The organism is Paraburkholderia sp. LEh10, assembly GCF_017814945.1.
Classification (GTDB): Bacteria; Pseudomonadota; Gammaproteobacteria; order Burkholderiales; family Burkholderiaceae; genus Paraburkholderia.
On record NZ_JAGIPX010000006.1, the window covers coordinates 114,286 to 171,956 of the forward strand.

A 57,671-nucleotide genomic window follows, 5' to 3' on the forward strand; every position below is an offset into this window, starting at 1 on the left:
TGCGGTGTCCCAATACGCGACGATGTCATCGATCAGGCCGTCGCGGTTGACGTGGAAAAGGAACAGATGCGCGAGATCGTAATGCTTGCCGCTATTGGCAATCGTCCCAAACGCCTTGACCTGTGTTCCGGCAATGGTGACTTCGACAGCAACATTGCCGTTCTCGTCGGTACCCATCCAGTTGACGTCATTGGTCAGGTCGGGAAATGCGTCGATCAACGACGACCACCATGTTTTTCCGATGCCGCGCACCTTGCCATCGCCACGCACCACGCGCTGCTTGCGCATCACCTCGGCTGGCACATAGCGGAAATTGGCGTTGTCCGCGCACACGTCGACCATGGCTTCTACGTCATGGCGGCGATAGGCGTCGAAGAAATAATGGACCGCGCGGCTCGCGCGTTCCCCCGTTACGATCGTACGGCCACGCGGGATTTCAGGCATCGATATCTCCTTGCCTTTAACCAGCTGATACTGCCTCAACCACAATCACATCGTGATCGTCACACGGTCCAGACGGCGCACGGCAAGCCGTCGGTATAACTGGTTCTGACACCAGAAAAGCTTCACGCCCTCTATGCGGTCATCGCGTGTGTGAAGCAACCACGCCTCATCGAGATCGACGTGTTTCTCCTGATTGATGGCGCCGAGAAATCCGCTCGCCTGTGTGCCGCCGAAGGTTGTCTCCACGGCCACGACATCGTCGCCGGTCGCAAACATGCGCCGCGTGGACAGGTTCAGGTCTGGGAACGCCGTCATCCAGCTCTCGAAGAATCGACGACCCTCGGCGTGAATCGCGCCGTCGAGCGCGAGAGGAACGATCTGGATGCGGCAATGCGGCGAGCACGTTGTAAGCGCACCGACGACGTCATGTCGAGCGAGGCAACTGATAAACGCATCGGCTATTTCGAGGGCGGAACTCATGCCGCACTTCCTTGCAGGACACCGAGCTTGCGCAATACCGCTTGAGCACACGCTTCGTCCGACATCTGGTTCTGTGCTGTCAACAGATGACGATCAACCACCACATGAGACACCCAGGCGGGCGCCTCATCATAGACTACGCCCCGGTTCTTCAATTCGCTTTCGAGAAACCACGCGGGCCGCTGCCGTCCGGCGATCGCCTGCTCTTCCTCTTCGTTGCTGAATGCCGCCACCCGATATCCATCGAATAACCACCCACCGTCAGAACCATTGCCCACGGAAAGCAGAGCAGCAGGCCCGTGACAGAGCAGCGCGATCAGGCGGCGCCGAGAATGCGCGAGCCGCAGCACACGTTCGACATCACGGTTGTCGGACAGATCCACCATCGTCGCATGTCCGCCAGGAATGAATATCGCATCGAACGAGAGTATTTCTTCGTCAGAGAGGCTCGCAAGCTCGTATGGCATGTTCAGTGCACGGTCACCTGCCAGTGCACGTTCGCAGGTTTGCGCAAGGACTTCACTATCGTGCCTGACCGCGTCGGCCAGTACTTGCGCTCGTGCGGGCGGTACGAGCGCGCTGACCTTCGGCCGCGCCGCAAGCGCTTCGAGGAAGCCAATGTCGTGTTTCCAGCTTTCCTTGGCCGCCGCTTCGACGTTCGCGCGAGCGATTCCGTGCGCCACATTCGCATATGTCAACGCTTCGTACACACGACGCGATGCGATCAGATCGAGTTCCGTAAAGTGGTGCAGCGTGAAGCGAATGCCTTCGGGATCGTCTGCGAAAGTCCTTACTATGCCTGCAAGAAAGTCCCTGTCGGTGTCGGGATAATGAAAACGTGGCTCGAGGCTGAAGGGGTCCGCAATGCCGGGCCGGCCATCCGTCGTGTAGATCCGCACTTCGAGGCCAGCCGCGCGAAACAGCCGCAGCGGCGTGTAAACCTCGTCAGCCCAGTAGCCAGTGGGAAGCGAACCGCCGCCTTTTAGCGGAAGCTCCCGAGCGCTGGAAATGACCATCAGGACGCGCGGCATGTTCACCTCCTCTCCGACTATTTATAGTCGCGGAGAAAATATCCTGCAATGCACGTTGGAGAAATGCCCATTCCTGCAATAGGTCAAGCACAACCGTGCCAGGAACGGCTTCCGAAAGCTATGAAGGAGTCAATTTAACAAGCGCAGACTTTCGCTTCGCACGCCGGTCGGCGCGTCGGAGCGCTGCACGCAGATACGTCGCGATCAATTGATCAGACGTAATTCCGCCAAAGGCGGCCTGTGCCAAGCTGATGACTTTTTTGACGCCGGGCCCGTGCCCATCACGCCACCGATCCGCTTCACTGAGCCAACGATGATCGTTACGCCGGCAGACGGAACGCCGACACAGAGTCCTGCAACTGCCGCGTCAGATCCTCCAAAGCTTGCGCGGCAGCCGCGACCTGTTCGACAAGCGCGGCGTTCTGCTGGGTGACTTCATCGATCTGTGAGACTGCTTGGGCGATCTCGCCAATGTTTGATGATTGCTCGCGCGATGCGTTCGAAATCTCTCCGACGAAGTCCGTCACGCGGCGCACATCGGACAAGATATTGGACATGCTGCCGCCCGCCTTCGACACCAGTTCGGAACCGTCGCGAACGAGTTGGCCCGAGGATTCGATCAAGCCCTTGACTTCCTTGGCCGCGTTGGAAGAACGTTGCGCCAAGGTACGCACTTCCCCTGCAACGACCGCAAACCCCCTGCCCTGCTCGCCCGCGCGCGCAGCTTCGACGGCCGCGTTCAGGGCGAGAATGTTCGTCTGGAACGCAATGCCTTCTATGATGGCAATGATGTCTGCCATGCTTTCTGATTGCGCGCGTATATTGGACATGATCGCCGTCACGCCTCGCATCGTCTGCTGACCATTTTCAGCGGACGTCATGGCGATGTTCGCCACCTGGCTTGCCTCGTGTGCGCTGTCGGCATTGAGCTTGACGCCACCCGATATCTCTCCCATACCCGCTGCCGTTTCCTGCAGGGAAGCGGCTTGTTCTTCCGTACGCGCAGAGAGATTGGTATTTCCTGCTGAGATTTCCTGTGCTGCCAGCCCGATCGCCTCGCTGCCGCTGCGTACCGCCTCGACGGTCGCCACCAGACCCTGACGCATCTCTTCCAGACTTTGCAGCAAGAGCCCCATCTCGTCGCGCGTTTGCATTTCGATCCGTTGCGACAGATCACCGCGCGCCACTTTGCCTATCTGCTCGAGTGCCAGATTCAACGGCGCACCGATTGCGCGCCCGATCTTCAGGTACGCCACCAACGCCGAGCCAAGTCCCGCGACCAACGCCAGTACCGTCACCACCCGAAACGTCGAAAACACGCTCTCCGAATGTTGATACTCACTCGACGTCGATTGCGTGCGGTAGTCGTTGAGTTGGTCGCAACTCTTCTGAAACTCCACGAACATCCGAAAACCGGCGTCCGATATGTCGACGGTTTGCTGTTTGTCTTTGGCTGCAATGGCTGCCGCGAGCTTATCGTAGATACCTCCCACTGCAGTCATCTTCGACGCAACCGCGTCTGCAAGCTGCCGTTCTTCCGATGACTTCGGCAATGACGCGTAGCGTCCCCACGAATCATTTGCATGAGCCTTCATCTGACCAGCAAGGCCCAGCAGACTTCTCACTTTCTGTTCGTCCTCGACCAGCATCGCACGATCCAGTGTCACGCGTTGCCGCAGCACATAGGTCATCGTGTCGCCGATAGCGATGGCACCTGGCAAGCGTTCGCCATAACTGACACGCCCGACCTCGTTGCTCGACGTCATGCCGACGAGGCCAAGCACGCCGACAACCAGAAGAAGAAGAGACAGCGCAGCCATTGCGATGGCAATGCGGGTTTTGATCGAAAAACTTGCAATCACGAACGCGTGGACCCAGTGAATGAGGTATGGCGCGGCTATGCAGCGGCGACATATTTGCACCGGCATATCCGCACACGGAGAAAGGCGGACAGATGCTAAAAAGGCCGCACCGATCTGTACACTAATATTCAGTTACCCTGCCATCGCCAAACGCGATGACACGCGCGCCTGTCTTTTCCGGAGGGCGGATCGGTGCGCGTGCTCGTGAATATCTCGGCAATTTCCACCTTCCGAACCGATGAACTGAAGGTTCTGGTTCCCGCCGATCACGCGCTCGCCAATCGCCGCCGGGTCGGCTACGCGGAAACGCTCGCTTACGAGCATGTCGTTCTTCGGCCCGGCACGCACCTGCATTTCCAGATGCTGGAGTCAGCAAGCGAAGCAGGCAGAACCCTGCGCGCCAAGGTTAAAGTGTCGTCGTATGACGCGTTGTGCCGCATGGTTCAGGTGGGATTGGGCATCGGCATACTGCCCGCCGGCAATGCCGAACTATACCTGGCTGCCAGGCAAGCGTTCGTTGAAGCTGGACGAGCCGTGGGCCACACGGGAAGCGGCGGTTGGCATGCGTCGCCGCGACGTGCTTTCTCCCGTCGCACGCCTGTTCTTCAAACCCGGACTCCTGGCGACGCGTGTTCATCCTGTCGAGCGTGCCGGCTTATTGCTGCATCGCGATCTTCATTATGCTGTTCGTCAAGGAATCGCCGGTCTGGCTCGCGAATCGCGGCTTCCTGAAGCGCAATGCCAGCAATGACAACATACTGCAAATTTTGAGGCCCGAGTATCGTCGCGCGACGCTGCTCGCGCTGACAATCTCGATCCTCGGCATGTACGGGTCGGATCGTTTTCGCCTACGTATCTGCAGAGCATGCTGCCGGTTCGCCGTGCACAGCCCGCCACTTTGCGGGCTGTGCCAACGCGATGATCCGCACGCAAACGACTGGCGCCGAGACTTACGCTTAATTCCCCAACGCGTATTGGACTTATTTCCTGTTATTTCCTGTTCAACTTCTCCAGCAGCGCTTTGGCACCCGGTCCCGACGATGCCGGATTTTGCCCCGTAATCAGCAAGCCATCTTCGAGTACATAGGATTCCCAGTCGGGACCTTTGCTATAGATTCCGCCCTTCGCCTTGAGTTCATCTTCGACAAGAAATGGCACGACTTTCGTGAGCCCGACGCCTTCTTCCTCGCTATTCGCGAACCCTGTCACTTTCTTGCCCTTGACCAGATACGCGCCGTCCGGTCCCTTCACATGGCGCAACGCGCCCGGCGCATGGCACACGAGCGCGACCGGCTTGCCAGCTGCGACCATGCTCTCCAGCAGACGGATCGAATGAGGATCTTCTGCGAGATCCCACATCGGACCATGGCCGCCGGGATAGAAGACAGAATCGAAACCGTCGTGTGTGACGTCGGCGAGTTTTCCCGTATTCGCCAAGACGGCATTCGCTTCGGCGTCGGCTTCAAAGCGGCGCGTCAGATCCGTCTGGAATGATGGCTCATTGCTCTTCGGATCCAACGGTGGCTGGCCGCCCTTTGGCGATACCAGGACCGTCTCTACGCCTGCATCCTTGAATACATAGTAGGGAGCGGCCAGTTCTTCGAGCCAGAATCCTGTTTTGCGACCGGTGTTCCCGAGCTGGTCGTGCGAGGTCAAAACGATCAGAATCTTCATGCTATCTCCTTTGCTTTTTCAGCATCGTAGGTCGGATAACTGAACTTCAGACAGGAATCTCCGCAGACGCGTTCGGATAGCGGGGATACCAGTTGTTTTTCGCACCGAGCGTGCGCACATCGAACTCGACGTCGCCTTCATAGCGCGGCGCATATCTGTTGAAGGCCGCTTCGATCTCGTTCCAGCGCGCCTTGATCCGCACCATATTGAAAGCGTGCGACACGATGTAGAACTCGCCGGCCTTGATCTGCTTCATGACCAGTGCGGCGTAGGCATCGGTGTCCATGCCTTCCTGCGTTTCCTTTGCCAGTTCGGAACGTACGAGACCGGGGCAAATCAGCGCAACTTCGATGTTTTTGGGCAACTCTTCTCGAAGCGCGACCGTCATCGCAAGCACCGCATGCTTGCTGAGCACGTAACCCGCGCCTTCCGGGATTGCATTAAAGAAGGCGTTTTCTGAACCAACGTTGTAGATCGCCGCCGGCGTTCCCTGTTCGATAAAGCGACGGCCAAAAATGGACACGCCGTTCCACACCCCGAACAGATTCACAGCAAGCACGCTTTGTACGTCTTCGGGCTTGGTATCGATCACCGTCGAAGGAATCGGACCGACGCCCGCATTGTTCACGATCACATCGACCCGTCCATACTTCTCCCACGCGAAGGTGGCGAGCGCCTCGACCTGCGCACGGTCAGTCACATCGCATTCCGCGATCTCTACCTGTTCAGCGATCTTGGACAGCGCCTTCGCGGCCTCTTCCAGCCGATTCTGCTGAATCCCTGCGATGACGAGCCGCGCGCCCTGCTGAGCAAACTGTTTTGCAAGCGCAAAGCCGATGCCCGTTGCACCGCCCGTGATGACAACCACCTTGCCGTTGAAGTCTTGCATAGCTTGTCCTTTTAGATCGGGCAATACGCACACGCACTGCCGAGGTTTCCACAGAAATCATCGATGTGCGATACGCCGTCATTACGCAACGCAACGGCGTCGACATCTTGCCATCCCACCAACGCCACAGACGACTCAAAGCCGTGCTGATACTTATTCTGAGCGACCGAATGGATCTCAGGTTTCAAGAAACATTGTTATTTACCGTTTCGAACATGGCGCCTTGAAATTAATCCTGTTTCTATTTTCTATTTTCATCGCTTGCGAAAAGGCACGGTCATAGGTCCATTTCCGTTAATTGGTTGTAGGCTTACTCATGCGGATGTGCTTTTCCATAGCGATGAGGTAACAAACCATGGCGAAGAAACACACGGGTAGATGTGCCTGCGGCAGCATCAAATTCGAGTTTGATACTACGCCGGACTTTATCGCAGACTGTTATTGTCTGGATTGCCAGAAGGCTAGCGGCGGTGTGATGGCCACGTGGTTCGGCGTTCCGGCCGACGATTTCACGCTGACTAGCGGTCAGGCAAAATCATTTCGCTATACGGCGGATTCGGGAATGACGCTCGACCGAAATTTCTGTCCGGAATGCGGATCACGACTTTTCACGAGCAACCTGGGGGCGTTCCCGGGTATGGTATTCGTGATGCTCGGCAGTCTCGACGATCCTGACTTCGTTGCACCCAAACTCGAGATATTCACCAAGCGCCGCCACAAGTGGATCAAGCATCCCAATGTGCCTCAATTTTCGGATATGCCGACCTGAATCACTGACAACGCCTGCCCGTCGCCGCTCACGCAAAGCACGCGTGAGCCTAATGCACGACGTCTTTCCTCGTCGGGTGAATGCCAGTGGTGGGCCGTGGCTATCAGTTCGTCTCAAGCGAAGCGCTGGTCCTGCGGTCCTTCCTCAAGCGCCTTACGCAACGCCGCGATGTGCGCCTTGAGAATGGCTTTATCGAAGACAACTTCATACAAGTGCTCTCCGGCAAGAACCGGATCGTTTATCAGGTGCGCGACGACACCGTGTTCATTCATCTGGTAGTCGATACACGCCGCGACCTGCAGGCTCTTCTACAATTAGATTCAAAGCCCCAGACTCCCCTCGGATAGACCCGGTCCCAACTCTCATCGGGTAGTCTGGAGCGTCCCCGTTCGTACCCGTTGAATCACTGCTTGTTTTGTTTCGCCAGTTCCGCGACTAGCGCCTTCAGGCCATCGTCATAGATACCCTGAAACAGCTTCGACGCTTCCTGATCGCTGACCGTAGTAGGCGTGAACCGGCCAGACCATTCGACCCGGCACGAACGGGCACCCGTATCGACGACTTTTAGCGTCGAGAGATAGTCTTTAACAGGAAACGGCGCCCGCAGAATTGCGTAACTGTAACTGCGTGCCGCATTGTCGAATGCGATCAACCTCTCGACGATCGCCTCGCCGCTCGGATTCGCGAGATGTCGCACACGTCCACCCTCGCTTAGTTCGCTCTTCGGAATGTAGGGTAACCAGTCTGGTAGTGAGCCGAAACCACCGATCAATTGCCACACCTGGTCCGCCGACAGCGCAATGTCGATACTAGAAGATGCCTCAGCCATGACGCCTCCTACTTTCGATCGATGGGCAATGGAGCAAGCGGCGACACCAGACGCTGTTCGCGCATTTCCCGCCAGAAGTCATCGGGAACGGCCACACTCAATGCGGCGACATCTTCCGCAATGCGGCTGGGATGACTGGCACCCGGAATAACGGCGGCCGTCGCCGGATGCGCAAGGCAGAATTGCAGCGCAGCCGCCTTGATCGGAATCTTGTACTTTTCCGTTAGCGCTTTGACCCGCGTGACTTTTTCGATGATCTCCGGCTTCGCCTGTTGATACTCGAAATGCGTACCGCCCGCGAGCACACCTGAACTGTATGGACCGCCAATCACGATATCGACTTTCTTTTCCAGTGCCGCCGGCATCAGACGCTGCAAAGCAACTTCGTGATCGAGCATTGAATAGCGTCCCGCTACGAGCATGCCATTCGGCTTCGCATCCGAGAGCGCTAACGTGAGTTCGATCGGTTCGACGCGGTTCACGCCGAGTCCCCATCCTTTAATCACACCTTGTTCCTGTAGACGCATCAAGGCCGGAAACGCCCCCTTACGAGAGATGTCGAACTGCGTGATCCACGCATCGCCGTGAAAGTCCTGCGCGATATCGTGAACCCACACGAAATCAATGTGATCCACCTGGAGCCGCTTCAAACTGTCTTCGATCGATTTCAACGTCCCGCTTTCCGAATAGTCATAAAGAATCCGGTTTTTTCGACCGAATTCGAAAAGGCCACCTTTTTCGCCGAAATCGCGGCTACCTGTCTCCAGTTCATCCAGAATGATGCGGCCGACTTTCGTGCTCAGGATGTATTCATCACGCTTGTGTCTGGACAGAGCTTCGCCGATGCGTAGCTCCGACAGCCCTGCCCCATAGAATGGCGCCGTGTCGAAGTAGCGTACGCCCTGCTTCCACGCTTCCTCGACCGTTGCCAGCGCCTCCTCCTGCGGAATGTTGCGGAACATGTTTCCCAACGGCGCTGCACCGAAGCCCAACGGACCGTTCAGCAAGCTGCTTCTGACACTCATCGCTAGCTCCCGGGTCATGACGACCCCAAAAATCCGGTTAATAGACTGAACCCTCGCATTTCCGGCAATGGCCTCCTCGTCAAGGAAGGTCGTCGCCGGATCTGCATGTATTCACTGCACTCATGTATTGACCATTGCCACAACCTCCAGAAACTCTTCGTGCTCTGCCTTGTCGCAAAGAGTCGGTAAGCACTGTGGCCGACTCAAGATATGCTTGCGCAGGGACGCGAACAAGACCTACAAAAGGTTCACGTGTTATTTAAGAAATGCACGGACCTATACTTTTGTATGTGACACAACGGCTTGTATTGCGGGCAATTTGTACGGATGTTCGTCGGCGATGGGTGAGCGCGAAACCGTACGCGGGGCTAAGCCCGCGCACGCATGCGTGAATGAAAAAGCTTTATTGACCTGTACCTTGCCCGATGCCCGCTTTCTTCTCGGCGTCCTGGATATCCTGCGGGTAATTCGGGTCGCTCGCGCGACCGGGCTGATAGCCCGCGTCTTCGAGCTTCTTCAGTTCAGCGTTCTTTTTGGCCCGCGCTTCCTTGCGTGCCTCCTTGCGCTGCGCCTTCGTCGGTGTGGGTGAGGATGCGATCGCGCCTGTCGCAGCGTCGGTCTGCGCAAATGCTGGCCCCACCGCGCCGATCCCTAGCGAGATCGATACGACGAGCAGGTTCAGTTTTCTGACGATATGCATGTGCTGTTCTCCGGATATGCGTCGGTTGACGCTTCGAGTGCTTCGGCGATACCACCCTTGCCGGCGACGTCGTGGTCGCAAGAAGCCACTCTCTTATCATTCTGTCGCGGCTCACTGCATCGCGGCTTTCAAGAACGATTGGTTTTGTCCGTTCTACCCGGAGATGATCGACAGTTTTTTAGAACAACTGGCTCAACCGTAGATCGCATGCGCGCCGGAATGCTATTAGTAGCTGCAACGCCCGGTTTCAAATCCAACTGCAATCGGCATGTCCTCAGTATCGTTCAACAGCTTCTTCGCCGCGCGCTGCGGGCGAGCCGAAATCGCAAGTAGCTCTCGGGCCAGCTCAGTCGTCACACGCTCAAGTTCACTGCTCACAACGAATTCGGTCGCCATGCCCCAGTCATAGGCCTGCACGCCACGAATCATCCGCGAGCGCATCACGACATCCTTCAGCCGCGCGAAGCCCACTAATCTTTGAAGACGCACTGCGCATTCGTATCCAGGCACTTGCCCCATTTTTTGCGCGGTCAGCGCGTAGAGCGTCGTGTCCGTGGCAATTCTGAAATCGCATGCCAGCGAGAACTCGAAGCCCGCACCGAAGCAATACCCGCGATTTGCCGCGATCACCGGCTTGCTGCAACGTGAGGGCGCACTAAGATCCCACGTACGCTTGCAGGCGTCCTCCCGCGGCACATCTGTCGTTTCCTCATGATCGCTGCCGCGAGAGAAATGTTCTCCAGACGCCCGCACGACAATAACCCGCACTGCTGGGTCAAGATCCAGCGTTTCGAACGCTGCACGCATTTGCGCACACTGGCTGGCTGAAATGAGGTTGAACGGTGGCCGATCGAGAATGATATCGGCGCGCGCGCCCTTCTCGGCGAATTCAACCCGGAAACCATCGAGATCGGCCGGCGCGTCTGCGGTGCGATAGACAGCCTGTGCCATGGGGCCTCAGTGTCAACGACATTCTTTCGTCGTATCAAATAACGATTGGGTACCTTCTTCAGAATAGCGTTTCAATTTAAATGAAACGTTATTAACTAAGTTGTAGAAGAGCAAGGAAGGGTTTACCCGCTGGAAAACAATGAGTTATCGCATCACATGCCCCGTGTAGAACGAACGCACAGGGCGCAGCAGACCGTTAGTTGCATGCTCTAGGCCGGACTCTGCTTAAGCGCACGCTTTCCCACTACGCACTTGCGCCGGCAGCCTCTCGTGAAGTGCGCTAAGTTGCGCCAAATATCGAGTGGCCCGCGCTTGGAGGTCCCATGAAAGTGAAAGCCGCCGTGCTGAACGCTGCGGGCGCCCAACCCAAATATGCCGACAGCCAGCCTCTAACCATTGAGACCGTCGATCTGCAGGGACCTGGCGTCGGAGAAGTACTCGTGAAGATATCGGCGGCCGGTTTGTGCCATTCCGATCTTTCAGTGATCAACGGTGACCGTCCGCGGCCGCTTCCGATGGTTCTCGGGCACGAAGCGTCCGCTGTTGTCGTCGAAGTGGGATCAGGTGTCGTCGACCTGCAAGCAGGCGATCATGTGGTCGCAGTCTTCGTACCCAGTTGCGGTCACTGCGAACCTTGTGCGGAGGGACGTCCGGCGCTCTGCGTGCCGGGTGCTACAGCGAATACTGCCGGCACGCTGCTGTCCGGTGGACGCCGTTTGCAGTATCGCGGGGAGCCCATCAATCATCACTTGGGCTGCTCGGTATTTGCGGAATACGCGACCTTGTCGCGTCGATCGCTCGTGAAGATCGACCCGGACATACCACTCGACACGGCAGCGCTGTTCGGTTGCGCTGTACTGACGGGCATGGGCGCAGTGATCAACACAGCCGGATTCAAGGCGGGTATGTCGATTGCCGTAATTGGTCTCGGCGGTGTCGGCATGGCTGCGTTACTTGGTGCAATCTCGGCGGGCGAGCGGCAGATCGTTGCCGTCGATCTCGCGGATTCGCGCCTGCAGTTTGCGCGCTCGCTCGGTGCGACACATGTCTACAATGCCCGTGATCCGGATACGGAAACTGCCATTCGCGAGGCAACTTCAGGCGGTGTCGATCGCGCATTGGAATTCGCGGGCGCCATTCCCGCCCTGGGTCTCGCGTACAACGTGACGCGTCGAGGCGGTGTCACGGTCACCGCGGGTCTGCCGCCGCCTACATCGACATTCGGCCTGTCCGTGGCGAAGCTTGTTGGCGAAGAGCGCAATCTGAAGGGCAGTTACATCGGTACTTGCGTGCCTTCACGCGATATTCCGCGCTACATGAGCATGTATATGCAAGGACGTCTTCCCGTCGATCGGCTGCTAACGGGTCGTTTGACGCTCGACAACATCAATCACGGCTTCGATCTTCTTCACGAAGGCGAGGCCATCCGGCAAATCGTGACGTTCATCTGAGACCAGCCGAAAGCGCGGCGCGTTTGAATCCACTTGAACGAATTGACATGGAACGTGCAAACATGAAACCGTATATCGTCGCTCACATGATGTCTTCGGTTGACGGCCGCAGTCTGACCGACGGCTGGCAACGCAAGTACGTTTTCGGCATGTACGAAGAGACGGCCGCCAGGTTCGAAGCTGACGGCTGGATATGCGGCCGTGTCACCATGCAGGAAGTGTCGCATGGCGACGACTACCCCAAAGGACTCGCAAAAACGCCCATCCCACGCAGCAACCAGTTTGTCGAGCGCAACGCCAGTCAGTACGCGATTTCCATCGATCCGCAAGGGCATGTGGCATGGAAGAGCAATACTGCGCTCAAGTCGCATGTCATCGAGGTTCTGACCGAAGAAGTCGCCGACGACTACCTGGCGTATCTTCAGTCCATCAAAGTGTCGTATATGTTTGGCGGAAAGAGCGAGATCGATCTTGAACACGTCGTGCAAACGCTATCGACTGAGCTTGGTGTCAAGAAGCTGATCGTCGAAGGCGGGTCGCGTGTGAGCGGCGCGTTCGTGAATGCGGGCCTCGTCGATGAGGTCAGCGTACTGCTCATCCCGCTCGTGGATGCTCGCTGTGAACATCCATCGTCATTCGAAGTGGCAATGGACAAGTGGCACGCACCGACTTATCTGAACCTCGAGTCGGTCGAAAAACTCGAACACGGCGCAGTCTGGCTGCGTTACACGGTAGAAATATCGAGTACCTGAAATCTGGCGGGAATAACGCACGCGTTTTCACGCGGCGTCACTCGCCAGCGGCAGCAAGAAGTAAAAGCGCGCACCGCCGAGGGCAGATTCGTTGTCGGCTGAAATGGTGCCGCCATGTGTCTCGATGATCGAATGGCAGATGGGCAAACCCATACCCATGCCGTTTTCCTTGGTCGTGAAAAAGCTTTCGAACAGGCTATTCAGATGTTCAGGCGCAATACCCGGACCACTGTCCTCGACGGAACAGCGCAATGTGGCGTAATCCTGCACAGCGACGGAAATGACGATGTCGCGTCGCACGCTGCGCGCCTGGTCGATGGCCTGTATTGCATTCACTGCGAGGTTCACGATCACCTGCTGAAACTGGATGCGGTCGCCGAGTACTTTCGGCGCGCCATCAGCGGGTTGATGCGTCACGGTGACATGACGCGAGTGGACCTCATGGCGCAAAAATACAAGCGCCTCGTCGATGAGGTCATCGAGCGAGACGACGGTACGTTCTGGTGCCCGCCGAACAGCCATTGCGCGAATGCGGCCAATGATGTCCACTGCATGCCGTGCATCGGCGATGATGCGCCGGTTCGTGGCCAGCGCCTCTGTAATGCCAGGCGTCGGACGGTCAAGCCAGCCCAGACTCGCCTGGCCATTCATCGCAATTGCGGCCAGCGGTTGTTTCAGTTCGTGAGCAATCGATGCCGTCAGTTCCCCGAGCATCGAAATGCGTGCGGCGTGCGCGAAGTCCTCCTGCACCCGTTGAAGCATCTCTTGCGCGCGGATACGCTCGGTCATATCGACCAGACTGATCACGGCCATGCCTCTGTCGTCGCTCATACCACGGCGCGCAACGGTAAATAGCACATCGATGATCCGGCCATCGAGCGTCGGCAGTTTCGTCGTTTCCTGAAAGATCGCTTCACCGTAATACCTGCTCTCCAGCGCATGAACAAATGTCGCGGGGCTTTCTCGCCAGACCCATGAGTACGGGCCCAGCATCTCGCTCCTGTCTCGCGCGCCGAACATCTGTATCGCGTAGTTATTGACGTCCTCGATAACCGGCGCCTCAGCCGCACGGGCCAGCCACTCCGGATGCTCAGCGATATACGCCGACAGATTCTCGACGCCTTGCGCGCGCAACTCCGCCAACATCATGACCAATGTCTGCGCGTCGACCTGCCAGAGCCCAACTGGCGTTTCGCTAAAGAGATGCCGATAGCGATGCTCGCTACGTTGCAGGTCCGCGTAGAGCCGCGCATTCTCCAACGAAATGGCTGCCTGTGACGCCATCAATCTGAGCACCGCTGTGCGGGAGGGCGTAAAAACATGCGGCGTCAACGTGTTCTTGAGATACAGAACACCGATCAGCGTTGCCTGCTTGATCAGCGGAAGACACAGAATAGATCGGCTGCCGCGTCGCCGGATGTATTCGTCGCCTGAAAAAGGGCCTTGCTCCAATGCATCGTCCAGCAGCAGGCTTTCTCTCGCCCGGATCACGTAGCGCAGGATCGACTCAGGCAATTCAGCAGGTGCGACGCGCGCATGAGGCATGCGGACATCGACGGTGTCGCGTATCGTCGTCGCTTCCGCTTCGATCCACAATTCATCGCCTTCCGGCAGCACCAGCACGCCACGGTCGCCGCCCGCATGTTCGAGCGCAAGCACCATCAACGTGTGGATCAGTTCGGTTAGGCCGATCTCGCTGAACACGGCCTGCGAAACCTTGACAACCGTTCCGAGTTCCAGTTGCTCGACCGAAGTCGCGATCGTGTTCTCAGCACGCGACGGCGACTCTTGCCGAAGTGCCGCGTGGGTCTCATCGAGTTGACGGACCTTGCCATCCGCGCCCCAACGCAGATAACACGACCGGGCATTCCGAAAATACGTGTTCGCGATGGTCTCGAAGCCTCGCGCGGCATAGAAGCTCGCCGCGAGTTCATTCGCGAGCGCCTGATTCTGTATGAAGCCGTGCTGATGACTCGAATGGATGGCTTCCTCGTAAAGCTCCATCGCTTCAGCGACTCGCCCTTCGATTCTCGCAATCTCTGCCAGCACCAGCGCGTGCCGGTTGCGAAAGTTCTCCGGGCAGTTCTCGGTCCAGAGTTCGAATTTACGCAGCTTCGTGCCGAGAATCTCCCTGTATTCCCGCTGCTGCGCAACGGACACCGTCGGATAAAGCGCCGTCAATGCCAGCGCGTGAAAGAGGTGAAACGTAGCCTCGATTGGCATGCTCATGGCAGCAGGAAGCACCGGTTCGGCCTGCAATGCGCAGTCGAGCGATTCTGCGTACTCACCGTTCAGGAAGGCGAGTATCTGCTTCATGATGTGATAGAACACGATGCCGCAGCCGAAGGTCGCGGTGACGATCGTGGCGAAGCTCGCGGCTTCATCGAACGAGCTGTCTCCGAGACTCAACGGTTTTGCCGATCTGCCCTGCAAACTGGCGACGAACTGCTGCTCGAGCCGGATCGTTTCATAGACGGCATCGTTATGGCTCTGTTTTGCGAATGCCGCGTATTTCACCGATTGAGCCTGCACGTCCTCGAGTGCATCGCCCTTTTCGATTAACTGCCATATCGTCTCGAAGGCGAGAAAGCCGCCATACACGAAATCGCCCACTTCGAGGCAGGCAGTAAAGGCCCGCTCCAGAATGGGCACGCCTGTCGCAATGTGATGTCGCCAGAAGTTGACGTGATCGCCGTGCAAATGAAGCAGCGTTCCCCGCAAGCGCACGTTCCCCAGCTTCTCGTTGAGCTGCAGCGACAATTCTGAAAACTGGAACGCGGACGATATGTCGCCGACAACCGAGACCAGCATCAGCGAATACACGCCGTACGCGAACGCCGACTGATCCGTGTTGCCGTGCCGCATGGAAAGATTGACCGCCTTCAGGGTGATCAGCGGATAAAGCGCCGGGCGCCCGATATACGCGCAAGGCACAGCGTCGACGAGCAGATTGATGATCGCCTGCATCGTGAGGTCCGTTGCCATCGGCGCGTCGAGCAAATCGATGATGGCGCGCTTGCCGAGAATCGCGGACAAGTCCCGGAATTCGGCATCGACTGCGCGCTGAATGTCATCTTCATTCTCTGGAAGAACCAACCCGAAATCCCGCAGCGCGCCGACCGCGACGGCAAAGCCGTCGTAGTACTTGCTCGCAACCTGATACAGCTTGATGCGCAAGCTGTACACCTTGGCCCGATCGAGCTTGCAGCGCGCCTGCCCCAGAATCATGTCGAACATCGCGTCTGCCGTATCGAAGTTTCCCACCAGATACTCGCACTCGGACAGTTCCAGGTAGAGATCGAAGGTCTGCGAATAGCGTCGCGTCCATGCATCCGGCGAAAGCAGCGCGGCGGCTTGCGCGAAATGATTGCGCGCCGACAGATAAGCCGTCGAGTATTTGGCGCGTCTGCCCGCCGTGACGTTCAGCTCGACGACCCGCTCGCGCTCCTGCTGCGTCGTAATCAATGCGACGCCGCGATTCAGGTGATTCACGATATCGAAGATGCCGTCTTCGAGTTCTTCCGGTGCCGTGCGCGACGCGAGTATCCGGCCAATACGAAGGTGTGCCGCGGCACGCTCGCGCTCGGGAATCAGCGCATAGGCCGCTTCATGCACGCGATCGTGCACGAACTTGTAGGCACTCTGCACGCGGAACACGAGGCCCGCGCTGACGGCTTCCCACAGCTTCGCGTCGATGTCTTCCTCGGTGCCGCCTTGAACCAGCGTGAGTGTCGCCAGCTCGACGATGTTGCCAAGGCACGCGAGCTCCTTTAACGCGTCCTGCGTGGCAGCGGGCTGACGTCCGAGCTTGACCGCCATCAGATCCGCGACGTTTTCCGTAAAACCCTTTGCGCGAATGCGCGGCAAATCCCACGTCCAGGTTGCGGCATTAGCGTTGAACGCAAGTAGCTTCTCCTCGGCCAGCGTCTTCAGAAACTGGATCGCAAAGAAGGGATTGCCACCCGTCTTCTGATGCACCAGTTGTGCAAGCGGCCGTGCTTCATCCCGCTCGCAGTGAAGTGAGTCAGCGATCAATTCGGTCACGCTCTCCGGCATCAGCGGAGTGAGCACGGTTTCCTCCACGCTCCCGCCCGCGCGGCGGATCATGCCGAGCGTGCGCATGAGCGGATGCGACGGACCGACTTCGTTGTCGCGATACGCGCCAACCAGCAGCAGATGTCGCACCTCCGGATGCGTCGCGAGATGTTCGATCAGGTCGAGCGTCGCTATGTCCAGCCATTGCAGATCGTCGACGAACAAGGCAAGCGGATGCTCGGGCCGCGCAAACACGCCGAGAAAGCGGCGGAACACGAGCTGAAAGCGGCTTTGCGCATCGCGTGGCGGGAGAACCGGAACAGGCGGCTGCTCGCCGATGATCAGCGCCAGCTCGGGAATCAGGTTCACCATCAGCTCGCCATTCGAACCCAGCGCTTCCATCAGGTCGCGCCGCCACTGACTCACTTCATCGTCGCTCTTGCCCAACAGCTCGCGCACCAGCGACTGAAAGGCCTGCGCCAATGTCATGTACGGGATATCGCGCTTGTACTGATCGACCTTGCCCGCCGCGAACAGGCCGCGCGGCGGAACCAGCACCTTGTGCAATTCATTCACGACGGAAGATTTGCCGATACCCGCATAGCCCGACACGAGCACCGTCTCGGCCTTGCCGCTGGCCACCACACGGTCGAATGCTTCGACAAGTGCCTCAATCTGGGCTTCGCGTCCGTAGAGTCTTTCGGGAATCAGCAGCCGGTCGGACGCATCGTGTGCGCCCGGCGGAAATGAGTCGATCCGTCTGTTCGCTTCCCATGCCGCGATACAGGTTCTGAGGTCGGCTTCGACGCCCGCAGCCGTCTGGTAGCGGTTTTCGGCCGTCTTGGCGAGAAGCTTCATGACGATGCTCTCGACGGCGGCCGGGATCGCGCCGCCCCGCTCACCCGCCGGCGGCGGCCTTCGAGCGATATGGCAATGGATCCATTCCATCGCGTCGGACGCATTGAACGGCAGCGTCCCTGTGAGCATCTCGTACAGCGTGACGCCCAGCGAATAGAGGTCGCTGCGCGCATCGATCGAGCGATTCATCCGGCCGGTCTGCTCCGGCGCCATATAGGCAAAAGTGCCCGCAATAATCTCGGGGGGCGAAGGCGGTTGCCGTTCCTGCGGCAGTTGTGACGCGATGCCAAAGCCCGTCAAACGGATGTTGTCGTTTCCGTCGATGAGTACATTCGCTGGTTTGATATCCTTATGGATCAAGCCTGATCGATGCATATGGCCAACGACGACGGCCAGGTTAAGTGCGAGACGCAGGAAGCGCGTGAGTTCGAGTGGTCCATGCAGGATACGGTCGAGCGGCTCATAACCGTGATCATCGAGGACGAGGGTCGGCAGCGAATTGTGATGACTGAGCGCGAGCGGTTGAGCCGCCCATCGAGGATCGAGAACGGGCGCTAATGCAAATTCGCGCTCAAGGCGCGCAACGCTTCTGGACGCCGGCCGGGCCGCGACCAATGTCAACACCGAGACGGGATTGCCGGGCTGCCGGGCGCGGTACAACGAGAAATCTCCATCGGCGCGGAGCGACTCCAGCTCGTATCCGGTGAGATCCATGTAATCCATGTTGTCTCATTGTGAACTCTGTTCTTTCGCGATTCTGCGCGTTTCTATCCTCCTTCGCCAGCATGAGGGCGCAGTCGCGCCCGCGTGTGCCGTCTTACTGAGCCGTGAGGGTAGCCGGGCAATGAGTACCCGCCAGGACATCGAGGCTCCGCCGAGCGCTTCGCGCGGGGCCTGGATCAATTGAGGGCGGCAACGGGCAGTAATAGTTCATCCGCGATCGATTGACCTGCGGTAAAGCCCTTCAACATCGCGTCAACCTGCGTGTCGAAGCCGCGACCGGTTCGTCCGTTACGCCAAACTGAGGGAAAGCGGGCACGCGTCCGTTCGCGCTGAAAATCTCGACGACACTCACGAATCCCGCGTCATGCAAAAACATGCTGCGTGCAGCGGGCTCCGCTGGTGCTTCCGCATACACCTTGATCGAATAGCCCTGGTAAGGAAAGGCGCATTCCATGATCTCCTGCCTCGCAAAGCGGGTGCTTTGCGTCGAATGTAGCACCCGTCGTCTGGCGAAGCGCGCCGTCGTTTGAACGCGAAAAATGGCGCGCTTTCCAGACAAGCGGCGTGCGCGACGCACGCCCCATGCCGCGCCTTCTTCCCTCGATCAATTGGCGTGCCGTGCCGATAGCAAGAGCTTGCCGTCGATGCGCCGGTTGACATTCAGCGGATTCGCGTCTTGCAACGCTGCCGGCAACAACGCGTCCGGCATGTCCTGATAGCTGACGGGCCGCAGGAAGCGGTGAATCGCGAGACTGCCGACGGAAGTCGAACGTCCGTCCGCTGTCGATGGATACGGTCCGCCGTGGACCATCGCATGTCCGACCTCGACACCCGTGCCGAAGCCATTGACGAGTATCCGCCCTGTGCGACGTTCGAGTGCAGGCAGAAAGCGGCGCACGGCGTCGTGATCGTCGGCATCGATATGCAGCGCCGACGTGAGCTGACCTTCCAGTTGTTCGATGAGTTCGAGCATCGATTCCAGATCGCGGCATCGAACAACCAACGATGAAGCGCCAAAAATCTCGTCCTGCAATGTCTTGTCCGCGCGAAACGCTGCGTCGGTTGTCGAGAAGAGTGCGCCCTGCCCCTGGTTGACGCCCGTTGTGCCGGCCCCTCGGCCCACCGTGCCGACAGCGGGATGCTCAGTGAACCGGCTCACCGCCTCTTCATAGGTCTTATGAATACCGGGCGTCAGCATTGTCGCAGCGGGCGTATCGGATAGCGCTATGGCCGCGACACGCATGAAGTTGTCGAGCGCCGGGCCATCCACCGCGAGAATGAGGCCCGGGTTCGTGCAGAACTGCCCCGCGCCCAGCGTCAGCGATTGCACGAACGCACGCGCGATGGCATCGCCGCGATGCTCCAGCGCGTGAGGAAACAGCAACACGGGATTGATGCTGCTCATTTCCGCGTAGACTGGGATCGGCTCGGCCCGCGCCGCTGCGATGGAAATCAGTTCGGTTCCCGCGCCTCGCGAGCCTGTGAAGCCCACCGCCTTGATGCGCGTGTCGCGCACGAGCCCCTGGCCGATTTCCCGCCCGCTGCCGAACAGAAGCGAGAACGTACCTTCGGGCATACAGCAGTCTTTGACTGCCTTCTGGACGGCCATACCGACAAGCTCGGACGTGCCCGGGTGCGCCGAATGCGCCTTGACGATGACGGGGCAGCCCGCAGCGAGCGCAGAGGCCGTATCGCCGCCCGCCACCGAAAACGCCAGCGGGAAATTGCTCGCGCCGAACACCGCAACGGGACCGAGCGCAATGTGCCGCAGCCGCAGGTCGACGCGAGGCATCGGCTTTCTGTCGGGCTGCGCGGGGTCGATGCGCGCGCCAAGAAAATCGCCATCACGCACCACATTGGCGAACATCCGCAACTGCGCGACTGTGCGGGCGCGTTCGCCTTCGATGCGCGCGCGCGGCAAACCCGATTCCTGTATGCAGCGCTCGATCAACACATCGCCGATGTCGAGAATGTTGCTGGCGATCGCTTCCAGAAAACGCGCGCGCGATTCGAGGCTCGTTTCCCGATACGTGTCGAACGCGGACCAGGCAAGCGCACACGCTGCGTCGAGATCAGTCATGCTTGCGCCGCCGAATGCAGGCTCGATGCGCTCGCCGGTGAACGCGTCGATCCCGTACGATGTGCCGTTTTTGCCACGAACTGTCGAGTGGCCGATCAAGAGGTTGCCTGCGATATTCATTCTGTCACCCCGAAACGATGGAACTTCACAAAGTACCCGGATACGCGCCGCCATCCAGCAGGATGTTTTGTCCCGTCAGATAGCCCGCACGCGCACTGCACATGAACGCGCAAAACGCGCCGAATTCATCGGGCGAACCGAAGCGACCCGCGGGAATCGCGGCACGCTTCGCTTCTCTCGCGTCGTCATAGCGCTTGCCTTGCGCTTTTGCCGCAGCATCCGTCGATTGACGCAGACGGTCGGTATCGAACAGTCCCGGCAACAGGTTGTTGATCGTCACGTTCCGTTCCGCGATGCGCTTCTGCCGCGCGATACCGGCAATGAACCCCGTGAGACCGGAGCGCGCGCCATTGGACAGCCCAAGCACGTCGATGGGCGCCTTGACTGCGCCCGACGTGATGTTCACGATGCGGCCGAAGCCGCGTTCTGTCATGCCGTCGACGGTCGCCTTGATCAATTCGATCGCCGTCAGCATGTTGGCGTCGAGCGCGGCGATCCAGTCGTCGCGCGACCACGAGCGGAAATCGCCGGGCGGCGGACCGCCCGCGTTGTTCACGAGAATGTCGATGCGAGGTGCAGCTGCGAGCGCCTGGGCGCGGCCTTCGTTCGTCGTGATGTCGCCTGCAACGGCGACCACCTGAACGGCGGCATTGCATTGTCTGAGTTCCTGCGCAGTCGCCGCGAGCGCTTCGCGCCCGCGTGCCGTAATCACGACGTTCGCGCCCTCCTGCACGAGCGCTTTCGCGCTGGCCTTGCCGAGGCCCTTGCTCGCCGCGCACACGAGTGCCCAGCGGCCTTCAATGTCCAGATTCATGCGTGTTTCCTCCAGCTAGTTCAATGCAGCAATAGCGGGCTCGAATCCAGCGCGCGCGTGCCGCGCCGATGGGTTCGATCCGCCCTGAAAAAGATTGTGTCGACCGATCTCGCCGATCTGCCGCACGCCGGATAGCGCCATGCTGACGTCGAGTTCGCTTTGCAGGATCTGCAGCATCCGCGTCACGCCCGCCTCGCCCATCGCGCCGAGCGCATACATGAACGCGCGGCCTACCATCGTGCCTTTCGCGCCCAGCGCCAGCGCCTTCATGACGTCCTGTCCGCTACGAATACCGCCGTCCATCCACACTTCGACTTCATCGCCAACGGCTTCGACGATCGCGGGCAAGGCGTCCACCGTCGACGGTGCGCCGTCCAGTTGCCGTCCGCCGTGATTGCTCACGACGATTGCGTCCGCGCCGACCGAGACCGCGACGCGCGCGTCATCTGCGCTCAGAATGCCTTTGAGAATCAGCTTGCCGTCCCATTGCTGCCGGATCGCGGCGATGTCGTTCCAGCTCAGCGTGGGATCGAACTGCGATGCGACCCACTTGCTGATCGCGATTACGTCGTCGCCGCCCTTGATGTGCCCCGCCAGGTTGCCGAAGGTCTTCGCACCGGACATCGCGCGCAACACCCAGCCTGGCTTGGATGCGAGGTCGAGCACGTTGCGCATCGTGATGCGCGGCGGCACGGTCATGCCGTTCTTGATGTCCTTGTGCCGTTGACCATTGATCTGCAGGTCCAACGTAACGACGAGTGCAGCGCATCCCGCCCGCTTCGCCCGTTCGATCAGCGACGCATTGAAGCCGCGGTCGCGCATCACGTAGAGCTGAAACCAGAACGGCATGGATGTTTCGCGTGCGACGTCTTCGATCGAACAGATGCTCACAGTCGACAGCGTGAACGGCACGCCGAAGCGTTGCGCTGCTCGCGCGCCCAGTATTTCGCCGTTGGCCCACTGCATTCCAGCGAGTCCTGTCGGCGCGATGGCGACGGGCATTGCCACGTCTTGACCGATCATCGTGCTCGCGGTACTGCGGCCTTCGACATTGACCGCGACGCGTTGCTGCAGCTTCAACGCGTGGAAGGCCGCGCTGTTCTCGCGATACGTGGACTCCGAATACGATCCACTGTCGACATAGTCGTAAAACGCCTTGGGCACGCGCTTTTTCGCAAGCACGCGCAAATCTTCGACACAGGTGATGAGCGGCATGTCAATCCCTAATACTGACCAAGAACGAAACTGGCCCGAATGCGTGTGGCCCTCCGCGCGTCATTCCGCTTGCCGGGCCGGAGAAAGCGATGCAGTCGTGAAGTCGGCCGGGGTTTCCTCGATGGCAATGGGACGACGCACCATGAAAAGGTAAGCGAGCGCGGAAAGCAACGCGACGATCGCACTGACAATCAGTGCATTCACGAAAGAGTGCGTGCGGTCCACCACGACACCCGTAATCACGGGCGCAGCCGAGCCTGCCAGAAAGCCGCCGAAGTTCTGGATGCCGCCCAGCGACGCGACCACGTGCCGCGGCGCCGCGATGCTGACGAGCGCCCACGCGCCGCCCGAAGCCAGATTGATGAAGAACATCGCCAGCGAGATATAGACGACCGCAAGCGATGCAGAGGGCGTCAACGCAGCCGGCACCGTGAACAGCGCCGCGCCGACCAGACCAACCGTGATCGGCCATTTACGGCTCGTGATGGGCGCCATGCCGCGGCGATACAGTTTGTCGGCGAGATAACCGCTGCTCAACATTCCGATAGTGCCGACAAAGTACGGAATCGACACGACCCAACCCGTGCGCGCAACGCTCATGCCGCGTTCATGTTCGAGATACGCGGGAAGCCAGGTCAGATAGAGCCATACCATGTAGATGACGCCCATGAAGCCGAACAGCATGCCCCATGTCGTGCGCTGGCTGAAGAGATTGCGCCACTGTGCAGCGCTCAACGGCTTTGCACTCGTCTGTTCGGTGTTGTCCTGGTCGAGATACGCGTCTTCTTCACGCGTGAGCTGCACCTCTTTGCGATTGCGATAGGCGACATACCAGCCCAGCGCGACCAGCATCCCCAGCACGCCGGTTGCGATGAACATCTGGCGCCAGCCGAGCGCGAGCATCAGGCCCGTCAAAATGGGCGGTGCAAGCGCCGGACCGATCGTGCTCGATGCGACGAAGATGCCTGTCGGCGTGCCGCGATCCCGCACGGCGAACCATTCGCCGATCACTTTTGCGCCAGCCGGGAATTGCGGTGCCTCACCAATGCCGAGGCACACCCGCGCGATAAAGAACTGCTGGATGTTGCCGACAAAACCCGCGCACAGTTGCGCGATGGACCACGCGAGCATGCCCGCGCCCAGCATGAGCCGCGCGCCAAGCCTGTCGAGCATCGCGCCGACGGGCAACTGGCAGAACGCGTACGCCAGCGAAAAAGCAGACAACAGCATGCCCATTTGCGACGCCGTCAGTCCCATCTCGCCCCGGATCATGCTATTCGCGACGGAAAGCGCACTCCGGTCGAGATAGTTGATACAGCCCGCTAATGTAAGAAAGAAAATCGAAACGCGTTGAATGCGTCGAAGCTTTTTGCTCGCTTGCATAGAAATGTCTCCATTTGCTTTATGTCTATGGCCATCTGTGCGGCCTGTGGGGTGCTCAAATTCGTCGTGCCCGTGAGGACGGTGCGCGACTCGCCCGCGAGCATACGCTCCGGGACACAGAGAAAGAATTGACGAAAATCGATAGCGGTATAACTGTAGGGAATGTCAGCCCACCGAGTACCGCTATGGCCGATATTTCCTTGCGGCAATAGATCACAGCGACGCGTCCAGCATCGCGCGATAGTCGTCTTCCGAAGCGATACGCGGATTAGTCTTGTGGCTGTGATCCTTCAGCGCTCCCTGGATGATCGCGGGGAACATATCGCGCGTGACGCCCAGTTCCTCGAGGCTCGTCGGCAAACCGAGACGCTGCGTCATGGCCTTCAGCGATGGCGCCACTTCGGTGCCGCTCCTCACTCCAATCGCCTGTGCAATGCGTTCGAGCTTGCTCTCGTCGCGCATGGATGCCGATTCCTTGTTGAATTCGATCACGGCCGGCAAGAAAATCGCGTTGAGCGTGCCGTGATGAAGACGCGGATTGATACCACCGAGCGAGTGACTCAGGCTGTGCACGCATCCAAGACCCTTCTGAAATGCCAGCGCGCCCTGCATCGACGCGCTCATCATGTTCATGCGCGCGACACGGTCGTCAGGCTGACGCGTCGCGCGCTCGATATGCGCCCACGCGCGCCACAAGCCGTCGAGCGCGATACCATCCGCAGGCGGGTTGAATGCCGGCGACATGAAGGTTTCGAGGCAATGCGCGATCGCATCCATTCCCGTGGCGGCCGTTAGAACGGGCGGCAGGCCGAGGGTCAACTCCGGGTCGCAAATCGCCGCCTTTGGCACCACGAAGGGTGAAATTACGCCGACCTTTCGACCGTCATCGAGAATCAGGATCGCGCCACGGCCTACTTCGCTACCAGTTCCCGCTGTCGTGGGCACGGCAATAACGGGCGCCGTCTTTGCTGTGATGCGCGCGGCGCCGCCCTCAATAACAGCGAACGTCTTCAGCGGCCCATCATGCGTTGCGCAGACGGCGACACCTTTGGCAAGATCGATCGAAGAACCGCCCCCCACCGCGATGATTCCATCGCAATCGCCGCTGTGAAATGCAGCCACGGCCTCGCGTACTGCACCTTCGTTGGGGTTCGGCGGTGTACCGTCGTAGAGAGCGACATGAGTGCCGTCTCCCAACGCATTCAGTACGGTATCGACGATACCTGCTGCCTTGATGCCCTTGTCCGTCACGATCAGCGGACGCCGGATGCCGATGCGCTCACATTCCTGCTTCAGCAGGCGCACCGCGCCGGACTCGAACTGAATATGCGTGATATAGGTGATGAGAGACATGGGAATAAGATTCCGTTATAGTTGAAACGATTGCAGCAGAGCGCGTCGACTCTCGAAAACAACTCGCAGGCTCCGCAATGGCGCTCAAATAATGACCTGTTGCGATCGAGTATAGGCAGGTTCGCGTCACGCGGAAATTGAGAGCATTTGATACTGATATAGCTTTTCCTCAACCCATAAATGACACCATCGCTGAATTCCATCGTGTCGCGCCTGCATCTCAAGCAGCTGAGATTGCTGATCGCGCTGGGCGATCACGGCTCGTTGCTCAAAGCAGCGAAGCAGGTGGCGCTGACGCAGCCGGGCGCCAGCAAGGCACTGCAAGAGATCGAAACCACGTTCGGCACAGCACTGTTCAATCGCACAAACCGGGGCCTCGAGCCGAACGAAGTGGGTCACTGCGTGATCCGGTATGCAAGGCTGATCCACACCGACGTGGCGCATCTGCGCGAGGAAATCGTCGGTATCTTGCGTGGTCACGGGGGACGCGTGGCGGTAGGCGTCATCATGGGCGCGGTGCCGCTGCTGACAGAAGCCATCACGGCACTCGTCGAGCGGCATCCGGAAATGTCCGTGGAGATCGTCGAAGACACGAGTGCAACACTATTGAGTCAGATCGATGCCGGCAGGCTCGATCTGGCAATTTGCCGTACGACGATCAGCCAGACGCCGGACCTTTATGAAAGCATCAGGCTCCAGGACGAGACGTTGGCCGTCATCGCCAACGTCCAGCATCCGCTGGGAACGGCGAAGAAAGTGACGCTCAAGCAACTCGCCGAGTATCGCTGGGTGGTGTATCGCGCGAACATGCCAATGCGGCTGCTTCTGGAGCGCGAGTTTCGCGATGCCGGCATTCGCTTCCCGTTGCATCTGCTGGAAACAACGTCGATATTCGCCACGCTCACGCTGTTGCAGAACAACCCTTCGTTCGTCGCGCTGGTATCGATCGACGTTGCGCAGTTCTTTTCCCGTCAACGCATGACGCGTAGCCTTCCCCTCACGCTCGCTTCGCGCAGCGAACCCTACGAGCTGGTCACACGCAAAGGCGCGCCCCTCTCACCGGGCGCCCGCCTGCTGATCGACGCACTGACGGGAAAACAGGCGGGCGATGCATGAATGTCATTCGCAGCGGGGCAAACCGAACCGTTGCCGATCACAAATACCGTGCTATCGGGAAAGACTACGCACCACGGCGACAAGACAATGACGCACATAGCGAAGCATGCACGGTGCTGCTCCCCACGGTGCTGCTCCCGTTAACCATAAGCGGAGGTCGACATGAACAGGAACTTGCTGCGCGCCCTGCTGGTAGGCGTTTCGATGACTGTGTCGATCGCGTGTCATGCACAGGCGAGCGATGCAACCAATACCCCGTCCACCCAGGCATCGAAGAAAGCGACACCTGCGGATCGCGCGCTTGGCAAGTCCGTGCGACGCGCACTGGCAAGGGCTCAAGGTTTCGACGTATCAGGTGTGTTCGTGCGTGCGCGCGGCGGTGCAGTGACGCTCAGCGGCACGGTCAAGAGCGGCGAGCAGATCCAGCAGGCAGAAGAAATCACCAAGTCGGTTCAGGGCGTGACGTCGGTGACGAACAAGCTTGCGTTATTTCACGGCGGTAATGGCTGATTGCTTTGCGCATCGGTGAGTGTTGTTTTCGACGCTCACCGCGCAATATCACGGCTTGCGGCATTCCTTGTGTTCGACGTCGATGACCATGGGGGCTACCCATTCTCGCCCCGGAAGAGCGTCAACTTGTTTGCGACCGACTGTACGCCGGGAACGCTTCGCGCCACGTGTTCCGCCGCATTCATCTCGTCAAGCGTTCGGACCGTTCCACTCAGCGTGACAACTCCGTGTCGCGCCATCACCCGAATGCCTTGTGCATTCAAGCCTCGCGTATTTCCAAGTGCGCGACGAACGTCGCGAGTCAGGGCCCGGTCTGACTTTTTTGCTTCGGCCGTTCTGGCATGAGAAGCCGCAGACGAAGAAGGCGTTTCACCCGCTCGCGCAATCGCGGGCACCGATAACGCACAGCAGAAAGCAGCGACGACGCGAAGAAGGCGGCGCATACAAGCCCCATTACAGAGAGCGTTCAGGCATCAGCAACAACATGTGCCGCCACGGCAACCGCTGCGGCACATGTGCAAGTGCGCTTTTCGTCGGTGATTGCAGGCAATCAGAACCTCATCACCGCACGGCCGACGATCTCGCCCACTCTCAGCCGGTCGATATAGTCGTTGAGTTCTTCGAACCTGAACGTCTTGACGGTGTGGCGAATCTTGTCTTGCGCTGCAAGCGCCATGACCTCGGTCAGGTCGGTGTTGTTGCCCCAAAACGAACCTTGAACCGTCTGTTCGCGCGACACGCGTGGAAAGAGCGGAATATCGATGCGATCGCCGACCAGGCCGACATCGACGTAATGGCCGCTGATCGACAGCAGGCTCAGCGCCAGTTGCACCATCTGTTCCGCGCCTGCGCAATCGATCACGGCATCGAGATCGTGCCGCCCCACCAGCTTGTTCAGTTCATTGCCGATATCCGCCGAAGACTTGCCGTTGATATTGACGATATGATCGGCGCCGTACTCTTTTGCTATCTCGAGCTTCTCCGAATTGCGTGCGAATGCAGCGACCTTCGCGCCGCCGCCGAGAATTTTCGCGTACTGCACGGCATAGCCGCCGAGGCCACCCACACCGAACACGCCCATGATCCGGTCCGGCCCCAGAGCACCGCCATCACGCAGCTTCTTGATCGCACGATAAGGTGTAAGCCCCGCATCCGTGAGTGGCGCGAGCGTTTCGAAAGGCAGCCGCTCGTCCACCTTGATCAGATAGCGAGCGGGAACAGGCAGGAACTCCGCGAATCCGCCAACGGGGCCGAAACCCGGCCAACGGACGTTAGGGCAAATATGCGTGTTGCCGATCTGGCAATGACGGCAAATGCCATCGCCCCATCCGGGTGCAACGACCACGTGGTCTCCTTCTTGGAAACCGGCCGCCTCTGGCACGATGCTGCCAATCTTGCTGATCACGCCGGTGATTTCATGGCCGAGCGTGATCGGCGTCGGAATGTCCGCGTATTTTCGGAAATACCCGTCGATGAGTTGAACGTCGGACCGGCACATTCCACACGCTCTCACCTCCACCAGGATCTCATCGGCCTTGATATCAGGAACGGGAATATCCTCCAGTACAAGAGGCTTTCCATACTGGTGCATGCGCGCTGCTTTCATATGCGTATCCTTTCCTCTACTGATGCGTGAAGCACTTCCGTGCGTTGTTGACAGTCGAGTCCCCCCACAAAAGCACTTGAGACATTGACGAGAACCCACCTCGCACAACTTAGTGCAATTCAGTCGTAAGGTGTCGGCGCACGTTCGAATGAGAAATGTCGATGCAATCCGACAAGCAAACCCGGATGCATATTGTTCAAATCGCATTGCAAACCGCTACGAACGTGCAGCGAGACAGACTCGTTCAAGTAATTGGCCTAAGCTTGCAGTCACTCCGTATCGAGCTGTGTTATTTGGGAAACCAACATGAAGTTGCCGAGTATTGCCTTAGGCCTGGCGCTAGCGATCGCAGGTTCTATTGGCCCCGCTCACGCCTATACGATCACGACGTATCACGGTGCCGGCGCGAGTCGAATCGAAGCCTGCGCTTTGGCAACGCAAAGCGCGCAATCACCCAATGAAGAACCTGCTCACGGCCGCCTGCTCAAGACGAGCGTTTGCCAATGCAACCACGCAAGCAACGGAGACAGTCCCGCCGAATGGCAATGCCTGGTTGAAGCAACTCACGAACGATGAAGTTCATCGGATGCGCAAAGGAATCGTCTTTCCAAGGAGATAGTGCATGTCAAACGATGCAGGATGTCCGTTCGCTCATACAGCCGGCGACGGCACGTCCACTCGCGACTGGTGGCCGCAACAGCTAAGACTGGATCTGCTCAGTCAGCACTCCAGCAAATCCAATCCGCTGGACAAGGAGTTCAGTTACGCCGCGGCATTCAGGAGCCTGGACCTGTCGGCGATCAAGAAGGATCTTGCCGCGCTCATGACGAATTCGCAGGCATGGTGGCCCGCTGACTTCGGACACTATGGGCCTTTCTTCATCCGCATGGCCTGGCATAGCGCGGGTACGTACCGCATTGGCGATGGTCGAGGCGGCGGTGGACGCGGACAACAGCGCTTCGCGCCGCTCAACAGCTGGCCGGACAACGTCAATCTGGACAAGGCTCGTCGCCTGCTCTGGCCGATCAAGCAGAAGTACGGCCAGAAGATCTCCTGGGCGGATCTGCTGATTCTCACCGGCAACGTTGCGCTCGAAACCATGGGCTTCAAGACGTTTGGCTACGGAGGCGGCCGCGAGGATACGTGGGAACCCGACCAGGACATCTATTGGGGCAACGAGAAGACATGGCTGGGTGACGATGTCCGATATGGCAAAGGTGCCGCCCCGCGCGATGCCAGTTCGCCGGGCGTGGTCGTCGCGGACAAGGACATTCACGGCGAGGAAGTCAGCCGCACAGTCGGCGGACGACATCTGGAGAACCCGCTTGCCGCCGTGCAAATGGGCTTGATCTACGTGAACCCGGAAGGACCCGACGGCAACCCGGACCCGGTCGCCGCAGCACACGACATACGCGAGACCTTCGGCCGCATGGCGATGAACGACGAAGAAACCGTCGCACTGATCGCGGGCGGTCATACGTTCGGCAAGACACACGGCGCAGCGCCCGCCAGCAACGTCGGCCCCGAACCCGAAGCCGCCGCACTGGAAAACCAGGGCTTGGGCTGGAGCAACGCCTTCGGCACGGGCGCGGGCGCCGATACGATATCGAGTGGACTGGAAGTCACGTGGAGCAATACGCCCATTGAATGGGGCATGGGTTTTTTTCTGAATCTGTTCAACTATGAGTGGGAACTGACGCGCAGCCCGGCAGGCGCGCACCAATGGGTCGCGAAAGCTGCGGACGCAACAGTTCCGCATGCCCATGATCCGTCGAAAAAGCTGCTGCCGACCATGCTCACGACCGATCTCTCGCTGCGTTTCGATCCCGTCTACGAGAAGATCTCGCGACACTTCATGCAAAACCCGGATGCTTTCGCCGATGCCTTTGCCCGTGCATGGTTCAAGCTGACCCATCGTGACATGGGTCCGCGCGCGCGTTATCTGGGCCCGGAAGTGCCGGCTGAAGAGTTGATCTGGCAGGACCCGATTCCACACGTCGATCATCCGCTGATCGATGAAGCGGACTGCGCCTCTCTGAAGAGCAAGATTCTCGCATCGGGCTTGTCTGTCGCGCAGTTGGTGTCGACGGCGTGGGCATCGGCTTCCACCTTCCGTGGTTCTGACAGGCGCGGGGGCGCGAACGGCGCACGGATTCGTCTCGCGCCGCAAAAGGACTGGGCTGTCAATGAGCCGGCAGCACTCGCGAATGTGCTCGAAACGCTCGCAGGCATCCAGGCCGAATTCAACAACGCACAGACGGGCGGGAAGAAAGTGTCGCTGGCCGACCTGATCGTGCTGGCGGGCGGCGCTGGTATCGAGCAAGCGGCGAAAGCAGCCGGGCACGCCGTCACAGTGCCCTTCGCGCCGGGCCGGATGGATGCGTCGCAGGCGCAGACTGACGTCGAGTCCGTTGGCGCACTCGAGCCGTTTGCCGATGGCTTTCGCAACTTCATCAAACGCAAATGCAGCGTGCCTGCAGAGCATCTGCTGATCGACAGGGCAGATGCTGACCTTGACCGCGCCCGAGATGACGGTGCTGATCGGTGGGTTACGCGTGCTGGATGTGCATACGGGCAGCGATTCTCACGGCGTATTCACCGATCACCCGCAGACGCTGACCAATGACTTCTTCCGAAACCTGCTCGACATCGACACGCAATGGCGGCCGCATTCGTCCGCTGACGATGTGTACGAAGGGCGCGACCGACAATCAGGCGAACTGAAATGGACGGCCACACGCGTCGATCTCGTCTTCGGTTCGCACGCACAGCTGCGCGCGCTCTGCGAAGTGTATGCAAGCGACGATGCGAAGGATAAATTCGTTCGCGATTTCATTGCGGCGTGGGTGAAGGTGATGAACCTCGATCGCTTCGATCTGGCCTGAGCGTCCGAGGATAAAAAGCCGGTTGCCATATGCAGATATCGCAGCCGGCTCCGTTCAGCGAACGGACTGTTGCCATTTCCAGTCCCGGGTAAACCCTTCCTTGTCTAGTTGATAACGTTTCAACTAAATTGAAACGATCATATGGCAATGGACGGTATCCACTGGAGATACGTCATGGCATGCGTGAGTTCTGCGCCGTTCATCGTATGCCGGCGCCTCGCGTTCGGGGCGCTGCTCACCGCTGTCTTCGCTATTCTCTTTCCGTACGCCGCGACTGCCGCGAGTAACGAACTCGTCATCATTGATTGGCTAGCCGGCGCTGAAGGCGACACGATCCATGCGATGGAATCCGCTTTTCAGAAAAGCCATCCCACCATCAAGATCCGCGAAATCAGTCTGACAGTACAGGGCGACGCTCGCGGCGCCATTCGCGCCGCGCTCATGAGCGGTGAAAGCGCCGATCTGCTGATCAACACGTGGCCCGCGTTCCGTGCCGAACTCGCGAACGCAGGTCTGCTTCGGCCATTGGATGCCGAATGGAACACGTACAGATGGAGCGACAATCTTGGCGACGAGTGGAAGCGCCTTGGTCAATACAAGGGCGTAACTTACGGCGTCACCTATACATTCGGCGACCGCAGCGGCATCTTCTACCGCAACGACGTCATGAAAAAAGCCGGCATTAGCACTCCACCGAAAACATGGGGCGAGTTCGTCGGCACATTCGGGAAGCTGCGCGCCGTCGGCATTACGCCGATCGCGATTCCGGCCAAAGCGTGGGCTCACGCCGAGTGGTTCGAGACGATGTTGCTGCGCGTAGGCGGCGTCGATGCGTCATCGAAACTCGCGGCGCACCAAATCGCGTGGACCGATCCCGTCGTCAAGATGGCGCTCCAGATGTACGCCGAGATGCTCAAGGCAAACTGCTGTAACGATCCCGACCGGATGCTTGCCACCGAATGGGACAACGCAGCCGACGAAGTGCTCAAGAGCGGCACGCACGGTTACGACATGATCGGCATGTGGGTCAACAACCGTGCCAAAAGCGATTACCGCATGGAGGAAGGGAGCGACTACGCGCTCTTCCAGTTCCCGTCGATGGGATTCGGACATGACGACACGACGAGCGTCGACACCAAGGAATTCGTAGCGCTGAAATCCGGTGCCAATGCGGTTGCCGCCAACCAGTTCCTCACGTGGGTGACAGGCGCCGAAGCGGCTGCCATCCAGGCTCGAAACGGTCTCGTGTCGCCGTCCAGCAAGGCTGATGCTTCACTGCTCAGCCCGGTCGCCATCGCGTCCTCCAATGCCGTGAAATCGTCCAGAACGCAATTCGTCCTCGGCGATCTCCTGCCGGGCGATCTCGTCGATGAATATCGCGTGCAACTCCAGCGTTTCCTTCAGGATCCGAGCGACGCGAACATCGACAGGGTGCTCGCTGCCATCGAAGCGAAGGCGAAAGATTCGTACAGATAGCCCGGAACGCCGTCTGCGAATTGCAGACGACAACGCGCAGAAGCAGTGTGTATCGCGGACCAGGGAAACATGAACGCAATGAACGAGCACGACAATCGCTGCGCGCAGTTCATCAGTTTCGCACGGAGCGCATCGCAAGCCGATGGATCGACAGCGCACGCTGCCGGGTACGCGCGACGTGCGTCGGCGCGCAGGCGCGCGTTCCAGTGGCACGAAGTACGCGCCGCGTATCTGCTCATTGCGCCCGTGCTGATTCTCTTCGGTCTTGCCGTCGCCTACCCTCTCGTCGACACGATCCGCCTGAGCTTCTTCGATATTCGCGGACTCGGCACGGCGCGCTTCGTCGGCCTGCACAACTACGCGCAGCTTTTCCACGACAGCAGCTTCAGGCAGTCTCTTTCGACCACGTTCGTCTGGTCGATCTCGACGACGGTCCTGTCCGTGGGTATCGGCTGGATACTTGCGCTGCTTTGCTCGCTGGCTCCCAAAGCGACGCTGATCCCGCGAGTTCTGATCTTCTCTGCGTATGGCATCTCCGAGACGGTGACAGGTTTCATCTGGCTCGGCATCTTCCGGCCGGATTCGGGCGGCTTGCTCAATGCAGGGCTGACCGCAATCGGCCTCGGCCAGTTCACGCATGCGTGGCTCGGCGATCAATCGACGGCACTCGGCGCACTCGTCTGCGCGTATTCGTGGGCGCAAGTTGGCTTGCCGCTGATGCTTTGCTTCGCGGCCACCCAGTCCATTCCCCTCTCGATACTTGATGCGGCCCGCATCGACGGTGCACGCGGGCTGTCGCTACTGCGTTACATCGTGATGCCGTTGTCGTTGCCGGGTGTACGCATCGCGACATTCATCAATCTGCTCGGCAGCCTGCGCGCATTCGACACCATCTACGTCATGACGAATGGTGGACCCGTCCGTTCGACCGAGACGCTCGGCTTCTTCATGTACCGCGAGTCGATGACGCAATTCAAACTCGGCTATGGTGCGGCCGCCACGCTCATTCTGCTGATTGCGGTTCTGATCGTGTCGATCCCGGCGTTCCTCAGACGCACCACGGAGGCGAAATGAAGCATGCTTCTTCGCGTTGGGCGACCACGCTTGTCACCATCATCGCCATCATCTGGATCGTACCCGTCATCGGCATCGTCATCACATCGCTTCGCCCCGTCGACGAAGCGATACCCGGCTGGTGGACTGCCAGCAAATTCACGCTGACGTTCGACGCGTGGCGGTCGGTATGGACACACTATCCGTTGCTGGACGCGTGCTGGGTGTCACTGAAACTCGCCGGCATAGCGACGCTCGCGACGATGTTGCTGACACCCGCCGCAGCGTACGCGTTTCATTTCCTCCGCTTCCCTTTACGTCGAACCATTCTGATCATCATCGTCAGCGCGTTCGTGTTGCCGCAGCAGGTGGTTATCATTCCGCTGTTTCAGCTCTGGAGAGAATGGGGGTTGATCGACAACCTTCTCGCAGTGCTGATTCCGTACATCGGCCTCTCTTTCGCATGGTCGATCGTGGTGGTGAAGAATTTCCTGGAGGCATTCCCGCGCGAGCTGATCGAGGCCGCGCGCATCGACGGTTGCGGCCCGCTCGCGATGTTCGGTTACGTGGTATTGCCCAACACGCTCGCGCCCGTTTTTGCCATCGGCATCCTGCAGTTCCTGTGGACCTGGAACTCGCTTCTGCTTCCCCTGCTCTATCTGCGCTCACAGATACCGCTTCCCGTGGCGCTCGTGCGCATCGCCGGCACGTTCGACGCCAACTGGAATCTGCGAGCCGTGGCGGCGATCATCACCGCGATCGTGCCGCTTGTGGTCTTCATTGTGTTTCAACGTCAGTTCGCCCGTGGTGCGCTGAGCCGCAGCGGAAGCAAGGAATAGGAACCATGGAACGTCACGCGAAGCCGCTCCGCTACCGCCAGATTCATCTCGACTTTCACACGTCCGAGCACATACCCGACGTGGGCGCGCATTTCGATCCTGTGGATTTTGCTGCCACGCTGAAAAAGGCGAACGTCGATTCGATTACGGTGTTTGCCAAATGCCATCACGGCTGGTCCTACTATCCGACGAAAGTGGGCCACGTCCATCCGAATCTCAGCCGGCCTGACCTGCTGGGCGACATGATCAAAGCCTTGAAGGAAGCCGACATTGAAAGCCCCGTCTACATGACTGTGCAATGGGATGAGCGGACGGCGCGCGAACATCCGGACTGGCGCGTCCTCAGCGCGACCAACGCGTTCGTTCACGAAAGCGAGGCAGACAGATCGAGCGCAAAGCAACTGAGTCCCGCCTGGCACACGCTCTGCCTGAGCCACGCCCCGCTGCGCAAGCTGATCCTCGATCAGGCGCGCGAAGTCGCGACCCGATACGACATTCCGGGCCTTTTCTTCGATATCGTCATGGCGAACGACTGCGTGTGCACGGCGTGCATCGACAGGATGCTGGCGAACGGCCTCGACCCCGAGAACGCACGCGATCGCCATCAGAACGACGAAGCCGTGCTCGCGCAATTTCGCGGTGAAACGAGCGCAGCGCTCTTCGCCGAATTCCCGCATCTACGTGTGTTCTATAACGCGGGCCACATCGCCAGGAGCGGATCCGAGCGCTACAAGGACTACACGCACCTCGAACTCGAAAGCCTGCCCACAGGCGGCTGGGGCTACAACCATCTGCCGACGAGCGCACGTTACGCTGCGACACTCGGCCTCGAGTACATGGCCCAAACAGGCAAGTTTCACTCGAGCTGGGGTGAATTCGGCGGCTTCAAGCATGCCGATGCGCTCGAATACGAGTGCGCGCATATGGCGGCACTGGGTTCCCGATGCCTGATAGGCGATGTGCTGCATCCCGGCGGTGCCATCGATCACAACACCTATGAACGCATCGCACCCGCGTTTGCGCGCATCGCGAAACTCGAGCCCTTCCTCGAAGGCGCAAAGCAGGTCTCCGAGATCGCCATTCTCTCTGCAGAACACATGCATCCGGGTCCGGGCCGGCATCATCCCAGCGACGATGGCGCAGTGCAGATGCTTCTCGAATTGCATCGTCCGTTCGATGTCGTCGACAGCAGCGCGCGCTTCGAGGACTACCGGCTGCTGGTTCTGCCCGATGACATTCCCGTCGACGAGGCTCTCGCGCGCCGGCTCGATACGTACGTCGCCGGCGGCGGCAAGCTGCTCGCCTCGTGGCGCTCCGCTCGCAACGGCAGCAACGGATTCGTGCTCGACTTCGGCCTCAGCGTCGAGGCGGAGTCGACGGGATTCTGGCCGAGCTACGTGGAAGTCAATGATGGCCTCGACCCGCGCATTCCCTCGAGTCCCGTCGTGTTCTACGATGACGCGCCGCTCGTTCGCGCCCGCGGCGCCGAGGTGCTCGGCGAAATTCGCGCGCCTTATTTCAATCGCACTTACCGGCATTTTTGCTCGCATGCACACGCGCCGCACGACATCAATGCCCAGCCGCTTGGCGTCGCCGCCTCGATTCATGATGGAATGGGCTATGTGGCTTATCCCATCTTCCGACTCTATCGCGCGGTGGGACAGCCGATCTATCGCTACATCGTGGATGCGATGCTCAGCCGGTTGATGCCCCGTGCGGCCGTCAGCACGGACCTTCCGTCATCGGGCCGGGTTACGCTGACGCATCAGCCTGACAAGCAGCGGCATGTTCTACACCTGCTCTATGGTCCCCCGCAATTGCGAGGACAGGCCATGCCGATCGATGGTGGCGCGACGCGCATGATGGAGATCATCGAGGACATTCCGGCGATTGGCCCCATTTCAGCGACCGTGCGTCTTCCGCGTGTGCCGACCCGCTCGTACGATGCGCTGTCCGGTGAATCGTTCGACTGGACACTCACAGCGGACGGCGCGGTGCAGATCACGGTGCCCCGAATGCGCATTCATGCGGCCGTGGCATTCGAGACCGAACACTCCTCCAGTAATGACTGATGCGTGTTATGAACCACGATACTTCAAACGATGCCGGCAAGTCGCGCTCTCCGACGATCGTCGACGTCGCCAAACGGGCAAACGTCGCGATCGGCACGGTGTCGCGTTATCTGAATGGCTTTCCGATCCGGCGCGCCAATCGCGAACAGATCGAGGAAGCCATTCAGGCACTGCACTTCAAGCGCAACGCGGCTGCCGTCGCGATGAAAACGGATGTCACGCATGTCGTGGGTCTGCTCGCGCCGTCGTTCGATGAATTTCATGGCGCCATGCTCGAACACCTGTCGCGCGCGTTGCGTCGCGACGGTCGCGCACTTTTGATCTATTGCCATGGCGGCGACACGCGATTGATGGAGGAAAGTCTCGATTACTTCTCCACGCAGCGCATCGATGCGCTGGTGATGTCAGGCGTGGATCGCCTTTTCGATCGCGTCGACCAGTTGATCAACGACGGTGTACCGCTGGTCCTCTACGATAACGATCTCGCCGGCCTGAAGGCCGACCGTGTGTTCGTGAACAACCGGGAAGCGTCGATGCACGCGGTACGGCATCTGCTCGATATCGGGCATCGGCGGGTGGGCATAGTGTCGGGTGAACTGGTCGACAGCGCCGCAAACGAACGCTATCTCGGCTATTGCGATGCGCTGGGCGAGCGTGGCATCGCAGTCGATCCGCGCTACGTCGCGCCCGGGCACTGGTCGATTCTCGGCGGCAACGACGCGACACGCCATCTGATGTCGCTGCCCGAACCGCCGACCGCGATCTTCTGCGCGAACTATGTAATGGCGCTCGGCGCTTTGCGTTGTTTCAAGGACTCGAAGATCCGGGTGCCGGAGAACGTGTCGCTCATCTCGTTCGACGACCCGCCGTTATTCGGGCTGTACGAGCCGAGCATCACTGTCGTCGCCCAGCCGATCCACGGAGTCGCGCAGACGATTGCGGACGTACTCGAAAGAAGACTTCGCACTGCGCGGGAAACGCCGTTCAGCACGACGAGCCTGCGTTGCGACGTCATTTTGCGCGGCTCGACGCGGCCTGTCTGAGACCGCCTCGCATGCAGCGTTCACGGAAACGTCGAAATCATGCATACATCGCCAAGCGGCGGCACACCAGGCGCTGTGACCGACTCGATCGACACTGCAGCGATGGCCTACCTGTTCGGCTCTTTTCGGCTCGTTCCGTCACGGCAGATTCTGCTCGACGGTGACGCGCGCGTGGCCGTCGGCAGTCGTGCGCTCGATCTGTTGACAGCGCTCGTCGAGCGGCGCGGTCAACTGATCACCAAGCAGGAGTTGATGGCGCGCGCATGGCCGCAAACCGTGGTGGAGGAAAGCAATCTCAAGGTTCATATCGCGGCGTTGCGCAAAGCGCTGGGAGAAGGACCGCAGGATCAGCGCTTCGTCGCAACCGTGGTCGGCCGGGGCTACCAGTTCGTCGCGCCCGTCGAGCGCGAAGTGCTATCGGCTAACGCTTCGCTGGCGGAAATGGCTGCGCACGCTTCACACAATGTTCCCGTTGCTTTGGTCCGGCCTATCGGGCGCACGGAGACTATCCATGATCTGATTGAGCGGCTGTCGCGGATCCGGCTCCTGACGATTGCCGGCCCCGGCGGAATCGGCAAGACGACCGTGGCGCTCGCCGTCGCGCATGCGATGGTCGCGTCACAAGAGTGCGACGTCTGGTTCGTGAACCTGTCGCGACTCTCCGACGCTGGCTTCGTGCCTCATGCCGTTGCGAATGCGATTGGCCTTGCCGTGCACTCGAATGACATTCCGTCTGCGCTCGCCAACTACTTCCGGCTTAGAAATCGCCGGCAGCTTGTCGTGCTCGACAGCTGCGAGCACGTCATCGAGGCAGCGGCAGTGATGGCGGAGCACATGACTTCCGCCGCGCCGCAGATGCATGTTCTGGCGACCAGCCGGGAGCCGCTGCGCGCAGCGGGCGAGCACATCTACCGGCTTGAGCCGCTCGACAGTCCAGCGAATTCGGCCAGTCTGACGGTGAACGAAGCGCTTCGCTATCCCGCCGTCGAACTCTTTCTCGAGCGGGCCGTTGCCGCCTGCGGCGACTTCGTTTTATCCGATGAAGACGCGCCCGTGGTCGCGCTTATCTGCCGGCGACTGGATGGGATCGCACTCGCGATCGAGCTTGCGGCCACTCGCCTGAACGCATTCGGCGTGCGCGAGTTGCTTGATCTGCTCGACGACCGGTTCTTCACGCTTGCGCAAGGACGGCGCACCGCGCCCGCGCGGCAAAAGACCTTGCTCGCAACGCTCGACTGGAGCCATCAGTTGCTGCCCGACATCGAGCGTGTCGTGCTGCGCCGCCTCGGCATATTTCCGGGCGCGTTTGCCCTTGGCGCGGCAGCTGCCGTGGTTGCCGACGAAAACCTCCCGCAGGCGAGCGTCATTGATGCGATTGCCAGTCTGGTGGCGAAGTCGATGCTGTCGGCGGATGTCGGCAGCGATACGGTGAGCTATCGTCTGCTCGATACGACACGCGCCTACGCGCGGCGCAAGCTCGCGGATGCCAATGAATCCGACATGCTCGCGCGTCGCCATGCCGAGCATTTTCGCGGCGTTTATGCACAGATCGAAGCGTACTGGAATACACCGCCCGATACGCGCTGGCTGGACGAACACATCGCGGCGATCGACGACCTGCGGGCTGCGTTGAACTGGGCGTTTTCGGCGGGCGGCGACGAGTCGCTTGGCGTTGCGCTCACGGTGTCGGCGATTCCCGCGTGGGTGCGGCTCTCATCGCTGGAGGAATGCAGAAGCCGCGTCGAACACGCGCTTGCCAGAATTGACGCCGGCACGCCCGCGCTCGATAACCAACGGATGAAGCTCAATGCCGCCCTCGCCGCTTCGGCGATGTACACGCGCGGCATGGTCTCACAGGTCGACGCCGCGTGGACCACGGCGCTGGCGCTGTCAGAAAAGCTCGGCGACAAGGAATATCAATTGCGCTCGTTGTTTGCAGCCTGCTGCGGTCTCGTGTACGCGGGAAAGCTTCATGCAGCCGATGAGCTCCTGAAGAAGTTCCGGTTGATCGCGAACACATCGGATAATACGGTTGCGATATCAGACTGCAACCGGCTGACTGCGTTTGCGTGGCACCACATCGGCAAACAGGACGAGGCCCGGCAACATCTCGAGGATGTCCTCGACGGACAGATCACACGTCGGCAGCGCTTTCAACTGTCGCATAACCACCTGGACGTATGCGATGGCGCCCGAACGCTGTTGTCCAGCATCCTGTGGCTGCAGGGCTTTCCCGAACGCGCACTTCGTATGGCGCTGAAGGCGAGAAACGACGCACAGGCAAGCGGACACGCGTTGACGGTCGGCTATGTGCTCGTGTTTGCCTCCATTCCGATTGGGCTATTCACGGGTGACATCGACGCAGCCGAAGAGGCGCTCATCGCGCTGCAGGACAACGTCGCGACGCACGGCCTGGTCCTTTTCGACGCCATGACCCGCTGCCTCAAAGGTGCGCTGCTGCTGGAGCAAAGCAACCCGCTCGGTTTGTCCGTGTTATCCGATGCGTTGACACAGCTTGAACGCGAACATATCGGGTTGCGCTATCCCATGTATGCGGGTATGTATGCGCGCGGTTTGCTGCGCTTTGGACAACACGCTGAAGCAAAGGCCACGATCGAGACTACATTGGCATGGTCGAACGCTCACGACGAATTGTGGTATCTGCCGGAGTTGATACGCACCAAAGGCGAGATACTCAACATGGCCGATCTGCCCGATTCTGAAGGCGTGTCCGAAGCGCTGTACATGCAGGCGATAGAACTGGCGCGGCGTCAGGCGGCGCTGTCGTTCGAACTTCGTGCTGCAACGAGCCTTGCGCGCCTCAAGCATCGGCAAGGCAAAGCAACGCAGGCAAGGTCGCTGCTGCTGCCCGTTTACGAAAGGTTTACCGAGGGCTTCGCCACGTCCGATGTGAAAGAAGCGCGCGCCCTGCTCGACAGTTTTTCCATGGCGTCGCTGTAGCGTCGACCACCTGCCGCATGATCCTGGAGATAAGCGCTCGCGTCATTTCGATCGTCCGCGCGCGGCCTTTCGCAACTCGGCCGCGACGAAGGACGCAAAGGTCGTCGCGATGCTGGCCCGTTGCAGGATGTTCGACTCGTTCACTTCGGCCGTTGTCAGCCCCTGGCGTTGAATGGCTCTGACGCCAATGGTGCTCGAAGCGATAAATTTTCGCACCAGTTCTTCGCGCGTCTTCTTCTCCGCTGCCTCGAAGTATTCGCGCGCCGTACGCATTTCATCGTCGCGCCGTTGCTCCGCAGCGGCTTCAGCGGCCGCCATGCTCGCCGCGACAGCATTTTGCCGTTCAATCTGCGCTGCCTGCTTCGCACTCGCCGCTTGCACCTGCTGGGACTGCAACAGCGAGACTTGCCGGTCCGCATCCGAGACACGGTAGTTCTCGGCCAACGCATTCATCAGGTAGGCGGACGCGCGCCGGATGTGGTCGCCCTTGGCGATTCGCCAGCGCACATAGTCAATCGCCTGCTCGATACGTGCATCCGACCAGATATGGCGGTTCGCTCGAATCTCGGCGAACTGCTTGTCGGTCAGCCCAAACTCCTTGTAAAGCGATAGATAGAGCGGCGCTGAAGCCAGCATGTCGGCATCGGCCGCGCCCGCCTCTTCCTTGCGTTTGAGCTTGAATCGAATCTGATCTTTCTTTCGTGAACCGGGCGTGCTGGCGCGCGTCTCGTACGACACCTCGATATCGGAAAGATCGTTGATCTGCCTGATTGCGGGTTCAAGATAGTCTCGCTTGAAGTATTTGAACTCCGCTGAGTTTGCCCACGATTTTCCAGGCAGGCTTCGTACGAGATCCAATGAAATCCAGTCTGTTCGGCCGTGTGGGACCTCGGGCTGTATGTGGTCATAGATCGCACGCGCGTAGATGAGCTTGAATTTCGAGGTGACCAGCAAACTCGTCCAGTACGAGTTCTCAGGGTCCTTGATAAGGCGTTGCAGTTCAATGGGCACACGAAAGCGAATGCGCCCGTTACGCACGCTCACGCGGCCGATCAACTCGAGCCAGTCGCCTTCCTCGTCTGAGACGAGCGCGCCCAGATTATCGTCGTCTTCGAACGCGCCGTCGTCGTCATCGTCCTCCTCGGCAGCTTCGGAGGCATCTTCCAGCAACCGGCCTTTCGCATCGACGGCCACGACTGGACCGCTCGTGACCTCGAGCATTGAAGACTTCACGCTGCGTATGACGCTGGAAAAGTGCTTCTTGTTATGGCTTTCGTATCGCATGAGCCATTTGAACAGGCTCAAGGACACTTCGTATGTGTCGGCAATCTCCGGCTCCTGCGCGACGATGAAGTACGCGGCGTCGACGAAACGGCGTGCTGACAGCCCCAAGCCGATGATGCGAGCGAATACTCTGTTCTTCTGATAGCCGATGTCTTGCGAAGACTCAACGGCATCAATAGCCATTCTGGCGGGAGCGTTCTCGATGAACAGATCCAGCGCGTACTGAAGGGGCGTTACTCTTCGTTCGAGACTGCTGTTCATGGCTATCGCTAAATCCCCGCCCTAAATTTTTTCGCAGAATGTAGCACATGAAGGTGAGATGTCAAAGAGATCCTCTCACCTTCGCCGCTGACATTCGATCCGGCGGACAACCGCTCTCACCTTTAGGACATCATCTCTCACCATTCATCATGCCGCGCGCGCTGCTAACCACCGTCGAAGCGGGTCGGCGCAGTTATCCACAGGGGTTGACAGCAACTCTCACCCTTCGTCCTGGCGATATGCGGCTCTCTCACCGTGATACACAACAGGTCTCCCCTATGTCGCCACTATCTCTCACCTTTGGCGGACAACCGATCTCACCTTTTGGTCATCAAGTCTCACCTTTGGATGCTAATGCATTGATTTTAAAGAATGATGCGTTGCCCTGTTTGTTTGTTAGTACGTTGTTTTTGTTTTATTTGAAAACTTACAAACCGTCTTCAGGCAAAGGAGGCGGTGAACTAAGGTGAGAGATGTTGTCAGCGTGGCGATGAGACAGGTGAATTTTTTCGCAAGTCGTCGGCTAAAAGGTGGAGGGCCGGTGGAATCGAGAATTCAATGCGCCGACGGTGGGAGGGTTTTGTTATGTGATCTGCGCCGTGCACCTATTGAGCGACAACATCTCTCACCATTCGCCTTGCACTTAACTGAAAAACAGAGGGATCGTACGGGGAAATCTGCGCTGGAATGACGGGCTGAAAGCGTACTTTCAGCAAAAGGTGAGAGATTTTGGTGGTCCAGATTTCGCGGGCTGCCCAAGCATGATGAGTTGTTCATCTGCTGGAAGGTACGGATGTGGCGAAATATCAATGACTTGCATCAGAAAGCGCAGAAAACACCTTCGCTGAGACCAGTTTTTGCCATTTTCCTGTATTCTACGTTTAGCCTAATTTTTCAGGAAAAACTTCTAAATGGCGAATGTCAGTCAACCCATGCCAATCGATCTAACGGTCACGTTATCGCAGATCAGCGATTTCGCTGACGTTGTGACCGATTACGCAACGGAACTCCGTGATCAGATCCTTGCACCGCGCCCTCGCAAGACGCCACCGATGTTGACCACGGGCGAGATTGCCGAGCTATGCGGACTTACACGTCAACAAGTCCATTATCTCGTGTCAAAAAGCGATGGCGTACTGCCAGAGGGGCAATCAACCGGAACGGGACGTAGCCGCAGTCGCATGTTCACGCTTGCAGAGGCGCGGATCTGGGTGCAGCGGGTGTCGGACATTTTTCAGACTCCCCTTGTCGATGGCCCGAGCGATGAGTTTAGCGGGAAGATTATTATCACTTCCCAACTGAAGGGAGGTTCGGCTAAAACCACGACGACGATGTGTCTTGCACAGGGCTTGAGTCTACGCGGGCGAAAGGTGCTCGTTGTTGATCTCGATCCCCAGGCATCCTTGTCGGAGCTGTGCGGGTTGTATGCCGAGAAGGAAGTTTTCCCTGAGGACTCCGTTCTCCCCTACGTCTATGACCAGAAAGTCGACGGCGGACTTCTATCCAAGGTTCAAACAACCTATTGGGACGGACTGGATATCATTCCCGCGCACACTGAACTGGTGGGCGCTGAATACCATCTGCCCGCGATGCAAATGAAGGTGCCGGGGTTCAAGTTCTGGACCGTGTTACGCGATGGGTTGGAGCCGCTGCGTCGACACTACGATTACATCATCCTCGACACTTCGCCTTCGCTTTCCTACCTCAACCTCAATGCGTTGATGGCCGCGGACGCGATGATCATGCCGATGGTCCCAGAGAATCTGGATTTCTTCAGTTCGCTGTCGTTTTGGCGACTGTTTTCAGACGTCGCGAAATCGTTTATCCGGTTTGAGGCGGACAAGAAATATGATTTCGTGTCTGTCCTGCTTACTCGGGTCAACTACGGACCGACCGCGGCTACGCCAGTGGTACGAACCTGGGCGCATGGCGCGTATCGTCACTGGCTTTCGCAGTATGAAGTTCCGGCGAGTTCGGTCATGAGCTCTGGTGCGCTCGCATTCACGACGGTCTTCGACATCAGCAGCACGCACAGCCAGGCAAAGTCCCTCGCCAGAGTCAGGCAGCCACTGATGGATTACTGCCGATGGGTCGATGATCAGTTCGTCAAACAATGGAGGCCAGCAAAGTGAGCAATCTTCGAGAACAACTTCTTGCCAAGACGGCTGGTATCAAGGCGACGGACGAACGCCGCCCGGACGCGAGCCGCCGGGCGGGCCGCACGGAAACGGCTCCGGGGATGGCGGGCGCTCTCGCCGCTGCTCAACTTCGCGTTCGAGAACTGGAATCTTCGGGGACACCGTCGCAGCTTGCAGTTGCGGAGATCGTTCCCAATCCCTGGCAGCCGAGGCGCGTGTTTAACGAGGCGAAACTGTCTGAACTCGCGGCATCGATCCGCGAGGTTGGTCTCATGCAGCCGATTGTTGTTCGGCGCTCCGACACTGGCTATCAGATTGTTGCTGGTGAGCGCAGATGGCGTGCGCACAAGATGGTCGGTATCGACACCATCAGGACCGTCGTGATCGAATGTTCCGATCACGACATGGCAATTCTCGCGCTGGTCGAAAACGTCAGCCGTGACGACCTGTCCGACTACGAGATCTCGGTCTCAATACGTCAAACTGAAAAGGACTTCCCGAATCGAACCCGGCTCGCCGAGGCGCTCGGCATGTCGCGGCAGGGTCTTTACCGGTTTCTTTCGTTTGAAGGTTTGCCTGATTTCATCAAGCATGATCTCGATCTGCAGCCTACTTTGCTTGGCAGTCACGCAGCCAATGACGTGGGTGCAGTATTGAAGAAACATGGACAGGCAGCCGTCGATGCCGCGAAAGAGCTCTGGCCACAAGTGGTCAGCGGTAGCCTTCAACAAGGGAAGTTTGGTGCGGCAATCGCCAGTCTGGTTAACTCCCGATCTGGTGTAACAAACGGCGGTCGAAGTATCGACAAATTTTTTTCGGGTAAAGCTCAAGCTGGCAACATCACGAAGGATGCGAGCAATTTCACTGTCCGGATCAAGGTGGACATGCTAACCGAAGAACAGGAGCGCAAGATTCGGCAAATGATTGGAAATTTGTTTTCCGCTCAGCCGCACTCCAACTGAGCGCTTCTTCCGCTGCCTGTCTGGTCAAGCCCGCAAGACGCGGGCTTTTTTATTTGCGCGAGAGCGAAGCTGAGCTCACTCTGGATCGCAGCATCGCTTTACTGCGGGGGTGTCACCATTGGTGACACTTCGGTGAGGCTGGGCTTATCGCGTATGTGCATTGGGTTTGGCGGAATTAACTTGCCTGTTTGTTTTAGACGGCGGGGCCATGGACCGGCATCTGCGTGGCCAGCGCCACCAGAGGCACTCAAGGCGACGGATCGCGGTCCGAGTGTCACCATTGGTGACACTCCGCGTCGATAGAGGCATTCGGGCGAATTTGAGCCGAGAATGGCTGCGCGTCTATAGACGCGGTTTCCTTGCCATCTCTGACCGCACCAGCGCGTCGCGCCGACGAGCACGCTTCCATCTCCAATCTATTTTGCCACGGCGACTACAATCCGCGTTGCGTTTCGTGATGCAATTGCGAAGGGGTATCGTGTGAGCGCTCAGGCTCCGACCCTCCATCCAGATCGGCGATCGCCGCTGCTAATCGGGTATTGCCCACCCGTCCAAGCCACAAAGCATGGTTGTGACTAGACGGATGCGAGTCGAGATCAGATGCGACACGAGCAAAGGACAGATAGGCGCGATCAAGGAAATTGCGTCCTTGGGCCCTGGCCGCACGCGCAAATCGGTACGGTGGACGCACAGATCAAGTGGCGTCACAAGCGACATCTTGAGAGGAAGATTCGCGGTCTTCGCGTAGTCGGGAGCATATTCAATGACGGGCGTCTACGGAATCCAAAGAGGAGATCGCCTACCGAACCTAGCCGCGCGTCGAGAGCGTCTCCCTTGCTCTTTCGGGACGAGGGCCGCCGTCCGGTAACGAGCGATTCATGGATGGGACATCTCATCTCATACAGCGACCACTGCCGATCAAGATGGATAGGCGTGCCCATACCCGAACGGATCGTCGACCCGCATCACCGTCGATTACCAAGTGTGCAACGAGGTCTTCGTCTGCACGCGCGCAGAGTGCTCGTCATCGCGCCGTTGTCCGTATTGGTACGCGGAGCCAGCCCACAGCAGCAAACCCAATCGAACGGCTCTTGAACCACCTGTTGGCCAATTCGAGGACAAGCGGCGCTCAGTACGACGGATCTGCTATGCGCCGTCGATCAGCCACAACTGGGCGCCCGATTCGCCAGCCTTCGAAACCGCCCCTGGCCTGCCGCAAACTCTGACGTTTGTGATGAGCGGGTGACCGCGCACACGCACAGGCGTCGTGCGATTGTGCTGGTGCTCAAATGAGCCTGTCGACGCCGTCCGAGCACCAAGCCGTCGGGCTGATCTGATCAATGTGCCGGAGACGTAATGTGTTGCGATGCAACCCTCACGGGCATTCACTGCGATCTCGCGGTCCAATCGCAGCTATCCGTGCGTTCGGCCGCATGGCCGGGTCAACCATGTGCGCGTAACCCATAAGCTACGTCTCAGCTCCGCGTGGTCATTTGGGTCAGGTCACAGTCCTATGTGCCGATCACCGCGGTCCTTCCTCGACATCGCGCTCAAAACGCCGTGCCTTGCAAATCGCTCCGACCGTCCTGCGAACACAAATCGCGATGGAATCCGCCGTCGTGAAACATTGAACAACGAACTGCGAATGGATTAAGTATTTGTTTCTAAAGAGTTTTATGACAATTTCAGATAATGTTCCACGACAACACGAGCGGAACCGGACAAAGCGGTCCGTCAACAGGAGATGCGGGCGGGGATCATACAGCGGCACAGCTGCATCGTGTAGTGAACGTTACGTATTTTGTATTCACAATAAAGGTGATTACGGAGGGTTCGTTGCTGACGGACTGACCGAATTGGGTCGCCAAAATGCGGATCGCTCGATTCATCCTGCACGACCATTGGCACTCAAGCACGACAACAAGCGGACGGCTGCGGCATGCGAGAATTGCCCGGCGTGCCCACTGCGTTGCGAAGATTGTAACTAGCCCGTAAGAACAAAAATAAACAACCAATCCAAATCAATCAATCCGGTCATGCGACGGACGAGCGACCAGGCAGCCGCACGCCCCTCTCGCGAATTCACCCGATTTACCAACACGCACGGACAAACACGCAGCCGCCTCAAATCGATCACGATACTCATCGGATACTGACCGCCGTATCAGGCAGCCGCTGTGCGCTCACTGGTTCGTCCGCCTGGATTCGGAGCTCGCGTGAACAATCCCTTCTTTTTTGGCTTCCTGCTAGTCGCGCTCGACGTCCTCGTGTGGTGTTGCGTAATCCCTCGCAACGAAATAGCGAGGTTGACCGCGCGACTATGTATCTATGCCGCCTTCAGTGCGCTTCTCTTCGCATCGAACCTGAGTCCGTTCTCGCAGGCTCCCTATGCCGATTCGTGGGTGCTGCACATGCTGGGCCAGCTGCTCGAGATCATATGGTGGCTAACAGGCGCGCGTTTGCTCAGCAAAATTCTGGATACGTTGCTGCTTCCCAAGGTGTGGCGTCGTCAGCGGCTATTCGAGGACGTGTTCGGCGCGCTGGCATTTCTCGCCGCGATCGTCGCGTCGCTCGGTTTCGTACTCGAACTGCCCATACGCGGACTCGTTGCCACTTCTGGCGCGCTTGCCCTTGTGCTCGGTCTGGCAATCCAAAGCACGCTCAGCGATGTGTTCGCAGGCATTGTCATCAACACTACCGAGCCATACGAAGTGGGCAACTGGGTGAGCATCGATGGTGTCGAAGGCAAGGTCATGGAAATGAACTGGCGCGCGACGCATCTGCTGACCTCGCAAGGTGCCGTCGTGATTGTGCCGAACGCCGTCGCCGCGAAGACGAAGATCATCAACAGCAGCCGGCCGACCGCGCTTCACGGAGTGAGCGTCATCCTCGAGGTTACGCCCGAAGCACGTCCGAAAGTCGTCTTGGGGGCCCTCGATGATGCGCTGAAAAGCGTGCGCGCCGTGCTCACCGATCCAGCACCGTATGCGCAAGTGAAGACAGTCGGCACAGAATCGTTCCAATACGAAGCAACTGCCTACGTCGACGACATGAACAAAAAGCGCGTGGTTTCGAACGAACTATACGATCTGTGTCATCGGCACCTCGCGGCGGCGGGCGTCGAACTCAGGTCGCTCGGTATCCCCTATACGAGAAGCGTGCCACCGGGACGGGAAGACGAACGCATCAGGCTGTTGCAGCGCGTCGATATGTTCGCGGTGCTGACATCGGACGAGCTCGCGCAGCTTGCCCCACGCCTTTCACGTCGTGATTGCGAAGCGGGTGAAGTGCTGATCACACCGGAATCGGTGCCGGACAGTCTCACCATCATCGATTCCGGTGTGCTTTGCGCCGTTGCCAAAGAGGGGAGTGTGCAAGTCGAGGTGGCGCGGCTAGGTCCAGGTGAGGCAGTAGGGGAGGGCGGTCTGCTCGCCGGACTACCCGCTCGCGTGAAAATTACGACGCTCACAAAGTCGGTTCTCTATTCGCTAAAGAAAGACGACGTGGCACCGATCCTGAAGAAGAATCCGGACGTCGCGAAGGCGATGTGTCAGTTGCTGTCGCGGCGTCAACGCATGCTGGACAAAATCGGCGCGCCAACGCCTGCAACGCAATCCGAGGACTCATTCTTTCAATGGCTACTCGATGGCGTGCGCCGGCTTCACGATTTGACCTTCTAGCCGTTTCGCGGAGATGAAGAAGCGCACACGCGTTCGAAGCCTTGCGCATCTTCTTCCGGATTCGCATGGCATTGCGAGTACACACTGATCTGGGCGTGTCTAACGGGATTTCAGTAGTGTAAGTTGACTTATCGAAGCCGGCTCTGGAGACATGTCCATGGATAGCGATCGTAGCTCGCAGAATGAAGCGTCAAGCGGTCCAAATCTGAGTTTCGTCAATGCGATCGAATCGGATGTTGCCGTCTCTGTGATCACGAACCGGAAGGATCAGATGTTCCCGTTTCTTCCGGAGCGGGAAGTCGACAGGACGCGCGCATTCGGCAAAGAAGTGCAATGGATGGCGGGAGACGTCATGTTCTCCATGGGGCACCCTAGCCCCGGTCTTGTGGTGATGTTGAAGGGACTCGTCAAGGTGATTCGACGTGATGCCGTCGGCAGAGTGCATCGTGTCTTCGAGTATCGACCGGGCCAGTTTCTTGGCGAGATCGCGCAACTGTTCGGTCATCCCTGTCTTGGAGACGGCGTCGTCGTCGAAGACACGACAGCAATCGTGATCGAATCGATCGATCTGCGCAGGCTGCTTGTGATGGAGGCAGAACTCGGCGAAAAGATCATGCGTGCATTGATATTGCGCCGCGTGGGATTGATCGAGCGGGGTAGCGGCCCTGTACTGATCGGGCATTCGACAGACGCGCGACTGATCGCCTTGCAGGATTTGCTGAGACGAAACTCCTATCCGTATTCGCTGATCGATGGGCACGACGACCCCGAAACCGTTGCGGTGCTTCAACGCATTTCGGCGACACCCCGCGACTTCCCGATTGTGATCTGTCCGGATGGGACGGTGTTGCGCGCTCCCGATGAGAATCGCGTCGCGACAGCGCTTGGCTGGTTGCCCGAGTTCGATCCAACGCATGTGTACGATACGGTCATTGTCGGAGCAGGTCCAGCGGGGCTCGCTGCCGCAGTCTATGCGGCGTCGGAAGGTCTATCAGTAGCAATCTTCGACAGTTGGGGACCGGGCGGGCAAGCGGGAACGAGTGCACGCATCGAGAACTATTTGGGATTTCCTGCAGGCATTTCCGGGCAGGCGCTGACGGGGCGAGCCTTTGTGCAGGTCCAGAAATTTGGCGTGCACATTTCGATTCCTACGCGCATCAATATACTCAGATGCGAGTGCACGCCGCTCGAAGTCGAACTCGAAAATGGAAAGCGTGTCGCAACGCACACCGTAGTTATCGCGTCGGGTGCCGCGTATGTGAAGCCGGCCATTGAAGGACTCCAACGGCTAACGGGCCGCGGCGTATTCTTCGGCACCTCGCCGGTGGAGGCGAAGTTGTGCAGAGGGCTGGAAATCGTCGTCGTCGGCGGTGGAAACTCTGCGGGGCAGGGTGTCGTTTATCTCGCGTCTCATGCAGAGCGCGTGCACTTGCTCATCCGCGGACATAGCCTCGACGAGCACATGTCGCAGTACCTGATCGACCGGATCGCCCGGCTACCGAACGTCACGCTCTATACAGACACGCACGTCCTTTCCTTGTCGGACGATGCCGTCGGGTTATCCGGGATCAGGTGCAAAGGACCGAGTGGTCCTTTTTCATTTTCAGTCAGGCATCTTTTCCTTTTCACGGGCGCTGAACCCAACACCAGATGGTTGAAGGGTTGCGGCGTGCGCACCGATGCCAAAGGTTTTGTGCTGACAGGAGCAGAGGCGCGCGGTGGTTTTGACGCTGGCAAACACACCCTCGAAACTAGTGTGAACGGAGTCTTTGCGATTGGTGATGCGCGAGCGGACTCGATCAAACGTGTATCCGCAGCAGTAGGTGAAGGTGCGGCAGTCGTGGCGCAGATTCATGGCGTACTCGCTGAACGCCGCTCGTATGCTACAAATGGGTAAGCGCCAGGCTCGGGCATCCCGGTGCAGTCTGGCTGAACGTTCACGGCTTCCAAAAGGAGATAGACAAGTGACTTCAACAGTGAAGATCGTCGCCATATTGACCGCTAAAGAGGGACGCGAGAGCGAACTCGAAACATTGCTGCGTGGCATGGTGCCGCTGTCGCGCGCGGAGGCGGGCAACCTTCGCTACGATCTATGGCAGGACAGTGATAACCGTGGCCGTTTCGTGCTTGACGAGCTCTATAGAAACGATGACGCCATCGTCTCACATCGGGCCACGCCACATTTCCAGAACTACCTGTCCCGTATCAATGAGCTTGCAGAGCGCACGGCGGTCGTTGTGCATGGGGTGGATGTAGTGGATCAAGCCGGCACCTGATTTACCGCGATCGATTCACCGTATGTGATGCAACGGCCCGCGCGGTTCGGCAGGCCGTTGAGAAACACCACACTAGTGTGTGCTTCTTGATTTCAAAAGCGAGCGGAACCAGCGTGGATGATGCTTTCTTGCCCACCCCGGCGTGACATAGCCGTGAAGCATGGCGCCGAGCGTTCCCTGAATCCATATGCCGGCGTAGATGTGAACAAGAATCGCCGTAATCAGGACAAAGGCGGCGGCCGCATGCGCAAGGGCGCCAAGCCGAACCACATCGATCGGAAAATAGCCTGAGAAATAGCGTCGCCAGATGGCGACTCCGGAAAGCAATAGCACGATCATGCAGGGCAGTAGTGTCCAGAACAACATTTTCTGGCCGGCATTGTATCGCCCGACCTCCGGCACGTTTTCCTCGCGATTGTTGAGAATGTCGATGATATGCATGAGCCACCGAATGTCATTCATCTCGATCAGATTGTGATGCCAATAGCGCAGTGCAAGGCACGAAAACGAAGAGAACATCACGAGGCCAATGAACGGATGCAGGATGCGTAGCCATTGCCCGCCGCCGAACAGGTTAGATACCCAGAACATCGCGGGATGAAACAACGCCAATCCAGAGAGCGCCAACAAGACGAAGCTGATCGCGGTAATCCAGTGGATCGTGCGTTCGTTTGCGTTGTGGCGCTCGATCAGATTGTCGTGAGTCCACTTACCGTCGCTCATCGCTGTCCTCCTTATATGCTTCCATGTCGGCGCGGGCGGCCTCGTCATCAGCGGGGTGGACTTTGTTGGGACCTATCCTGATGTAATGGAAAAAGGTGGTAATCACCGTCAGGAAAAGGATGGCAAGCGCCATAGGTTTGGCGATTCCTTTCCATAGCACGACCATCGGGTCGATCCTTGGCTTGTCGGGCAACCCGTGATAGAGCGACGGCTGATCCGCATGATGCAGCACGTACATCACGTGCGTACCGCCTACTGCTTGCGGGTCGTACAGACCGGCGTGCTCGAATCCCCGGTCTTTGAGATCCCTGATGCGGTCGGAGGCTTGGGCCTTCATATCCTCCTTGGTGCCGAACATGATTGCGCCAGTCGGACATGTCTTCGCACACGCGGGCTCCTGGCCCACGGAAACGCGGTCGGAGCAAAGCGTGCACTTGTACACACGATGCTCCGTCTTCGAGACACGCGGGATGTTGAACGGGCAACCCGCGATGCAGTATCCGCAACCGATGCAGTTCTCTTCGTGAAAGTCCACAATTCCATTCGTGTATTGAACAATCGCGCCGGGAGACGGACAAGCTTTCAGACAGCCGGGGTCGGCGCAATGCATGCATCCGTCTTTACGGATGAGCCACTCGAGATCGCCCTTCGGATTGACGTATTCCGTAAAGCGAATCACCGTCCATGAATGCTCTGTCAGGTCGCGTGGGTTGTCATAGACGCCGATGTTGTCGCCGACTTCGTCTCTCAGATCGTTCCACTCCATGCACGCGGTCTGACACGCCTTGCAACCGATGCATTTGGACACGTCAATGAGCTTGGCGACCGTGCCTGTGACCGGGCTTCGATCCCCCGGCGGCAAAACGGTCGTGGCCGACAGACGTTTGATATCCAGCGATTGCAAAGCCATGGTTTGTCCTCAAACTTTTTCGACTTTCACGAGAAATGATTTGAATTCGGGAGTTTGCGTGTTCGCATCTCCTACCGATGGCGTCAGCGTATTGGCGAGATATCCAGGCTTCGCCACACCTTTGTATCCCCAGTGCAGGGGAACACCAACCGTCTCGACTTTCCTGCCGTCGATGATGAGCGGCTTCATCCGCTTCGTGACTACGGAATTGGCAATGATGTATCCGCGCTTCGACGATACTTTCACGCGGTCGCCGGCGACTACGCCGATTTGCTGAGCAAGTTCCTCACTGATTTCGACGAACTGCGCTGGTTGAATAATTGCATTTAGTCGCGCATGCTTCGTCCAGAAGTGGAAATGCTCGGTGAGACGATAAGTCGTCGCCGTGTGGGGAAACTCGCGGGCCGCGCCGAAATTGGCTCGATCAGATGGAAAAACTCTTGCGGCCGGATTGTTCGTCACATCCGGTCGATCCGGATGCAACGGATTGAATCCAAGTGGTGTTTCAAAGGGTTCATAGTGTTCGGGAAAGGGTCCCTCATTCATCTGTGCCCGGGCGAAGAAGCGCGCCACGCCTTCCGGGTTCATGATGAATGGGCCCATTCCGAGAGCAGGTGCCTCGTCTTCCTTGTAGTCTGGAATATCGGCGCCATCCCATTTCTTTCCATCCCATCGGATGATCTTTCGCGAGGGATCGAAGGGCTGTCCGTTGATATCGCATGAGGCGCGGTTGTACAGGATGCGGCGGTTTTCCGGCCATGCCCATGCCCATCCCAGACTCTGTCCAATACTGGTCGGATCGCTGTTGTCGCGGCGCGCCATCATGTTGCCTTCCTCTGTCCACGATCCGCAGAAGATCCAGCAACCGCTCGCGGTACTCCCGTCGTCCCGGAGCTGGGAGAAACCAGAGAGTTGTTGTCCCGCTTTCAGCACCGCCTTCCTGTTCGAATCGACGATGTCGCTCACTACCGAGCCGTTGTACTCTTTCGCCAGTTCTTCAGGCGTGGGGCTCGCGGGATCGACATACGGCCAGCTGAGCTTGAGTATCGGCTCGGGATACGCACCGCCTTGCGTGCGATACATCTCTCGCATCCTCGTAAAGATGTTCGACATGATCTCAACATCGCCGAGTGCTTCACCGGGCGGTTCAGCACCTTTCCAGTGCCATTGAAGCACTCGCGACGAACTGACGACCGAGCCGTTTTCTTCCGCAAAGCAGGTGGTCGGAAGCCGGAAGACCTCCGTTTCTATTTTCGACGAGTCGGCGTTGTTGAACTCGCCGTAGTTTTTCCAGAACTCTGACGTTTCCGTCGCCAGAGGATCCATGACCACGAGCCATTTGAGCTTGCTCAACCCTTCGAAGACTTTCGACTTGTTCGGCGCGGAAGCGATCATGTTGAAGCCCTGGCAGATGTAGCCCGTCATCTTGCCCTCTACCATCAGTTCAACGATCTGAATGATGTCATAGGTCTTGTCAGGCTTCGGGAGATAGTCGTAAGCCCAATTGTTCTCTTTGGTTGCCGCATCACCCCACCACGACTTCATCATGCTCACGAAGAAGGCGGGATAGTTCTGGTAGAAGCTCAGCTGGTTGGGGCGCAGCGGCTTGAGCGTGTGCTTACGGATATAGGCGTCATAGTCCTGATCGTCCTCAGTGGGGAGCACCATGTATCCCGGAAGCATTTCGCTCAAAAGCCCAAGGTCCGTTAGTCCCTGGATATTGGAGTGTCCGCGCAGCGCGTTGACACCGCCGCCCGCGATGCCGATGTTCCCCAGCAGCAACTGCACCATCGCGCCCGTGCGGATAATCTGGGCGCCGATCGAATGGTGCGTCCAACCAAGTGCATAGAGTAGTGTTCCTGCCCGATCGGGCGACGCGGTGCTGGCGAGAACCTCACAGACGTGCAAAAATTTTTCTCTGGGTGTACCGCAAATCTTCTCCACCATTTCGGGCGTGTACCTGGCGAAGTGAGTCTTCATCAGTTGGTAGACGCAGCGCGGATGAGAAAGCGTCGCGTCACTCTTGACGTAGCCATCTTCGCCGTACTGGTAGTCCCATGTACTTTTCTCGTAGGCGCGCTTTTCCGCGTCATAGCCCGAGTAAAGACCCTGTTTGAACTCGAAGTCACGCCGGACGATGAAACTGAAATCCGTGTAGTTGCGGACGTATTCGTGCTGGATCTTTCCTGTGGTCAGCAGGTAGTTGATGACGCCGCCCAGAAAAGCGATGTCCGTGCCGGTGCGGATCGGCGCATAGTAATCCGCGACCGACGCGGTACGCGTGTAGCGCGGATCGACCACGATCAGCCGCGCACCACGATGCGCTTTCGCCTCCAGGACCCATTTGAAGCCGCAAGGATGTGCCTCCGCCGCATTGCCGCCCATCACGAGAATCACATCCGCATTCCGGATATCGACCCAATGGTTTGTCATCGAACCGAGGCCAAACGTCGGGGCAAGACCTGCCACCGTCGGGCCGTGTCAGACACGTGCCTGATTATCGAATGCGAGCATTCCCAGACTGCGGGCCACTTTGTGCGTCAGATACCCGGCTTCGTTACTCGCGGCGGAAGCGGCGAGAAGACCCGTCGTCACCCACCGGTTGACTGTTTTTCCTTCCGGGGTCGTATGAACGAAGTTCGCATCCCGATCTGCTTTAAGCAGTTTCGCGATGCGATCGAACGCGTCATCCCATGAGATTGGCGTCCATTTGTCCGATCCGGGCGCACGGTATTCCGGGACGGTAAGACGCGATTCGCTGTGAATGATGTCGAGAAGGCTGGCGCCTTTCGGGCACAACGTGCCTCGATTGACGGGATGATCGGGGTCGCCCTCGATGTGAATGATGCTGCCTTTCGCGTTCTTCGCATTGTCGCCCAGCGCGTACATCAGGATGCCACACCCTACCGAGCAGTACGTGCAGGTGTTTCGTACCTCAGTTGTCCGGCTCAGCTTGTATTGACGAACTTCTGCTATCGCGGCGCCTGGAGAAAAGCCCAACAGTGCGACGCTCGAACTGGCGAGTGTCGCAGCCGAGATCTTCAGGAACTGCCGTCGTGTCAGGCTATCCATGAATGTTTCCTAAACCGATGTCACACGGCATTGTTGGGGACAGGACACTCCCGCATTCTCCTACATCGTCCCCGATGTCGGCTGACATGTATTCCGGGAACGCACGATCTTTCGAAAAACACAGTCGTTGCCCATCGGCGTGGATGAGTCGCTGCGTCATACCGGCATGTGTTGTCACTTCAACGTAGATTTTTTCTATCTGAACCGGTACGAGCTCTGCGTGAGAGCTGGGTGTTATAAGTTTTCTTAGCCCTTTACGCAATCAAGGAGTTTCGACATGGATCGGCGTGGCCTCTTTTCACCGACGTCGATTGGCGCAATACCCGTCGCGAATCGCATAGCGATGGCGCCGCTGACTCGATCGCGCGCCGGGATGGACGGCGTGCAGTCGGCACTTGCGGTCGAGTACTAGCGGCAACGCGCGTGAAGCCTCACATGCTTACGCCGGATTGAGCTCCCGACGCGATGTCCCTTCACCCATACTTTCGTTTAGGGTCTGGAGGGATACCCAGGGCCGTTCCATACCGCCGTAGACTATTCGCCTTCCTCGGGTGACGCTATCTTTTACACGTACCTCCCGCGCTTTGCCGGGCGAGCATTCGGGTTGCGTACGCGAACAGTTCTGCATCATTCGGCGCGGAGTGTCCTCGCGCTACTTCTGAGCGGAAACAGAGGGAAGATCCATGCACGAATCACTTGCTATCGGTTCATACACCGAGCCGACAAAGGTCGTTTCTTACCCGTCAGGAATTGACACACGCAGTCCATGCCTCGAGCCGGAAGGTAACGGGCGCAACGGCATGCTGGGCGCTGAACTGCAAATCGACCGTCAGACGCTGCACAGGGCGGACTCATTCGTCGCGTCGAGATGGACAAGCGAATCACCGCGAATCTGGAACGAGACCATCGACTCTGAACACATGCTTGTTGCCCTGTGTTTGCGGCAGTCGGTTGTCGCGGTCGTGTCCAATGGAAAGCCGTTCTACGACGGCGTGCTTGATCGCGGGGCAGCACTCGTCCTGCCGTCCGGCGTGGAGGTGAGCGGCACGTTTCACACGCCGGCTGATTTCCTGCATGTATACGTGCCTGCGCGTTGGATGACGGAGTGGCTCGACGACGCAGAGGCGCCGAATGTAACGTCGTCGTTCGCAGCAGCGCCGCTGCACGTCCGGGATTCCGTCGTTATCAAGCTCACAGGCACGCTCTTGCGCGCCGTGCACGGTCGTGCTTCGACGAGTTCGCTTTACGCAGACGGCATCACGCTGTCCATCCTCGCCAGGTTGCTGGAAAACATCGCCGCGCGCGCATCGATCAAGCCGGCCCGGCCTTCGTCCGTGTCGCCTCTCGAAGCATGGCGTGTCAAGAT

Annotated in this window: 41 protein-coding genes and 2 pseudogenes (2 of these 43 only partly in view); 20 read left to right on the plus strand and 23 right to left on the minus strand. The window is 58.7% G+C overall.

All coding sequences use genetic code 11. The annotated features are described in order from the left end of the window. From J8I87_RS07180 to J8I87_RS07195, 4 genes are all read right to left on the minus strand, one after another. On the minus strand, positions 1-444 hold the 5' portion of the coding sequence (locus J8I87_RS07180) for a nuclear transport factor 2 family protein (protein WP_209930749.1). 39 nt of this gene lie to the left of the window's left edge; only the first 444 of its 483 coding nucleotides appear in the window; the start codon lies at positions 442-444; the stop codon falls past the left edge of the window. Between the two features lie 45 nt (positions 445-489). Continuing rightward, positions 490-924, minus strand: coding sequence for a nuclear transport factor 2 family protein (locus J8I87_RS07185; RefSeq protein ID WP_209930750.1), 435 nt, complete (start codon positions 922-924; stop codon positions 490-492). Continuing rightward, entirely contained in the window at positions 921-1,955 is a 1,035-nt protein-coding gene (locus J8I87_RS07190) for a DJ-1/PfpI family protein (RefSeq protein ID WP_209930751.1), read from the minus strand. Before J8I87_RS07190 ends, J8I87_RS07185 begins: the two co-directional genes overlap by 4 nt. Before the next feature lie 320 nt (positions 1,956-2,275). Continuing rightward, the gene (locus tag J8I87_RS07195; RefSeq protein ID WP_209930752.1) at positions 2,276-3,817 is read right to left on the minus strand and encodes a methyl-accepting chemotaxis protein; all 1,542 of its coding nucleotides are present in this window, start codon (positions 3,815-3,817) and stop codon (positions 2,276-2,278) included. A 204-nt stretch (positions 3,818-4,021) separates the two neighbouring features. On the opposite strand from J8I87_RS07195, the pseudogene J8I87_RS44495 reads away from it, so the two are divergent. Together J8I87_RS44495 and J8I87_RS44500 are read left to right on the plus strand one after the other, a co-directional pair. Beyond that, positions 4,022-4,255: pseudogene (locus J8I87_RS44495) on the plus strand (LysR substrate-binding domain-containing protein); the annotation flags it as partial. Positions 4,256-4,298: 43 nt separating this feature from the next. After that, the gene (locus tag J8I87_RS44500) at positions 4,299-4,568 is read left to right on the plus strand and encodes a hypothetical protein (RefSeq protein ID WP_245253776.1); all 270 of its coding nucleotides are present in this window, start codon (positions 4,299-4,301) and stop codon (positions 4,566-4,568) included. A 239-nt stretch (positions 4,569-4,807) separates the two neighbouring features. Here the strand turns inward: J8I87_RS44500 and J8I87_RS07205 are convergent, their stop codons facing one another. After that, the gene (locus tag J8I87_RS07205; RefSeq protein WP_209930753.1) at positions 4,808-5,491 is read right to left on the minus strand and encodes a type 1 glutamine amidotransferase domain-containing protein; all 684 of its coding nucleotides are present in this window, start codon (positions 5,489-5,491) and stop codon (positions 4,808-4,810) included. Between the two features lie 46 nt (positions 5,492-5,537). Next, positions 5,538-6,380, minus strand: coding sequence for an SDR family NAD(P)-dependent oxidoreductase (locus J8I87_RS07210; protein ID WP_209930754.1), 843 nt, complete (start codon positions 6,378-6,380; stop codon positions 5,538-5,540). Positions 6,381-6,735: 355 nt separating this feature from the next. On the opposite strand from J8I87_RS07210, the gene J8I87_RS07215 reads away from it, so the two are divergent. After that, positions 6,736-7,149 (plus strand): GFA family protein, encoded by a 414-nt coding sequence (locus J8I87_RS07215; RefSeq protein WP_209930755.1) that lies wholly within the window; start codon positions 6,736-6,738, stop codon positions 7,147-7,149. Between the two features lie 113 nt (positions 7,150-7,262). Here J8I87_RS07215 and J8I87_RS07220 read toward each other — a convergent pair whose 3' ends face one another. From J8I87_RS07220 to J8I87_RS07240, 5 genes are all read right to left on the minus strand, one after another. Then, entirely contained in the window at positions 7,263-7,421 is a 159-nt protein-coding gene (locus J8I87_RS07220) for a hypothetical protein (RefSeq protein WP_209930756.1), read from the minus strand. A gap of 131 nt (positions 7,422-7,552) precedes the next feature. Then, a complete protein-coding gene (locus J8I87_RS07225) occupies positions 7,553-7,978 on the minus strand; it encodes an SRPBCC family protein (RefSeq protein WP_209930757.1) in 426 nt (141 codons plus the stop codon). Between the two features lie 8 nt (positions 7,979-7,986). Then, positions 7,987-9,003: an aldo/keto reductase gene (locus J8I87_RS07230; RefSeq protein WP_209930758.1), complete on the minus strand. Its 1,017-nt coding sequence runs from the start codon at positions 9,001-9,003 to the stop codon at positions 7,987-7,989. Between the two features lie 403 nt (positions 9,004-9,406). Next, complete coding sequence (locus J8I87_RS07235) at positions 9,407-9,703, minus strand: DUF4148 domain-containing protein (RefSeq protein ID WP_209930759.1); 297 nt, start codon at positions 9,701-9,703, stop codon at positions 9,407-9,409. Positions 9,704-9,928: 225 nt separating this feature from the next. Then, positions 9,929-10,654 (minus strand): enoyl-CoA hydratase/isomerase family protein, encoded by a 726-nt coding sequence (locus J8I87_RS07240; protein ID WP_209930760.1) that lies wholly within the window; start codon positions 10,652-10,654, stop codon positions 9,929-9,931. 323 nt (positions 10,655-10,977) lie between these two features. Here J8I87_RS07240 and J8I87_RS07245 point away from each other — a divergent pair, with 323 nt between their 5' ends. Continuing rightward, a complete protein-coding gene (locus J8I87_RS07245; RefSeq protein ID WP_209930761.1) occupies positions 10,978-12,105 on the plus strand; it encodes a zinc-dependent alcohol dehydrogenase family protein in 1,128 nt (375 codons plus the stop codon). Between the two features lie 62 nt (positions 12,106-12,167). Then, positions 12,168-12,857, plus strand: a complete 690-nt coding sequence (locus J8I87_RS07250) for a dihydrofolate reductase family protein (protein ID WP_209930829.1) — start codon at positions 12,168-12,170, stop codon at positions 12,855-12,857. Between the two features lie 27 nt (positions 12,858-12,884). On the opposite strand, the gene J8I87_RS07255 is transcribed toward J8I87_RS07250, so the two are convergent. The 6 genes from J8I87_RS07255 to J8I87_RS07280 all read right to left on the minus strand — a co-directional run bounded on the left by J8I87_RS07255 (position 12,885) and on the right by J8I87_RS07280 (position 25,438). Further along, positions 12,885-18,473 (minus strand): AAA family ATPase, encoded by a 5,589-nt coding sequence (locus J8I87_RS07255; RefSeq protein WP_313064129.1) that lies wholly within the window; start codon positions 18,471-18,473, stop codon positions 12,885-12,887. A gap of 604 nt (positions 18,474-19,077) precedes the next feature. Then, the gene (locus tag J8I87_RS07260; RefSeq protein WP_209930762.1) at positions 19,078-20,673 is read right to left on the minus strand and encodes an aldehyde dehydrogenase (NADP(+)); all 1,596 of its coding nucleotides are present in this window, start codon (positions 20,671-20,673) and stop codon (positions 19,078-19,080) included. 25 nt (positions 20,674-20,698) lie between these two features. Next, entirely contained in the window at positions 20,699-21,487 is a 789-nt protein-coding gene (locus tag J8I87_RS07265; protein WP_209930763.1) for an SDR family oxidoreductase, read from the minus strand. A gap of 15 nt (positions 21,488-21,502) precedes the next feature. After that, the gene (locus tag J8I87_RS07270) at positions 21,503-22,702 is read right to left on the minus strand and encodes an alpha-hydroxy acid oxidase (protein ID WP_209930764.1); all 1,200 of its coding nucleotides are present in this window, start codon (positions 22,700-22,702) and stop codon (positions 21,503-21,505) included. Between the two features lie 60 nt (positions 22,703-22,762). Beyond that, positions 22,763-24,085 (minus strand): MFS transporter, encoded by a 1,323-nt coding sequence (locus tag J8I87_RS07275; RefSeq protein WP_209930765.1) that lies wholly within the window; start codon positions 24,083-24,085, stop codon positions 22,763-22,765. A 213-nt stretch (positions 24,086-24,298) separates the two neighbouring features. Next, positions 24,299-25,438, minus strand: coding sequence for an iron-containing alcohol dehydrogenase (locus J8I87_RS07280; RefSeq protein ID WP_209930766.1), 1,140 nt, complete (start codon positions 25,436-25,438; stop codon positions 24,299-24,301). Between the two features lie 180 nt (positions 25,439-25,618). Between J8I87_RS07280 and J8I87_RS07285 the strand changes: the two genes are divergently transcribed. Next, positions 25,619-26,554 (plus strand): LysR family transcriptional regulator, encoded by a 936-nt coding sequence (locus J8I87_RS07285; protein ID WP_209930767.1) that lies wholly within the window; start codon positions 25,619-25,621, stop codon positions 26,552-26,554. Positions 26,555-26,716: 162 nt separating this feature from the next. Beyond that, a complete protein-coding gene (locus J8I87_RS07290; RefSeq protein WP_209930768.1) occupies positions 26,717-27,064 on the plus strand; it encodes a BON domain-containing protein in 348 nt (115 codons plus the stop codon). A gap of 95 nt (positions 27,065-27,159) precedes the next feature. On the opposite strand, the gene J8I87_RS46265 is transcribed toward J8I87_RS07290, so the two are convergent. After that, positions 27,160-27,507, minus strand: a complete 348-nt coding sequence (locus tag J8I87_RS46265; protein ID WP_209930769.1) for a BON domain-containing protein — start codon at positions 27,505-27,507, stop codon at positions 27,160-27,162. A gap of 107 nt (positions 27,508-27,614) precedes the next feature. After that, complete coding sequence (locus J8I87_RS07300; protein ID WP_209930770.1) at positions 27,615-28,877, minus strand: NAD(P)-dependent alcohol dehydrogenase; 1,263 nt, start codon at positions 28,875-28,877, stop codon at positions 27,615-27,617. Between the two features lie 415 nt (positions 28,878-29,292). On the opposite strand from J8I87_RS07300, the pseudogene katG reads away from it, so the two are divergent. The 7 genes and pseudogenes from katG (at position 29,293) to J8I87_RS07335 (ending at position 40,999) form a co-directional block, all read left to right on the plus strand. Continuing rightward, positions 29,293-31,555 (plus strand): annotated as a pseudogene (gene katG / locus J8I87_RS07305) (catalase/peroxidase HPI). A gap of 174 nt (positions 31,556-31,729) precedes the next feature. Beyond that, positions 31,730-33,031 (plus strand): ABC transporter substrate-binding protein, encoded by a 1,302-nt coding sequence (locus J8I87_RS07310; protein WP_209930771.1) that lies wholly within the window; start codon positions 31,730-31,732, stop codon positions 33,029-33,031. Between the two features lie 69 nt (positions 33,032-33,100). Then, positions 33,101-34,105, plus strand: a complete 1,005-nt coding sequence (locus tag J8I87_RS07315; protein ID WP_209930772.1) for a carbohydrate ABC transporter permease — start codon at positions 33,101-33,103, stop codon at positions 34,103-34,105. Further along, positions 34,102-34,923 (plus strand): carbohydrate ABC transporter permease, encoded by an 822-nt coding sequence (locus J8I87_RS07320; RefSeq protein WP_209930773.1) that lies wholly within the window; start codon positions 34,102-34,104, stop codon positions 34,921-34,923. Before J8I87_RS07315 ends, J8I87_RS07320 begins: the two co-directional genes overlap by 4 nt. A 5-nt stretch (positions 34,924-34,928) precedes the next feature. After that, positions 34,929-36,995, plus strand: a complete 2,067-nt coding sequence (locus J8I87_RS07325; protein WP_209930774.1) for a beta-galactosidase trimerization domain-containing protein — start codon at positions 34,929-34,931, stop codon at positions 36,993-36,995. A gap of 8 nt (positions 36,996-37,003) precedes the next feature. Beyond that, entirely contained in the window at positions 37,004-38,038 is a 1,035-nt protein-coding gene (locus J8I87_RS07330; protein WP_209930775.1) for a LacI family DNA-binding transcriptional regulator, read from the plus strand. Positions 38,039-38,077: 39 nt separating this feature from the next. Continuing rightward, positions 38,078-40,999, plus strand: coding sequence for a winged helix-turn-helix domain-containing protein (locus J8I87_RS07335; protein WP_209930776.1), 2,922 nt, complete (start codon positions 38,078-38,080; stop codon positions 40,997-40,999). 42 nt (positions 41,000-41,041) lie between these two features. On the opposite strand, the gene J8I87_RS07340 is transcribed toward J8I87_RS07335, so the two are convergent. Beyond that, positions 41,042-42,544 carry a replication initiation protein gene (locus J8I87_RS07340; protein ID WP_209930777.1) on the minus strand — a complete coding sequence of 501 codons (1,503 nt, stop codon included), beginning with the start codon at positions 42,542-42,544 and terminating at the stop codon, positions 41,042-41,044. Between the two features lie 911 nt (positions 42,545-43,455). On the opposite strand from J8I87_RS07340, the gene J8I87_RS07345 reads away from it, so the two are divergent. From J8I87_RS07345 to J8I87_RS07365, 5 genes are all read left to right on the plus strand, one after another. Then, positions 43,456-44,676 carry a ParA family protein gene (locus tag J8I87_RS07345; protein WP_209930778.1) on the plus strand — a complete coding sequence of 407 codons (1,221 nt, stop codon included), beginning with the start codon at positions 43,456-43,458 and terminating at the stop codon, positions 44,674-44,676. Beyond that, the gene (locus tag J8I87_RS07350; RefSeq protein WP_209930779.1) at positions 44,673-45,644 is read left to right on the plus strand and encodes a ParB/RepB/Spo0J family partition protein; all 972 of its coding nucleotides are present in this window, start codon (positions 44,673-44,675) and stop codon (positions 45,642-45,644) included. Before J8I87_RS07345 ends, J8I87_RS07350 begins: the two co-directional genes overlap by 4 nt. Before the next feature lie 2,216 nt (positions 45,645-47,860). Continuing rightward, positions 47,861-49,324: a mechanosensitive ion channel family protein gene (locus tag J8I87_RS07355; RefSeq protein ID WP_209930780.1), complete on the plus strand. Its 1,464-nt coding sequence runs from the start codon at positions 47,861-47,863 to the stop codon at positions 49,322-49,324. 157 nt (positions 49,325-49,481) lie between these two features. Further along, positions 49,482-51,221 carry an FAD-dependent oxidoreductase gene (locus tag J8I87_RS07360; protein WP_209930831.1) on the plus strand — a complete coding sequence of 580 codons (1,740 nt, stop codon included), beginning with the start codon at positions 49,482-49,484 and terminating at the stop codon, positions 51,219-51,221. A 67-nt stretch (positions 51,222-51,288) separates the two neighbouring features. Next, positions 51,289-51,600, plus strand: coding sequence for a putative quinol monooxygenase (locus tag J8I87_RS07365; protein ID WP_209930781.1), 312 nt, complete (start codon positions 51,289-51,291; stop codon positions 51,598-51,600). Between the two features lie 72 nt (positions 51,601-51,672). Here J8I87_RS07365 and J8I87_RS07370 read toward each other — a convergent pair whose 3' ends face one another. The 3 genes from J8I87_RS07370 to fdnG are packed head-to-tail and all read right to left on the minus strand — an operon-like array spanning position 51,673 to position 56,305. After that, positions 51,673-52,323, minus strand: a complete 651-nt coding sequence (locus J8I87_RS07370; protein WP_209930782.1) for a formate dehydrogenase subunit gamma — start codon at positions 52,321-52,323, stop codon at positions 51,673-51,675. After that, entirely contained in the window at positions 52,310-53,233 is a 924-nt protein-coding gene (gene fdxH, locus J8I87_RS07375; RefSeq protein WP_209930783.1) for a formate dehydrogenase subunit beta, read from the minus strand. The genes J8I87_RS07370 and fdxH overlap by 14 nt, the downstream gene beginning before the upstream one ends. A gap of 9 nt (positions 53,234-53,242) precedes the next feature. Further along, a complete protein-coding gene (gene fdnG / locus J8I87_RS07380) occupies positions 53,243-56,305 on the minus strand; it encodes a formate dehydrogenase-N subunit alpha (protein WP_209930784.1) in 3,063 nt (1,020 codons plus the stop codon). A 920-nt stretch (positions 56,306-57,225) separates the two neighbouring features. On the opposite strand from fdnG, the gene J8I87_RS07385 reads away from it, so the two are divergent. Beyond that, on the plus strand, positions 57,226-57,671 hold the 5' portion of the coding sequence (locus J8I87_RS07385) for a helix-turn-helix domain-containing protein (RefSeq protein WP_209930785.1). 331 nt of this gene lie beyond the right edge of the window; 446 of the gene's 777 nt are visible here — the first part of the coding sequence; it begins with the start codon at positions 57,226-57,228; its stop codon lies off the right edge, out of view.

What these genes read in the sequence shown, in the direction of transcription:
- J8I87_RS07205 (WP_209930753.1), bottom strand. Translation starts at nt 5,491, where the DNA reads ATGAAGATTCTGATCGTTTTGACCTCGCACGACCAGCTCGGGAACACC.
- J8I87_RS07370 (WP_209930782.1), bottom strand. Translation starts at nt 52,323, where the DNA reads ATGAGCGACGGTAAGTGGACTCACGACAATCTGATCGAGCGCCACAAC.
- J8I87_RS07300 (WP_209930770.1), bottom strand. Translation starts at nt 28,877, where the DNA reads ATGCGATTTGAACAATATGCATCCGGGTTTGCTTGTCGGATTGCATCG.
- J8I87_RS07260 (WP_209930762.1), bottom strand. Translation starts at nt 20,673, where the DNA reads ATGAATATCGCAGGCAACCTCTTGATCGGCCACTCGACAGTTCGTGGC.
- J8I87_RS07210 (WP_209930754.1), bottom strand. Translation starts at nt 6,380, where the DNA reads ATGCAAGACTTCAACGGCAAGGTGGTTGTCATCACGGGCGGTGCAACG.
- J8I87_RS07265 (WP_209930763.1), bottom strand. Translation starts at nt 21,487, where the DNA reads ATGAATCTGGACATTGAAGGCCGCTGGGCACTCGTGTGCGCGGCGAGC.
- J8I87_RS07230 (WP_209930758.1), bottom strand. Translation starts at nt 9,003, where the DNA reads ATGAGTGTCAGAAGCAGCTTGCTGAACGGTCCGTTGGGCTTCGGTGCA.
- J8I87_RS07310 (WP_209930771.1), top strand. Translation starts at nt 31,730, where the DNA reads ATGGCATGCGTGAGTTCTGCGCCGTTCATCGTATGCCGGCGCCTCGCG.
- J8I87_RS07360 (WP_209930831.1), top strand. Translation starts at nt 49,482, where the DNA reads ATGGATAGCGATCGTAGCTCGCAGAATGAAGCGTCAAGCGGTCCAAAT.
- J8I87_RS07280 (WP_209930766.1), bottom strand. Translation starts at nt 25,438, where the DNA reads ATGTCTCTCATCACCTATATCACGCATATTCAGTTCGAGTCCGGCGCG.
- J8I87_RS07335 (WP_209930776.1), top strand. Translation starts at nt 38,078, where the DNA reads ATGCATACATCGCCAAGCGGCGGCACACCAGGCGCTGTGACCGACTCG.
- J8I87_RS07330 (WP_209930775.1), top strand. Translation starts at nt 37,004, where the DNA reads ATGAACCACGATACTTCAAACGATGCCGGCAAGTCGCGCTCTCCGACG.
- J8I87_RS07250 (WP_209930829.1), top strand. Translation starts at nt 12,168, where the DNA reads ATGAAACCGTATATCGTCGCTCACATGATGTCTTCGGTTGACGGCCGC.
- J8I87_RS07345 (WP_209930778.1), top strand. Translation starts at nt 43,456, where the DNA reads ATGGCGAATGTCAGTCAACCCATGCCAATCGATCTAACGGTCACGTTA.
- J8I87_RS07255 (WP_313064129.1), bottom strand. Translation starts at nt 18,473, where the DNA reads ATGGATTACATGGATCTCACCGGATACGAGCTGGAGTCGCTCCGCGCC.
- J8I87_RS44500 (WP_245253776.1), top strand. Translation starts at nt 4,299, where the DNA reads ATGCCGAACTATACCTGGCTGCCAGGCAAGCGTTCGTTGAAGCTGGAC.
- J8I87_RS07190 (WP_209930751.1), bottom strand. Translation starts at nt 1,955, where the DNA reads ATGCCGCGCGTCCTGATGGTCATTTCCAGCGCTCGGGAGCTTCCGCTA.
- J8I87_RS07325 (WP_209930774.1), top strand. Translation starts at nt 34,929, where the DNA reads ATGGAACGTCACGCGAAGCCGCTCCGCTACCGCCAGATTCATCTCGAC.
- J8I87_RS07275 (WP_209930765.1), bottom strand. Translation starts at nt 24,085, where the DNA reads ATGCAAGCGAGCAAAAAGCTTCGACGCATTCAACGCGTTTCGATTTTC.
- J8I87_RS07340 (WP_209930777.1), bottom strand. Translation starts at nt 42,544, where the DNA reads ATGAACAGCAGTCTCGAACGAAGAGTAACGCCCCTTCAGTACGCGCTG.
- J8I87_RS07245 (WP_209930761.1), top strand. Translation starts at nt 10,978, where the DNA reads ATGAAAGTGAAAGCCGCCGTGCTGAACGCTGCGGGCGCCCAACCCAAA.
- J8I87_RS07220 (WP_209930756.1), bottom strand. Translation starts at nt 7,421, where the DNA reads ATGAATGAACACGGTGTCGTCGCGCACCTGATAAACGATCCGGTTCTT.
- J8I87_RS07320 (WP_209930773.1), top strand. Translation starts at nt 34,102, where the DNA reads ATGAAGCATGCTTCTTCGCGTTGGGCGACCACGCTTGTCACCATCATC.
- J8I87_RS07315 (WP_209930772.1), top strand. Translation starts at nt 33,101, where the DNA reads ATGAACGCAATGAACGAGCACGACAATCGCTGCGCGCAGTTCATCAGT.
- J8I87_RS07285 (WP_209930767.1), top strand. Translation starts at nt 25,619, where the DNA reads ATGACACCATCGCTGAATTCCATCGTGTCGCGCCTGCATCTCAAGCAG.
- J8I87_RS07290 (WP_209930768.1), top strand. Translation starts at nt 26,717, where the DNA reads ATGAACAGGAACTTGCTGCGCGCCCTGCTGGTAGGCGTTTCGATGACT.
- J8I87_RS07270 (WP_209930764.1), bottom strand. Translation starts at nt 22,702, where the DNA reads ATGCCGCTCATCACCTGTGTCGAAGATTTGCGCGTGCTTGCGAAAAAG.
- fdxH (WP_209930783.1), bottom strand. Translation starts at nt 53,233, where the DNA reads ATGGCTTTGCAATCGCTGGATATCAAACGTCTGTCGGCCACGACCGTT.
- J8I87_RS07215 (WP_209930755.1), top strand. Translation starts at nt 6,736, where the DNA reads ATGGCGAAGAAACACACGGGTAGATGTGCCTGCGGCAGCATCAAATTC.
- J8I87_RS07185 (WP_209930750.1), bottom strand. Translation starts at nt 924, where the DNA reads ATGAGTTCCGCCCTCGAAATAGCCGATGCGTTTATCAGTTGCCTCGCT.
- J8I87_RS07240 (WP_209930760.1), bottom strand. Translation starts at nt 10,654, where the DNA reads ATGGCACAGGCTGTCTATCGCACCGCAGACGCGCCGGCCGATCTCGAT.
- J8I87_RS46265 (WP_209930769.1), bottom strand. Translation starts at nt 27,507, where the DNA reads ATGCGCCGCCTTCTTCGCGTCGTCGCTGCTTTCTGCTGTGCGTTATCG.
- J8I87_RS07235 (WP_209930759.1), bottom strand. Translation starts at nt 9,703, where the DNA reads ATGCATATCGTCAGAAAACTGAACCTGCTCGTCGTATCGATCTCGCTA.
- J8I87_RS07225 (WP_209930757.1), bottom strand. Translation starts at nt 7,978, where the DNA reads ATGGCTGAGGCATCTTCTAGTATCGACATTGCGCTGTCGGCGGACCAG.